This window comes from Geodermatophilus pulveris (genome assembly GCF_900188375.1).
Classification (GTDB): Bacteria; Actinomycetota; Actinomycetes; order Mycobacteriales; family Geodermatophilaceae; genus Geodermatophilus; species Geodermatophilus pulveris.
Genome location: NZ_FZOO01000015.1, coordinates 1 through 47,507 on the forward strand (window position 1 = coordinate 1; position 47,507 = coordinate 47,507).

Annotated in this window: 44 protein-coding genes, 1 tRNA gene and 1 rRNA gene; 38 read left to right on the forward strand and 8 right to left on the reverse strand. The window is 77.5% G+C overall.

The window, feature by feature from the left end; genetic code table 11:
* From rrf to CHB98_RS20495, 3 genes are all read left to right on the forward strand, one after another.
* Positions 1–84: ribosomal RNA gene (rrf, locus tag CHB98_RS20480) — 5S ribosomal RNA — on the forward strand; the annotation flags it as partial.
* A 1,058-nt stretch (positions 85–1,142) separates the two neighbouring features.
* Positions 1,143–1,997, forward strand: a complete 855-nt coding sequence (locus CHB98_RS21900; RefSeq protein ID WP_179224760.1) for a tetratricopeptide repeat protein — start codon at positions 1,143–1,145, stop codon at positions 1,995–1,997.
* A gap of 99 nt (positions 1,998–2,096) precedes the next feature.
* Positions 2,097–2,453, forward strand: coding sequence for a single-stranded DNA-binding protein (locus CHB98_RS20495; protein WP_089307464.1), 357 nt, complete (start codon positions 2,097–2,099; stop codon positions 2,451–2,453).
* Positions 2,454–2,461: 8 nt separating this feature from the next.
* Here CHB98_RS20495 and CHB98_RS20500 read toward each other — a convergent pair whose 3' ends face one another.
* A complete protein-coding gene (locus CHB98_RS20500) occupies positions 2,462–3,769 on the reverse strand; it encodes a DUF1015 domain-containing protein (RefSeq protein ID WP_245821488.1) in 1,308 nt (435 codons plus the stop codon).
* A 95-nt stretch (positions 3,770–3,864) separates the two neighbouring features.
* Between CHB98_RS20500 and CHB98_RS20505 the strand changes: the two genes are divergently transcribed.
* Complete coding sequence (locus CHB98_RS20505) at positions 3,865–4,260, forward strand: tetratricopeptide repeat protein (RefSeq protein WP_089307466.1); 396 nt, start codon at positions 3,865–3,867, stop codon at positions 4,258–4,260.
* A complete protein-coding gene (locus CHB98_RS20510; protein WP_089307467.1) occupies positions 4,257–5,342 on the forward strand; it encodes an HAD-IIA family hydrolase in 1,086 nt (361 codons plus the stop codon). Before CHB98_RS20505 ends, CHB98_RS20510 begins: the two co-directional genes overlap by 4 nt.
* 67 nt (positions 5,343–5,409) lie before the next feature.
* Here CHB98_RS20510 and CHB98_RS20515 read toward each other — a convergent pair whose 3' ends face one another.
* Positions 5,410–5,727: an alkyl sulfatase C-terminal domain-containing protein gene (locus CHB98_RS20515; protein WP_245821489.1), complete on the reverse strand. Its 318-nt coding sequence runs from the start codon at positions 5,725–5,727 to the stop codon at positions 5,410–5,412.
* A gap of 200 nt (positions 5,728–5,927) precedes the next feature.
* On the opposite strand from CHB98_RS20515, the gene CHB98_RS20520 reads away from it, so the two are divergent.
* The 5 genes from CHB98_RS20520 to CHB98_RS20540 all read left to right on the forward strand — a co-directional run bounded on the left by CHB98_RS20520 (position 5,928) and on the right by CHB98_RS20540 (position 10,806).
* Positions 5,928–6,128, forward strand: coding sequence for a hypothetical protein (locus CHB98_RS20520; RefSeq protein WP_089307469.1), 201 nt, complete (start codon positions 5,928–5,930; stop codon positions 6,126–6,128).
* The gene (locus tag CHB98_RS20525) at positions 6,128–6,925 is read left to right on the forward strand and encodes a TlyA family RNA methyltransferase (RefSeq protein ID WP_089307470.1); all 798 of its coding nucleotides are present in this window, start codon (positions 6,128–6,130) and stop codon (positions 6,923–6,925) included. Before CHB98_RS20520 ends, CHB98_RS20525 begins: the two co-directional genes overlap by 1 nt.
* 124 nt (positions 6,926–7,049) lie before the next feature.
* Complete coding sequence (locus CHB98_RS20530) at positions 7,050–8,156, forward strand: NAD kinase (protein WP_089307471.1); 1,107 nt, start codon at positions 7,050–7,052, stop codon at positions 8,154–8,156.
* A complete protein-coding gene (gene recN / locus CHB98_RS20535) occupies positions 8,131–9,975 on the forward strand; it encodes a DNA repair protein RecN (protein WP_218822457.1) in 1,845 nt (614 codons plus the stop codon). Before CHB98_RS20530 ends, recN begins: the two co-directional genes overlap by 26 nt.
* A 114-nt stretch (positions 9,976–10,089) precedes the next feature.
* Positions 10,090–10,806, forward strand: coding sequence for a class I SAM-dependent methyltransferase (locus tag CHB98_RS20540; protein ID WP_089307472.1), 717 nt, complete (start codon positions 10,090–10,092; stop codon positions 10,804–10,806).
* Positions 10,807–10,894: 88 nt separating this feature from the next.
* Here the strand turns inward: CHB98_RS20540 and CHB98_RS20545 are convergent, their stop codons facing one another.
* Entirely contained in the window at positions 10,895–11,761 is an 867-nt protein-coding gene (locus CHB98_RS20545) for a TetR/AcrR family transcriptional regulator (RefSeq protein ID WP_089307473.1), read from the reverse strand.
* A gap of 216 nt (positions 11,762–11,977) precedes the next feature.
* Here CHB98_RS20545 and steA point away from each other — a divergent pair, with 216 nt between their 5' ends.
* Genes steA through CHB98_RS20585 form a run of 8 tightly spaced genes read left to right on the forward strand, consistent with a single transcriptional unit; the run spans position 11,978 to position 22,378 of the window.
* Complete coding sequence (steA, locus tag CHB98_RS20550; protein ID WP_245821490.1) at positions 11,978–13,114, forward strand: putative cytokinetic ring protein SteA; 1,137 nt, start codon at positions 11,978–11,980, stop codon at positions 13,112–13,114.
* Positions 13,111–14,061, forward strand: a complete 951-nt coding sequence (locus tag CHB98_RS20555) for a copper transporter (protein WP_089307474.1) — start codon at positions 13,111–13,113, stop codon at positions 14,059–14,061. Before steA ends, CHB98_RS20555 begins: the two co-directional genes overlap by 4 nt.
* Positions 14,058–14,945 carry a hypothetical protein gene (locus tag CHB98_RS20560; RefSeq protein ID WP_089307475.1) on the forward strand — a complete coding sequence of 296 codons (888 nt, stop codon included), beginning with the start codon at positions 14,058–14,060 and terminating at the stop codon, positions 14,943–14,945. Before CHB98_RS20555 ends, CHB98_RS20560 begins: the two co-directional genes overlap by 4 nt.
* Positions 14,942–16,564 (forward strand): murein biosynthesis integral membrane protein MurJ, encoded by a 1,623-nt coding sequence (gene murJ, locus CHB98_RS20565; RefSeq protein WP_089307476.1) that lies wholly within the window; start codon positions 14,942–14,944, stop codon positions 16,562–16,564. Before CHB98_RS20560 ends, murJ begins: the two co-directional genes overlap by 4 nt.
* Positions 16,557–17,684, forward strand: a complete 1,128-nt coding sequence (locus tag CHB98_RS20570; protein ID WP_089307477.1) for a glycosyltransferase family 4 protein — start codon at positions 16,557–16,559, stop codon at positions 17,682–17,684. Before murJ ends, CHB98_RS20570 begins: the two co-directional genes overlap by 8 nt.
* Positions 17,681–20,050, forward strand: coding sequence for a hypothetical protein (locus CHB98_RS20575; RefSeq protein ID WP_089307478.1), 2,370 nt, complete (start codon positions 17,681–17,683; stop codon positions 20,048–20,050). Before CHB98_RS20570 ends, CHB98_RS20575 begins: the two co-directional genes overlap by 4 nt.
* The gene (locus CHB98_RS20580) at positions 20,025–21,779 is read left to right on the forward strand and encodes a CTP synthase (RefSeq protein WP_281251886.1); all 1,755 of its coding nucleotides are present in this window, start codon (positions 20,025–20,027) and stop codon (positions 21,777–21,779) included. Before CHB98_RS20575 ends, CHB98_RS20580 begins: the two co-directional genes overlap by 26 nt.
* On the forward strand, positions 21,779–22,378 hold the full coding sequence (locus CHB98_RS20585) for an NUDIX domain-containing protein (RefSeq protein ID WP_089307479.1): 600 nt from the start codon (positions 21,779–21,781) through the stop codon (positions 22,376–22,378). The genes CHB98_RS20580 and CHB98_RS20585 overlap by 1 nt, the downstream gene beginning before the upstream one ends.
* A 42-nt stretch (positions 22,379–22,420) precedes the next feature.
* Here the strand turns inward: CHB98_RS20585 and CHB98_RS20590 are convergent, their stop codons facing one another.
* Together CHB98_RS20590 and CHB98_RS20595 are read right to left on the reverse strand one after the other, a co-directional pair.
* A complete protein-coding gene (locus CHB98_RS20590; RefSeq protein ID WP_089307480.1) occupies positions 22,421–23,020 on the reverse strand; it encodes a hypothetical protein in 600 nt (199 codons plus the stop codon).
* Between the two features lie 100 nt (positions 23,021–23,120).
* The gene (locus tag CHB98_RS20595) at positions 23,121–23,720 is read right to left on the reverse strand and encodes a hypothetical protein (protein WP_089307481.1); all 600 of its coding nucleotides are present in this window, start codon (positions 23,718–23,720) and stop codon (positions 23,121–23,123) included.
* Positions 23,721–23,817: 97 nt separating this feature from the next.
* Between CHB98_RS20595 and CHB98_RS20600 the strand changes: the two genes are divergently transcribed.
* The 8 genes from CHB98_RS20600 (at position 23,818) to CHB98_RS20635 (ending at position 30,768) form a co-directional block, all read left to right on the forward strand.
* Entirely contained in the window at positions 23,818–24,237 is a 420-nt protein-coding gene (locus CHB98_RS20600; RefSeq protein WP_089307482.1) for a GlcG/HbpS family heme-binding protein, read from the forward strand.
* Positions 24,238–24,385: 148 nt separating this feature from the next.
* The gene (ald, locus tag CHB98_RS20605) at positions 24,386–25,501 is read left to right on the forward strand and encodes an alanine dehydrogenase (RefSeq protein ID WP_089307505.1); all 1,116 of its coding nucleotides are present in this window, start codon (positions 24,386–24,388) and stop codon (positions 25,499–25,501) included.
* Positions 25,498–26,493 carry a site-specific tyrosine recombinase XerD gene (locus tag CHB98_RS20610; protein WP_089307506.1) on the forward strand — a complete coding sequence of 332 codons (996 nt, stop codon included), beginning with the start codon at positions 25,498–25,500 and terminating at the stop codon, positions 26,491–26,493. The genes ald and CHB98_RS20610 overlap by 4 nt, the downstream gene beginning before the upstream one ends.
* A gap of 214 nt (positions 26,494–26,707) precedes the next feature.
* Entirely contained in the window at positions 26,708–27,616 is a 909-nt protein-coding gene (locus CHB98_RS20615; protein WP_089307483.1) for a ParA family protein, read from the forward strand.
* A 73-nt stretch (positions 27,617–27,689) separates the two neighbouring features.
* Entirely contained in the window at positions 27,690–28,175 is a 486-nt protein-coding gene (locus CHB98_RS20620) for a hypothetical protein (RefSeq protein WP_089307484.1), read from the forward strand.
* Between the two features lie 57 nt (positions 28,176–28,232).
* Positions 28,233–29,033, forward strand: a complete 801-nt coding sequence (locus CHB98_RS20625) for a segregation and condensation protein A (RefSeq protein WP_089307485.1) — start codon at positions 28,233–28,235, stop codon at positions 29,031–29,033.
* Positions 29,030–29,845 carry an SMC-Scp complex subunit ScpB gene (gene scpB / locus CHB98_RS20630; RefSeq protein WP_089307486.1) on the forward strand — a complete coding sequence of 272 codons (816 nt, stop codon included), beginning with the start codon at positions 29,030–29,032 and terminating at the stop codon, positions 29,843–29,845. The genes CHB98_RS20625 and scpB overlap by 4 nt, the downstream gene beginning before the upstream one ends.
* A gap of 116 nt (positions 29,846–29,961) precedes the next feature.
* The gene (locus CHB98_RS20635) at positions 29,962–30,768 is read left to right on the forward strand and encodes a pseudouridine synthase (protein ID WP_089307487.1); all 807 of its coding nucleotides are present in this window, start codon (positions 29,962–29,964) and stop codon (positions 30,766–30,768) included.
* Here the strand turns inward: CHB98_RS20635 and CHB98_RS20640 are convergent.
* Positions 30,765–31,940 (reverse strand): ROK family transcriptional regulator, encoded by a 1,176-nt coding sequence (locus tag CHB98_RS20640; protein ID WP_089307488.1) that lies wholly within the window; start codon positions 31,938–31,940, stop codon positions 30,765–30,767. The two genes, CHB98_RS20635 and CHB98_RS20640, sit on opposite strands and share 4 nt — an antisense overlap.
* Positions 31,941–32,007: 67 nt before the next feature.
* Between CHB98_RS20640 and xylA the strand changes: the two genes are divergently transcribed.
* From xylA to cydC, 9 genes are all read left to right on the forward strand, one after another.
* Positions 32,008–33,192, forward strand: a complete 1,185-nt coding sequence (xylA, locus tag CHB98_RS20645; protein WP_089307489.1) for a xylose isomerase — start codon at positions 32,008–32,010, stop codon at positions 33,190–33,192.
* The gene (xylB, locus tag CHB98_RS20650) at positions 33,192–34,592 is read left to right on the forward strand and encodes a xylulokinase (RefSeq protein WP_089307490.1); all 1,401 of its coding nucleotides are present in this window, start codon (positions 33,192–33,194) and stop codon (positions 34,590–34,592) included. The genes xylA and xylB overlap by 1 nt, the downstream gene beginning before the upstream one ends.
* A gap of 135 nt (positions 34,593–34,727) precedes the next feature.
* Complete coding sequence (aroH, locus tag CHB98_RS20655; RefSeq protein ID WP_089307491.1) at positions 34,728–35,090, forward strand: chorismate mutase; 363 nt, start codon at positions 34,728–34,730, stop codon at positions 35,088–35,090.
* The gene (cmk, locus tag CHB98_RS20660; protein WP_089307492.1) at positions 35,087–35,773 is read left to right on the forward strand and encodes a (d)CMP kinase; all 687 of its coding nucleotides are present in this window, start codon (positions 35,087–35,089) and stop codon (positions 35,771–35,773) included. Before aroH ends, cmk begins: the two co-directional genes overlap by 4 nt.
* Positions 35,770–37,116, forward strand: a complete 1,347-nt coding sequence (gene der, locus CHB98_RS20665) for a ribosome biogenesis GTPase Der (RefSeq protein WP_089307493.1) — start codon at positions 35,770–35,772, stop codon at positions 37,114–37,116. Before cmk ends, der begins: the two co-directional genes overlap by 4 nt.
* A gap of 116 nt (positions 37,117–37,232) precedes the next feature.
* Positions 37,233–38,657: a cytochrome ubiquinol oxidase subunit I gene (locus tag CHB98_RS20670; RefSeq protein WP_089307494.1), complete on the forward strand. Its 1,425-nt coding sequence runs from the start codon at positions 37,233–37,235 to the stop codon at positions 38,655–38,657.
* A 2-nt stretch (positions 38,658–38,659) separates the two neighbouring features.
* The gene (gene cydB, locus CHB98_RS20675) at positions 38,660–39,694 is read left to right on the forward strand and encodes a cytochrome d ubiquinol oxidase subunit II (RefSeq protein ID WP_089307495.1); all 1,035 of its coding nucleotides are present in this window, start codon (positions 38,660–38,662) and stop codon (positions 39,692–39,694) included.
* Complete coding sequence (gene cydD / locus CHB98_RS20680; protein ID WP_089307496.1) at positions 39,694–41,352, forward strand: thiol reductant ABC exporter subunit CydD; 1,659 nt, start codon at positions 39,694–39,696, stop codon at positions 41,350–41,352. Before cydB ends, cydD begins: the two co-directional genes overlap by 1 nt.
* Positions 41,349–42,971: a thiol reductant ABC exporter subunit CydC gene (cydC, locus tag CHB98_RS20685; RefSeq protein WP_089307497.1), complete on the forward strand. Its 1,623-nt coding sequence runs from the start codon at positions 41,349–41,351 to the stop codon at positions 42,969–42,971. Before cydD ends, cydC begins: the two co-directional genes overlap by 4 nt.
* A 228-nt stretch (positions 42,972–43,199) precedes the next feature.
* Here the strand turns inward: cydC and CHB98_RS20690 are convergent, their stop codons facing one another.
* Positions 43,200–44,885 (reverse strand): dihydroxy-acid dehydratase, encoded by a 1,686-nt coding sequence (locus CHB98_RS20690; protein ID WP_089307498.1) that lies wholly within the window; start codon positions 44,883–44,885, stop codon positions 43,200–43,202.
* Between the two features lie 103 nt (positions 44,886–44,988).
* Between CHB98_RS20690 and CHB98_RS20695 the strand changes: the two genes are divergently transcribed.
* Both CHB98_RS20695 and CHB98_RS20700 read left to right on the forward strand, forming a co-directional pair.
* The gene (locus tag CHB98_RS20695; protein ID WP_089307499.1) at positions 44,989–45,870 is read left to right on the forward strand and encodes an alpha/beta fold hydrolase; all 882 of its coding nucleotides are present in this window, start codon (positions 44,989–44,991) and stop codon (positions 45,868–45,870) included.
* Positions 45,871–45,945: 75 nt separating this feature from the next.
* Positions 45,946–46,019, forward strand: a tRNA-Pro gene (locus tag CHB98_RS20700).
* A 106-nt stretch (positions 46,020–46,125) separates the two neighbouring features.
* Here CHB98_RS20700 and CHB98_RS20705 read toward each other — a convergent pair.
* The gene (locus tag CHB98_RS20705; RefSeq protein ID WP_089307500.1) at positions 46,126–47,097 is read right to left on the reverse strand and encodes a tyrosine-type recombinase/integrase; all 972 of its coding nucleotides are present in this window, start codon (positions 47,095–47,097) and stop codon (positions 46,126–46,128) included.
* 69 nt (positions 47,098–47,166) lie between these two features.
* Between CHB98_RS20705 and CHB98_RS20710 the strand changes: the two genes are divergently transcribed.
* On the forward strand, positions 47,167–47,451 hold the full coding sequence (locus tag CHB98_RS20710; RefSeq protein ID WP_179224763.1) for a transposase: 285 nt from the start codon (positions 47,167–47,169) through the stop codon (positions 47,449–47,451).
* Positions 47,452–47,507 lie beyond the last annotated feature (56 nt).

A 47,507-nucleotide genomic window follows, 5' to 3' on the forward strand; every position in this document is an offset into this window, starting at 1 on the left:
CCCATTCCGAACCCGGAAGCTAAGCCTCTCAGCGCCGATGGTACTGCCCCGGAGACGGGGTGGGAGAGTAGGACGCCGCCGGACGACCATTCCCGAACGGGGGTCAGAGCCTGTGCTCTGGCCCCCGTTCTGCTGTTCCCGACACATCTGCAGCACCGCGCGTGCTGCACTCACCCCGAGGTGCGCAGACGTCCATGACATCACCGCGACGAGGCGCCGGCGGGTCCGGCGGACAGGCACCGCGAGGAGGTCGCGGCGCCTCCGGGCAGGGCCGTCCGCAGGGGTCCGGCGCGGGCTCGCGGGCGGGCGCCGGCGGCCGCGGCGGCCAGGGTGCCTGGCAGGGCCGCCGTCCCGCGGCCGGCCGGTCGGGGGAGCCCCGCAGCAGCAACTGGCAGGACCGCCGTCCCGACGCGGAGCGGCCCCGCCGTCGCCCCGAGAGCGCTGACGGCCGCGGCCAGGGCGCACCGCAGCAGGACCGGCGCCGTCGCCCCGAGAGCGGTGACGGCCGCGGCCGGGGCGCACCGCAGCAGGACCGGCGCCCGCAGCGCGACGGCGGCTCCGCGCCCGGCGCCCGCCGGGAGTGGCAGGACCGCCGTGCCCAGCCCGGCCACGGCCGGGAAGACCGGCCGGCCGGTCGCGGTACCGGCGGCGGTGCGCCGCGCCGGGAGTGGCAGGAGCGCCGCCCGCAGGGCGACGGCGGCCGCGACGACCGCGGCGGCTGGCAGCAGCGCCGGCCCCAGGGTGACCGCACCGGCGCCGGCCGCCCCGAGTGGCGCGACCGCCGCCCCGCGGGTGAGCGCGGCCGCGACGACCGCACCGGCCGGCCGGAGGGCGCTCGCCCCACCGGCGGCGGCTGGCAGGACCGGCGACCGTCGGGGGAGCGGCCGCAGGGCGTGCGGACCGGTTGGCGCGACCGGCCGCGCGGCGAGCGTCCCGAGCCGGCCCGCGACCGGCGGGACGGGCCGCCGCAGCGCTCCGGCGGTCCGCGGTCCGGCTACCAGTCCCGCGAGGGGCGCCCGGGCGCGCCGCGGGGCGACCGGCGGGACCGCCGTCCCGCCGACGACCGCCGCGGGCGACCCGAGGGCGGCCGGTCCCCGGCCGGTGACCGGGAGCGCACCCCACCCCTCCCCGCGGGACCCGAGGTGCCCGACTGGGCCGACCCGCGTGACCTCGACCGGTCGGTGCGCGCGGCGCTGCGCGGCCTGGAGCCGCGCAACGCGGAGCGCGTCGCCGGGCACCTGGTCGTGGCCGGCACGCTCGTCGACGACCGGCCCGAGGAGGCCCTGGCGCACGCCCGCGCCGCCCGCGACCGCGCGTCCCGCGTCGCCGTCGTCCGCGAGGCGGTCGGCGTGGCCGCCTACCACGCCGGGGACTACGCCGAGGCGGCCCGCGAGCTGCGCGCCTACCGGCGGATGAGCGGCGACGAGGGCTACCGGGCGGTGCTCGCCGACTGCGAGCGCGCCCTCGGCCGCCCGGAGGTCGCGCTGCGCCTGGTCCGCGAGGCGCTGACCGACCGGCCGGACGAGGGGGAGACCGTGGAGCTGCGCCTGGTCGAGGCCGGCGCGCGCGCCGACCTCGGCGAGCTGCCCGCGGCGCGCCTCGTCCTGGAGGGTCTGCTGGGCGGCCGCCCGCGGCCGGAGTCGGTCGACCTGACCGACCCCGCGCTGCTGCGGGTGGCCACCGCGTACGCCGACCTGCTCGCGGCGGGCGGCGAGGAGGAGCTCGCCGGCGCGTGGCAGGCCGCGGTCGCCGAGCACACCCCGGAGGAGTCCGACGTCGAGTTCTCCGAGGAGGAGCTGCCGGTCACCGGCGACGCGACCGGGGGCACCGGGTCACCGGCCGACGCGGGGGCCGGCGAGACCGAGGTCCTGGACGTGGACGACGTCGACGACGAGGGCGCGGGCGGCGCCTACGACTTCACCGGCGACGTCGAGGCCGAGGTCGCCGAGCTGCTCGGCGAGGACGCGCCCGCCGAGGGACCCGCCCCGGGGCACTGACCCCCGACAGCGCGGCGCGCGTCGTCCACACCCACCGGCCCGGTCCACAGACCGGCGCCGGGCCTGGTCCGGGCCCGGCGGGCCGGTGAGGCTGCGGTCATGAGCGTGGCTGTGATCGACCGGAACGACGTGGTGCTCCGCGGGCGGCTGTCCGCCCCGGCGGAGCTGCGGACGCTGCCCAGCGGCGACATGCTGGTCAGCTTCCGCCTGGTGGTGCGCCGGCCCGAGCCGCGCGCCCGGGGTCAGTCGGTCGACGTGCTGCCCTGCATCACCTACGACCGCGCCCTGCAGCGCCGCGTCGCCGCGTGGCAAGCCGGGGACGTCGTGGAGGTCGAGGGCGCGCTGCAGCGCCGGTTCTGGCGCACCGGGAGCGGCACCGCGTCGGTCACCGAGGTGAACTGCCGGCGCGGGCGGAAGGTGCCGCGCTCCGCGGGGCCCGACGCGCGCACGGCGTGATCGTCCGGTCAGTCCCCGTGCGGTCGCAGCACCAGCCCGGTCCGCGGCTTCGGCACGAACAGCGTCGACTTCCGCGGCATGCGGGCGCCGGCCCGGGCCACGGCGGCCACGTCGGCCGGCGAGGGCGCCCGCAGCAGCAGCGCCACGCCGCGCGAGGCACGGGCACCCTCCAGCGCCGCGGCGACGCCGTGGGCGACCAGGACCCCGGCGGGGTCGTCGGCGCGGCCCCACAGCCGCCGCACCAGTCCGTGGTGGACCAGCACCACGTCCAGCCCGCGCCAGGCCGCAGGCGCCTCGGGGGGCACCGCGCCGGTGACCCGGCCCGACGGCCGGTCCAGCCGCACCAGCCGGGAGCCGTCGCTGACCAGCACGCCGGTCTCCCCGGGGTCGGCCAGCCAGCGCGCCACCTCGCGCCCGGCGCCCCCGGCTGCGGCCGGGAGCGCGGTCAGGCGGAAGCCGGCCGAGGCCGCGGCGACCGCCTCGTCGAGCGCCAGCTCGGGCACCACCCGGTGGATGGGGTCCACCCGCAGCCCGCCCGGCCCCATCGGGGTGAGCAGTGCCAGGATCTCCCGCGCCCCGTGGGCGCGCGCCGCGGCGAAGCGGTGGTGGCCGTCGGCGATGACCGCGCCGGTGCCCGCGAGCGCCGCGGTCACCCGGGCGGTGAGGTCCGGGTCGGCCACCCGCCACAGGGCGTGACGGACGCCGTCGGCGTCGGTGAGCTCCAGCGCCGGGGTGCCGCGCCGTCCTGCCGCGGCGAGCGCCGGCACGTCGGGGTGCGGGTCGTGCGCCAGCACGATCGGCTCCAGGTCGGTCGCGGTGGCCGCGAGCAGCGCCCGGCGCCCCTCCACGGCCGCCGGGACGGTGTCCTCGTGCGGCAGCACCGCGCGGGAGCCGGTCGCCGGGAGCCCCACCGCGCCCAGCCAGCCGACGGTCTCCGGCGCGCCGCCGGCCGGTCGCAGGGCGTAGACCCACAGCGCGGGCTCGGCGTCCCGCTCGAGCACCCCGGTGCGCTCCCAGTCCCGCAGCGCCGCGGCCGCCCCGGCCACCGAGCGCTGCACCCCGCCGTCCCCCGGACCGCCGTCTCCGGGGCCGCCGGGTCCCGCCGCGACGCCCGGCAGGATGAGGCGCACGATGTTGTGCGGGTCGGCGGCGGTCAGCCGGTCCCGGCCCTCGGGGGTGACCAGGTCGTAGGCTGGCGAGCTGACCCTGGCCAGCGCGCCGGGGTCCCGTCGGTGGTAGGTCAGCGCGCGGAAGGGCCGGACCCGGAGCCCGGACGCGGCTGCTGGGGGCGGGGGGTCCGCCGGCGACGAGGGCACGAGCAGATCGTAGGAGGGCTGCGCTCCGGGGCGCGGCCGTCGCCGGACCGGCGGCGTCGACAGCGCCGGGCGGCGCCCGGAGCGAGGGGGAGACGGTGGACGAGACGGGGGTCCCCGACGGCGGGGTCTACGACTGGTACCAGCGCGGGCTGGAGCTGCTGGCCAACCGGGACCCGGCGGCGGCCGCCACCCTGCTCGCCCGCGCCGCCGCGGCCGAGCCCGGCTCGCGCAGCCTGCTGGAGGCGCTGGCGCGGGCGCAGTACGACGCCGGCCGCTACGAGGAGGCCGTGGGCACCTTTCGCGAGCTCACCGCCGGCAACCCGGCCGACGACTACGCCCAGTTCGGCCTCGGCCTGGCGGCCAGCCGGGCCGGCGACCTGGACCTGGCCGCCGAGCACCTGGCCCTGGCCGTGGCGATGCGCCCGGACGTCGGTCACTACTCCCGCGCGCTGCGCGGGGTCCGCGCCCGCCGGGACGGGGAGACCTCGTGACCGCACCGCGGGTGCCGCTGGCCGGCGGGGCCGCCGTCGCGCCGTGCCGGGTGTACGACGTCGCGCTGCTCGACCTCGACGGGGTGGTCTACGTCGGCCCCGAGGCGGTGCCCGGCGTCCCCGGGGCGCTCGCGGCCGCGCGCGCGGCCGGCATGCGGCTCGGGTTCGTCACCAACAACGCCTCCCGCACCCCGGAGGAGGTCGCCGCGCACCTCACCGACCTCGCCGTCCCGGCCGGCCCCCCGGACGTCATCACCAGCTCGCAGGCGGCGGCCACGGTCGTCGCCCAGCGGCTGGGTGCCGGCGCCCGCGTGCTGCCGGTCGGCGGACCGGGGGTCGCCGCTGCGCTCCGGGCGGCCGGCCTCGCCGTGGTGTCCCGGGCCGAGGAGCAGCCGCGGGCGGTGGTGCAGGGCTACGGCCGCGACGTGGGGTGGACCGAGCTGGCCGAGGCCGTGGTGGCGGTCCGCAACGGCGCCGAGCACGTCGCCACCAACGCCGACGCGACCATCCCCTCGGCGCACGGGCCGCTGCCGGGGAACGGCGCCCTGGTGGGCGTGGTCAGCGGCGTCACCGGCCGGCCCCCGCTGGTCACCGGCAAGCCCGACCCGGCGATGCACGCCGAGTGCGTCCGGCGCACCGGGGCCCGGCGGCCGCTGGTCGTGGGCGACCGGCTGGACACCGACGTCGAGGGCGGGCGCCGGGCGGCGGCGGCCACCCTGCTCGTGCTCAGCGGCGTCACCAACCCGGCCACCCTGCTGGCCGCGGGCCCCGCGCGCCGGCCGGACCTGCTGGCCCCCGACGCCGGCGGCCTGCTCACCACGCACCCCCCGGTGACCGCCGAGGACGGCGGGTGGCGCTGCGGCGGGTGGGTCGCCCGGGTCGGCGGCGGGGCCGCGGACGGCGCGCTGCGGCTGGGCCGGGACGCGGCCGGGGCGGCGGCGGACGCCGACGGGCTCGACGGGCTGCGCGCGATGTGCGTCGCGCACTGGGCCCGCCACCCCGGCGCGGCGGCACCGGCGCCGGTGGCCGCCGCCGACGAGGCCGCCGCGGCCGTGCTCCGGCGGTGGGGGCTGGGCGGCTGAGGTGGCCGGGGGTCCGTCCGGCCCTCCCGCAGGGCCCCGTCGCCGGGCCCGTGCCGAGGGGCCGTCCTCAGAGGAGCGTGCGCAGCCGGAGCATGTCGCGCAGGCCGGCCTCCAGTTTCACGCGCCCCGACGCCCATGCCGAGCCGAAGGACAGCCGGCCCTCGGTCAGGGCGACCAGGTCGTCGCTGGCCATGGTGAACCGGATGTCGGCCTTCTCCAGCGACTGCTCGTCGGGCTCGGCGCGCAGCTCCCGGACCGTGCCCCTCGCCAGCCGGCCGCGGACGGTCTGCTCGAGGTCGGTCAGCCGGCAGGACAGGCTGCGGTCCAGGCCCTGTGCCGCCGGCTTGGCCGCGAGGTCGCCGAGGATGCCCTCCAGGGCCGTCATGCACTGCTCCATCGTCGCCACGCGGGCACGCCTCCCAGGGTTGGCCGGACCGGGCCGCCGAACGCTAGCGCCCGCCGCCGGACCGTGCGCGTCGGCCCCGGCCGGTACCCTCGCGGGCCGGGGGAGCAGCACCGGGCAGCGCCCGGAGCGCGGCCCCGACGTCCCGCCGGCCCGCCGCCGCCCACCCGAGAGGCCCAGCCATGACCGAGCCGACCCGACCGGTCCCGGGGCCCCCCCGGCCCGGCCCGGGGCCGGTCCCGGCCGACCCCGCGGCGGCCGCGGCCGCGGCCGGTGCGGCGTTCGCCGACCTCGACCGGCGTCCGGTGACCGAGCACGTCGCCGTCTTCGAGGCCGAGCACGCCCGGCTGCAGCACGAGCTCGGCACGATCGACCGGCTCTGATGGTCCGCCGCAGCCGGCTCGACGCGGAGCTCGTGCGGCGCGGGCTGGCCCGCTCGCGCGAGCACGCCGTCGCGCTCATCGCCGAGGGCCGGGTCGCCGTCTCCGGGCGGGCCGCCAGCAAGCCCGCCACCGGCGTGGACGCCGACACCCCCGTGGTGGTGCGCACCGACCCCGACCGGCCCAGCTGGGTCTCCCGCGGGGCGCACAAGCTGCTCGGCGCGCTGGACGCCCTCCCCGTGCCGGTCGACGGACGCCGGGCCCTGGACGCCGGCGCCTCGACCGGTGGGTTCACCGAGGTGCTGCTGCGCCGCGGTGCCCGGGAGGTCGTGGCCGTCGACGTCGGGTACGGCGAGCTGGCCTGGTCGCTGCGCACCGACGAGCGGGTGCGGGTGCTCGAGCGCACCAACGTCCGCACGCTCACGCCCGAGCAGGTGGGGGGCCCGGTCGACCTCGTCGTCGCCGACCTGTCCTTCATCTCCCTGCGGCTGGTGCTCCCGGCCCTCACCGCGTGCGCGACCGGCGCGGCGGACCTGCTGCCCATGGTGAAACCGCAGTTCGAGGTCGGCCGCGAGCGGCTCGGCGCCGGCGGCGTGGTGCGCGACCCGGCGCACCGGCGCGACGCCGTCCTGCAGGTGGCGCGGGCGGCCGCCGGGATCGGCTGGGGGACCGCCGGCGTGGTGGCCAGCCCGCTGCCCGGCCCCGCCGGCAACGTGGAGTTCTTCCTCTGGCTGCGCCGCGACGCCGGGCCGCCGCGGGAGGAGGACGTGCAGCGCGCCGTCGAGGACGGCCCCCGGTGAGCCGTGCCCCCGACCGCCCGGCCGGCCGCAGCGGCCGTGGAGGACGCTGGACCGGGGCCGCCGGGTCCCCCCGGCACACCGCGCCGTCCGGCACACCCCGGACGGGCACCGGCGAGGAGGAAGCGTGACAGAGGTCAGCCCCGCCGTCTGGGCGCCCAGCGGCGGCCGGCACGTGCTGCTCGCCGTGCACACCGGCCGCGAGGACATCGTGGAGCTCGCCCGCAGCTCCGCCGCCCGGCTGGCGCGGGGCGGCATCACCGTGCGGCTGCTCGAGGACGAGGCGGTCGCGCTCGGCATCGAGGGCGCCCAGGTCGTCCCCGCCGACGCCGAGGCCGCGCGCGGCGCGGAGATCGTCATGGTCTTCGGCGGCGACGGCACCTTCCTGCGCGCCGCGGAGCTCGCCCGCTACAGCAACGCCGCGCTCATGGGGGTCAACCTCGGCCGGGTCGGCTTCCTCGCCGAGACCGAGCCGGAGGCGGTCGAGGAGACCCTCACCGCGATCGAGCGCTGCGAGTACTCGGTGGAGAAGCGGCTGGCCATCGAGGTCGACGTCCTCGACGCCACCGGCGCGGTCGTGGGCGGCACGTGGGCGCTGAACGAGGCGTCGGTGGAGAAGGCCGAGCGCTCCCGGGTGCTCGACGTCGTCGTGGCCATCGACGGCCGGCCGCTGACCAGCTTCGGCTGCGACGGCATCCTGTGCGCCACGCCCACCGGGTCCACCGCCTACGCCTTCTCCGCGGGCGGGCCGGTGGTGTGGCCCGACGTGGAGGCGATGCTCGTCGTGCCGTCCAACGCCCACGCGCTGTTCGCCCGGCCGCTGGTCACCTCCCCGGACTCGGTGCTCACCGTGGCCATCCCGGCCGACGGCAACCTCGCGCGCGTGTCCGCCGACGGCCGGCGCGCCCTGGAGGTGCCCGCAGGGGGGCGGGTCGACATCCGCCGCGCCGCCCGGCCGGTGCGGATCGCCCGGGTGCACGCCGCGACCTTCGGCGACCGGCTGGTGGCCAAGTTCGGCCTGCCGGTGCGCGGCTTCCGGGAGGCCCGCCGGCACGACCCGGGCCGGGAGATCGACGCCGGCCGCAACGTGCTGGCCCGCGGCTACGTCCACGGCGGTGTCCACGGCGGTGTCCACGGCGGTGTCCACGGCGGTGTCCACGGCGGTGTCCACGGCGACGTCCGCCGCGAGGGCGGGGAGGAGGGCCGCGGTGGCGGCACGGACGACGACGCGTGAGACCCGCCGGGCGGCCCGCCCGGCGGAGATGACCGGGCCGGCGGCGACGGACGTCGCCCCGGCGGCCGCCGACGGGGGGACGCCGCTGGGCCGGCTCACCGAGCTGCGCATCCGCGGCCTGGGGGCCATCGACGACGTCACCCTCGAGCTCGGCGACGGGCTGACCGTGGTGACCGGCGAGACCGGGGCCGGCAAGACGATGGTCGTCACCGGGCTGACCCTGCTGTTCGGCGGCCGCGCCGACCCCGGCCGGGTGCGCGCCAACGGCCGGGCCGGCGTCGAGGGCCGGCTCGCCCTGCCCGCCGACTCGCCGGTGTGGGAGCGGGCCGCCGAGGCCGGCGCGGACCCCGACGACGACGGCACGCTCATCCTGGCCCGCACGGTCAGCGCCGAGGGCCGCTCGCGGGCCCACCTGGGCGGGCGCAGCGTCCCGGTCGGCGTCGTCGCCGAGCTGGCCGAGGGCCTGCTGGCCGTGCACGGGCAGAGCGACCAGCTGCGGCTGTCCCGCCCGGCCGAGCAGCGCCGCGCCCTGGACCGCTACGCGGGTGCTCCGCACCTGGCGCTGCTGGACCGCTACCGCGAGGCGCACGCCCGCTGGCGGCAGCTGGCCGGCGACCTCGACCGCCGCCGCGGCCAGGCCCGCGAGCTCGCCCAGGCCGCCGACGTCCTGCGGCACGGGCTGGAGGAGATCGGGGCGGTCGCCCCGCAGCCCGGCGAGGACGAGGAGCTGGACACCCAGGCGCGGCGGCTCAGCGACGCCGACGCGCTGCGCGCCGCCGCCGACGAGGCGCGGGTCGCCCTGGCCGGCGACGTCACCGGCGACCTGGGGGAGGACCTGCCCCAGGACGCCGTCGCCGCGCTGGCCATCGCCGAGCGGGCGCTGGCCGGCTCCGACGACCCCACGCTGGTGATGCTCGCCCAGGACCTCACCGACGCGGTGGCCGTCGTCTCCGACGTGGCCGGCCAGCTGGCCACCTACGTCGCCGACCTGGACGCCGACCCCGCGCGGCTGGCCGAGGTGCTGGACCGCCGGGCGGCGATCACCGCCCTGGTGCGCAAGTACGCCGACGTGGGCGAGGGCGTCGCCGGCGTCCTGGGCTGGGCCGAGGACGCGCGCCGGCGCCTGGACGAGCTCGATGTCTCCGACGAGGCCCTCGAGGCGCTGGAGGCCGCCCGCGACGCCGCCCGCGCCGAGGTCGACGACCTCGGCGCGCAGGTGTCGGCCGGGCGGCGGGCCGCCGCGGACGGGTTCGCCGCCGAGGTGGGGGCGGAGCTCGCCGGCCTGGCGATGAGGAGCGCGCGCGTCTCCTTCTCGATCGACAGCGACCCGGCCGCGCCCGGCGCCGAGGGCATCGACGAGGTGGCGCTGCTCATGGCCGCCCACCCCGGCGCCCCGCCGCGCCCGGTGCACAAGGGCGCCTCCGGAGGGGAGCTGTCCCGGGTGATGCTGGCCATCGAGGTGGTCTTCGCCGGCGCAGACCCGGTGCCGGTCATGGTCTTCGACGAGGTCGACGCCGGCGTCGGCGGGCAGGCCGCCGGGGAGATCGGCCGGCGGCTGGCCCGGCTGGCCCGCCGGCACCAGGTCGTCGTCGTCACCCACCTCGCCCAGGTCGCGGCGTTCGCCGACACCCACCTGGTCGTCGACAAGTCACCGGACACCGGGGCCGGGGTGACCGCCACCGACATCCGCGCCGTCGACGGCGAGGACCGGGTGCGGGAGCTGGCCCGGATGCTGTCCGGGCTGGCCGACAGCGACACCGGGCAGGCGCACGCCCGCGAGCTGCTCGCCGTGGCGGCCACCGCCCGCAGGGTGGGGTGAGCCCACCTCGCCAGGAGTGGGGACCGGAACGGAGGGGTAGGGCCGGATCGTGCCCTACCGACGTCGCACCCCGCCCGTGCCCGCCGTCCACCGCCCGGCGGGCGGGGCCGCCCGGTGAGCTGCTTCTCCGCCGTCGACGAGTCCGCGCACTACGGGTTCTCCGTGTGCATGCTGCTCACCCAGTACCGCGAGCAGCTGCGCTGGGCCGACGAGGGCGTGGCCGAGCTCGGCACCGGGGACGCCACCGCCATCGCCGACGTGGTGGCCGGCCTGCCGGAGCTGCGGGTGCGCAGCTTCGACATCAGCGCCCCCGCGGTCGACCGGGCCCGGGAGAACATCGCCGCCCGCGGGGTGGCCGACCGCTACACCGTGGAGCTCGGCGACTTCTTCGACCGGGCGGACTCCGCGGCCGGCCCGTCGGTCCCCACGGTGATCGCCAACCCGCCGTACATCCCGGCGCCGGACCGCGACATCCTCATGCCCGAGCTGTGGGGCGGCGTGCACGGCAACGACCTGGTGCTGCAGCTGCTCAAGGCCGGCTACCGCAACGTGGTCACCGCGGTGCCCAGCTACGCCGACCCGGGGACGACCGTCCGCACCGCCGAGGACCTCGGCTACCGGGTGGCCAACTTCCTGGCCATGGGCCTGGACTACGGCGAGTACAGCAGCGAGCCCAAGGTGCGCGAGCACATCCGCCGGCTGTGCGCGGAGGGCCGCGGCTGGGCCGGCGAGGGCGAGTACATGGTCGCCGTCGCCCTGTTCACCCAGGAGCCCGACATCCCCGGCGACCGCGCCGCCCAGCTGCTCACGGCCCTGCAGATCACGTCGTGACACCGCGGTCCGCGGACCGCACCGGGGCCGGGTGCCGTCCCCCGGCGGCGCCCGAGCCGGTCCCGGTCCTCGCGGGGCGGCTCGGCGCCTACCTCCGCTTGGCGTAGCCGGCCAGGCCGAACTGCAGCAGTGCCAGGCCGCGCTCGCCGCGGGCGCGCAGCTCCGCGGACAGCTCCGGCCCCGAGACCCCGTCGAGCACCCGGTCGCGGGCCAGCTCCAGCAGGGCCGCGTACAGGCTGAGCACCGCGTGCGCGGCCAGCCAGGGTGCCAGGTCGCCGTGCTCGGCGTGCGTCTCCTCGGCGATCAGCCCGGCCAGCGCGGTGGTCAGCTCCCCGAGGATCTCCCGCTCGCGCACCTGCAGGGTACGGCTGCCGCGGATGACCCGGGCCATCTCGGCCACGCCGGCGGCGGCCTCCGGGGCGCCCAGGCCGCTCATCGCCCGGACGACGAAGGTGCCGGCCGCCGCGGTGACCGACTCGCCGGCCGGGCGGGTGCGCACCGTCTCCAGCAGGGCCGCGCGCACCGGCGGGTCGGCCTCGAAGACCAGCCCCTCCTTGACCGGGAAGTGGTTGAACACCGTCTTCTCCACCACGCCGGCCCGCTGGGCGATCTCCACCACGCTGACCGCGTCGAACCCGCGCTCGGCGAACAGCTCGGCGGCGGCCTCGATGATCGCCGCACGGGTCTGCTGGCGGCGCCGCTCGCGCAGGCCCGGCCCGCGCAGCGCGCGCCGCCCGCGGCGGCCGCGCGGGTCGGGCTCGGCGGCGGCCGGGGGAGCGGCCGGGGTCGTGGTGCCCGGCAGCGGGAGCGCACCGTCGTCGGCGGCGCCGTCCTCGGCGGGCGCCGGTGCAGGCGGGGGCTCCGGGGCCGGCAGCTGCCGGACGACCGCGTCGGGCGGCTCCGGCGCGACGTCGTCGGGGTCGGTACGGCCGACGGCACGAGCGCTCGGAGTCACCCTCCCCACGCTAGCCAGGCGGGGAGGGGGCACCGGCGGGGCGGGTGGGGCAGGCGCGCTCGGCGTGTCGCGGGCCACGTGGTGTCGGACACTCTCCGTGACTGGTATGTCGCCGAGGCGCGTCGGAGGCCGGGTGGCCCCGGGTCCCGTGGGAGAGTGCAGGCCATGCGCATCGGCTCCCTCCGCCGCGGCCGGGCACCCGTTGCGGCCCCTGGAGTGACCGGCACCGTGCGGCTGGACCGCCGCACCAAGAACCTCACCAAGCGGCTGCGGCCCGGGGACGTCGCGGTCATCGACCACGTCGACATCGACCGGGTCAGCGCCGACTCGCTGGTCGCCTGCGGGGTGGCCGCGGTCGTCAACGCCGCGCCCAGCACCTCGGGCCGCTACCCCAACCTGGGCCCGGAGATCCTGGTCGGCGCCGGCATCCCGCTGGTCGACGGCGTCGGCAAGGAGGTGCTGTCGGCGGTCCGGGAGGGGACGACGGTCCGCGTCGACGGCCACCGGCTGCTGACCGAGGACGGCACCGTGCTCGCCGAGGGCACCGCGCAGACCCCCGGGACCGTGGCCGAGGCGATGGCCGAGGCGCGGGCGGGGCTGTCGGTCCAGCTGGAGGCCTTCGCCACCAACACGATGGAGTACATGCGGCGCGAGCGCGCGCTGCTGCTCGACGGCGTCGGCGTCCCGGACGTGGCCACGCCGATCGAGGGCCGGCACGTGCTGGTCGTCGTCCGCGGCTACGACTACAAGGAGGACCTGCAGGCGCTGCGGTCCTACATCCGGGACTACCGGCCGGTGCTCATCGGCGTCGACGGCGGCGCGGACGCGCTGGTCGAGGCCGGCCACCGCCCGGACATGATCATCGGCGACATGGACTCGGTGAGCGACGACGTCCTGCGCAGCGGCGCCGAGGTCGTCGTGCACGCCTACGCCGACGGGCGCGCCCCGGGCCTGGCCCGCGTGCAGGACCTCGGCGTCGAGGCGATCACCTTCCCGGCCGCGGCCACCAGCGAGGACATCGCGATGCTGCTGGCCGACGAGAAGGGCGCCTCGCTCATCGTCGCCGTCGGCACCCACGCCACCCTGGTGGAGTTCCTGGACAAGGGCCGCGGCGGGATGGCCTCGACCTTCCTCACCCGGCTGCGGCTGGGCGGCAAGCTGGTCGACGCCAAGGGCGTGAGCCGGCTCTACCGCAGCCGCATCTCCACGCTGACGCTGGTCGTCCTGGTGCTGGCCGCCTTCGTGGCCATCGGCTCGGCACTGGCGGTGTCGGCGGCCGGCCGGGTCTACCTCGACCTGCTGGTCGACCAGTGGAGCAGCTTCGTGTTCTGGTTGGAGAACCTCTTCTCGTGATCGACTTCCGCTACCACCTGGTCTCGCTGATCGCGGTCTTCCTGGCCGTGGCGCTGGGCATCGTCATCGGCACCACCGCGCTCAACGCCCCGATCCTGGAGAGCCTCGAGGGGGAGGTGGCCGCGCTCGCCGAGGACAAGCGGGAGCTGGAGACGCAGACGGAGGAGCTGCAGGCCCGCGTCGACACCGGCGACGCCTTCGCCGCCGCGGTCGCCCCGTCCCTGGTCGCCGGCACCCTGGCCGACCGCGGCGTGCTGCTCGTCGCCACCGACGAGGACGTGCCCGCCGAGACCGTGGAGGAGGTCGCCTCGCTCGTCGGCCAGGCCGGCGGCACGGTGACCGGCACCATCCGCCTGCAGCCGGGCTACAGCGACCCGGCCACCGCCGCGGAGGTGCAGAGCTACGTCACCGGGCCCGGCCTGCCCACCGGGGTCACCCTGCCGGAGACCGACGACACCGGGCAGCTGGTCGGCTCGCTGATGGCCCAGGTGCTCGTCCGCCCGGCCGCCTCCGGCGCCGCCCCGGACACCGCCGCGGTCTCCACCGTGCTGGCCGGGCTGCGCGCCCTCGACGTGCTGGACGTGGAGTCCACCGGGGTCACCCCCGCCGACTTCGCCCTCCTGCTGACCGCGGGGGCCCCCACCGGTGAGGACGCCGAACAGCGCACCGACACCCTGGTCGACCTGGCGCTGGCGCTGGACGCCGCCGGGTCCGGCGCGGTCGTCGCCGGGGACGCCGCAGCGGCCGGCGAGACCGGGCTGATCGGGGTCCTGCGCGCCGACCCGGAGGACTCCGCCGCGGTGTCCACCGTGGACGACGTCGACTCCGCCGCCGGCCGGGTCAGCGCGGTGCTCGCCCTCGGGCGGGAGAGCGAGGGCACCTCGGGCGCCTACGGCACCGGCGAGGACACCCAGCCGGTGCCGCCGGTCCCCGCCACCACCCCGTGAGCGCCCGGCGCCGGGTGCTGCCGGCCCTGGGCGGGGCGGCCGCGGCCCGGCTCGGGCTGGCCGCGGCCGCCGCCCTGGACGCCCGCCCCGCCGGGGCGCGGTGGCGGCGCACCAACCACGCCGGCCGGCCGGTCACCCTGCTCGGCGGGCCGGCCCTGGCGGTCGCGGCGACGGCGTCCGCGGTGGCCGGCGCCCCCGCCGGCACCCGGGCCGCCGCGGCGGTGGCCGGCGCGGTGTCCGGGCTGGTCGGCGGCTACGACGACCTGGCCGGTGCCCGCCCCGAGCAGGCCCGCGACAAGGGGCTGGCCGGGCACCTGCGCGCGCTGCGCGCCGGGCGGGTCTCGGCCGGCGCGGTGAAGGTCGCCGGCATCGGCGCCGCCGCCGCGGCCGCCGCCGTCCTGATGAAGGACCCCGCTGCCCCCCGAGCCTCGCTCCGCTCGGCCCGGGACCCTGCAGCGCGGCCGTTCCCTGGCCTCACCCCGGCCGACGCCGTCCTCACCACCGGGCTGGTCGCCGGCACCGCCAACCTGGTCAACCTGCTCGACCTGCGCCCCGGCCGCGCGGCCAAGGCCGTCGCGCTGGCCGCCGCGGCCGGCCTGCCCGGCCCGGCCGGCCCGCTGGTGGCCGGCCCGCTGGGCGCCGCGCTGGCGGTGCTGCCGGCCGACCTCGCCGAACGCGTCATGCTGGGCGACTGCGGCGCCAACGCCGCCGGCGCGCTGCTCGGGCTGCGGCTGGCCGCGGTGCCCGGCCGCCCGGCGCGCGCGGGGGCGCTGGCGGCGGTCGTCGCGCTGACCCTGGCCAGCGAGCGGGTCAGCTTCACCCGGGTCATCGAGGCCACGCCGGGGCTGCGCGAGCTGGACCGGCTCGGCCGCCGCGCCGCGTGAACCGGCAGCTCCTCCGGGGGGTCGCCGGTGCGGCCGCGCTGATCGCCGTCCTCACCGTGCTGGCCCGGCTGGCCGGCTTCGGCCGCACGCTGGTGTTCACCAACGCCGTCGGCGCCGGCAGCACCGGCGACACCTACGCGGCGGCCAACACCGTGCCGAACATCGTCTTCGAGGTGGTCGCCGGGGGCGCGCTGGCCAGCCTGGTGGTGCCGATGCTGGCCGGGGGCATCGCGGCCGGCGACCGGGCGCAGGTGCGGGCCACCGCGTCGGCGCTGCTCGGCTGGACCCTGCTGGTGCTCACCCCGCTGGCGGTGGCGCTCGCGCTGGGCGCCGGCCCGGTCGCCCGGCTGCTGCTGGGCACCGGGGACCCGGCCGAGGTCGAGCTCGCCGCCCGCTTCCTGGTGGTCTTCGCCCCGCAGGTGGTGCTCTACGGCATCGGCGTGGTGCTCACCGGCGTCCTGCAGGCCCACCGCCGCTTCGCCGCCCCCGCGCTGGCCCCGCTGCTGTCCAGCATCGTCGTCGCCGGCGCCTACCTGGCCTTCGCCGCGGTCGGCGGCAGCCGGACCGTGGAGGACCTCGGCACGCCGGCGGAGCTGGTGCTCACCGTCGGGACGACGCTCGGCGTGGCCGCGCTGGCGCTGTGCCTGCTGCCGCCGGTGCGCCGGCTGGGGCTGGGCCTGCGGCCGGCGCTGCGCTTCCCGGTGGGGGTGGCGCCGCGGGTGCGCCGGCTGGCGGTGGCCGGCGTGCTCACCCTGGCCGGGCAGCAGCTGGTGGCCGCCGTGGCCATCCGGCTGGCCAGCGCCGGCGCCCCCGACGGCACCCAGGTGGTCTACGTCGCCGGGCTGACCGTCTTCCTCGTGCCGTGGGCCGCGCTGGCCGTGCCGCTGGCCACCTCGGCGTACCCAGGGCTCGCCGAGCGCGCCGGCGCCGGCGACGAGGCGGGGTTCCGCCGGGCGCTGGCACCGGTGGTGGTCCTGGTCGTCGTCGCCTCGACCCTGGCCGCCGCCGTGCTGGTGGCCGTCGCCGGGCCGATGGCCGGGCTGTTCCTCGCCGGGCAGCCGGCCGCGGTCGTCGGCGCGCTCCGGGACACCGTCGCCGCCTTCGCCCCCGGGCTGCCCGGCTACGGCCTGGTGGCCGTGCTGGCCCGCGCGCTGTACGCCCGCGGCCTGTGGCGGGCGCCGACGGCGTGCGTGCTCGGCGGCTGGCTGGTCGCGGTGGCCGCCGACGTCGTCCTGGCCGCGGTGCTGCCCGCGTCCGACCGGGCCGCCGCGCTGGCCGCCGGCCACAGCACCGGGGTCACCGTGGCCGGCCTGGCGCTGCTCGCGGTCACCGCGCGGGTCACCGGCCCGGCGGGGCTGGCCGGCGTCGCCCGCACCGGGCTGTCCGCGCTGGCCGCCGCCGTGCCGGCCGCCGCTGCCGGGCTGGCCGTCGCCGGCGCCCTCGGCGCCGACCCGGTGCCGCAGGGCGGCCTGCTCGCCACCCTCGGCGCCGGCGCGCTCGCCGCGGCGACCGCGGCGGGGGTGGCCGCCGCGGTCATGATGGGGACGGCGCGCCGCCCCCTGCGGGACGCGGTGCGCGGGCTGCGACGGAGCGAACCCCAGGAGGTGCACGGTGGCTGAGCGGCTCCCCCTGCAGGGCCGCCGGGTGGCCCAGGTGCTGGCCACCAGCACCGGGGGGGTGGGCACCCACGTGCGCGCGGTGCTGCCGGCGCTGCGCGACGCGGGCGCGGCCGTCCGGGTGTGCGGCCCGCGGGCCACCGAGGAGCTGTTCGGCTTCACCGCCGCCGGGGCCGGCTTCGCCCCGGTGGGGATCTCCGCCGGCCTGGCGCCGGCCGCCGACGCCCGCGCCGTCGCCGCGCTGCGCCGGGCCACCGCCGACGCCGACCTGGTGCACGCCCACGGCCTGCGGGCCGGGCTGGTGGCCGCCGCCGCCCGCCGGCTGGGCGACCGCGCCCGGCCCCTGGTGCTCACCCTGCACAACCCGGTGCCCGCGGGCCGCGGCGCGCTGCGCCGGGTGCTCGCCCTGGCCGAGCGGGCCACCGTCCGCGGCGCCGACGTCGTGCTGGCCGCGTCGGGCGACCTGGCCGAGAACGCCTGGCGGCAGGGCGCCCGGGACGTGCGGGTCGCCCCCGTCTCCGCCCCGCCGCTGGCCGCCCCCGCGCGGCCCGCGGCGCAGGTGCGGGCCCGCCTCGGCCTGCCCGACGGGCGGCCGCTGGTCCTCGCCGTGGGCCGGCTGCACCCGCAGAAGGGCTACGACGTGCTGCTGGACGCGGCCGCGCGCTGGGCGGCCGGGCCCCGCCCGCCGCTGGTCGCCGTCGCCGGCGACGGGCCGCTGCACGGGGAGCTGGCCGCCCGCATCGCCGCCGAGCGGCTGCCGGTGGCGCTGCTGGGCCGGCGCGCCGACGTCGCCGACCTGCTGGCCGCCGCCGACGTCGCGGTGCTGCCGTCGCGCTGGGAGGCCCGCTCGCTGACCGCGCAGGAGGCGCTGCGCGCCGGCACGCCGCTGGTGGCCACCCGCACCGGCGGGCTGCCCGGGCTGCTCGGCGACGGCGCCGAGCTGGTGCCCCCGGGCGACGCCGCCGCGCTGGCCGACGCGGTCAGCGCGCTGCTGGCCGACCCCGCCCGCGCGCAGGCGCTGGCCGCGGCCGGCACCGCGCAGGCGGCCACCTGGCCGGACGACGCGGCCACCGCCCGCCAGCTGGTCGCCGTCTACCGCGAGCTGCTCGGCGACCCGCGGTGACCCGGACCCCGACCACCCGGCCCGCGGCGCTGCTGCTCGCCGTCCTCACCGCGCTGGCCGCCCTGCTGACCGCCGCCCCGGCCGCGGCCGCACCGGCCGGGGGGACGGCGGACCGCGTGGTCGTCGTCGGCGTCCCCGGGCTGGTGTGGGACGACGTCGACCCGCGGGCCACCCCGCGGCTGTGGGACCTGGCCGAGGGCTCGCCGATCGGCGCGGTGTCGGTGCGCGCCGCCCGCTCGACGACCTGCGTGCTGGACGGCTGGTCGACCCTCGGCGCGGGCAACCGCGCCCGCTTCCCGGCCCCGGACGAGTCGATCCCGCCGGTGCCGCTGCCCACCGTCCCGCTGCCCGGGCAGACCCCCGGGGCGCCGGCGCCGGACGACGCCCCCGCACCGGAGCCCCTCTCGCCGGCCGGCCCGGCGCTGTCGTCCTGCGGCCTGCAGGAGCAGCTGGCCGACACCGGGCTGGCCGACCCGCAGGCCGCCGTCGCCGCGGTCGCCGCGGACCCCGCGACCGCCCGGTTCGGCGCCGACCCGGCGGTGCTGGGGGAGGCGGTCGGCTGCGCCACCGTCGCCGGCCGGGCGCCCGCGCTGGCCGCCGCCGCCCCGGGCGTGGCGCTGACCCGCAGCGCGCAACTGCCGGCCGACCCCGCCGAGCTGCTCACCGGCTGCCCGCTGGTGCTGGTCGGCCTCGACGACCTCGCCGACGCCGGCGAGCCGGGCCTGCAGCCCAGCGACACCGGCACCGAGCCCCGCCCGCGGGCGGCCGCGCTGGCCGCCGTCGACGCCGCCGTGGGCCGCCTCGCGGACGCCGTGGCCGCCGCGCCGGGGGAGACGCTGCTGCTGCTCACCGGCGTGTCCGAGGTGGGCGACGGCCGCCCGCGGCTGCACGTCGGCATCGCCTCGGGTGCGGCTCTGACCGGCGAGCGGTGGCTGACGTCGGCGAGCACCGGCCGGGCGCCCTACGTGCAGCTCATCGACGTCGCGCCCACCGTCCTGGCCGCGCTGGGCCTGGACCGCCCGGCGTCGATGAACGGGCAGGCGCTCCTGGCCGAGGGGGAGCGCCCGCCGCTGGCCGCCGCGGTGGCCGCGCTGCAGCGGGCGGACACCGCCGCCACCGTGCACCACCGCAGCACCGGCGTCTTCTTCTGGGGGCTGGTGGCGCTGGACGCCGCCGTCGTCGGCCTCGGGCTGCTCGCGGCCCGCGGCGGGCGGGCCGGGCGGTGGCGTGCGCTGCGCCTGCTGGCGCTGGCCGCGGCCGCGGTGCCGGTGGCCACCCTGCTCGCCGGCCTGCTGCCGTGGGAGCGGGCCGCCGCCCCGCGCCCGGCGCTGGCCGGGAGCCTGCTGCTCGCCACGCTGGCGGTCACCACGCTGGCCGCCGGGGGGCCGTGGCGCCGCTCCCCGCTGGGGCCGCCGCTCGCCGTCCTGGCGGTCACCCTGGCCACCCTGGTCGGCGACGCGCTCACCGGCTCGCACCTGGAGCTGGACGGCCTGCTCGGCTACGACGCGATCGTGGCCGGGCGGTTCACCGGCTACGGCAACCTCAGCTCCGGGCTGCTGGCGGTCGGCGCGCTGCTCGTGACCGCCGCGGCCGCCACGGCCGCGGGCCGCCGGGCGCCGGCCGGCCGGGCCCGGGCGGTCACCGCCGCGGTGGTGCTGGGCGCCGGGGTGCTGACCGTCGTCGTCGTCGGGACGCCGGCCCTCGGGCGCGACTTCGGCGGCGTGCTGGCCGCGCTGCCCGGGTTCGTGCTGCTGGCCATGCTGCTCACCGGCACGCGGGTGACGGTGCCCCGGATGGGAGCGGTGCTGGTGCTGGCCGGCGCCGCCGTCGGCGCGCTGGCGTTCGTGGACTGGCTGCGGCCGGCCGAGCAGCGCAGCCACCTGGGCCGGTTCGTCGAGCAGCTGCTCACCGGCCAGGCGTGGACGGTGGTCAGCCGCAAGGCGCAGGCCAACCTGGACATCCTGCTCGGCAGCCCGCTGGCCTGGCTGCTGCCGGTGGCCCTGGTGGCCGCCGTCTGGCTGGTCCGCCCCGGCCGGGGGCGCCGGGACGGCCGGCTGCCGGCCCGGCTGCACGGTCCCGGGCTGCTGCGCGGCCGCGACGACCTGCTGGCGCCCGCGGACCGCGCCGTGCTGCGCGCCGGGCTGCTGGCCACCGCCGCCAGCCTCGCCCTCGGGGCGGCGGCCAACGACTCCGGCGTGGCGGTGCCCGCGACGGCGGCGGCGCTGCTGGTGCCGCTGCTGGTCGGGCTGGCCGCCGGCCCGCGCCGCACCCCCGGCGCGGGCGGCGGCGCGCCCGGCGCCGGGCCGGGGGAGCCCACCGGGGGTGTTACGGTCGTCTCCCGTGGATCGACCGCATGGCACGCGTGACGACGACTACGGAGCACGGGGCCTGCTCCACAACTCCCAGCCGACGAAGTTCGTCTTCGTCACCGGCGGGGTTGTGTCCTCCCTCGGCAAGGGCCTGACGGCCAGCTCCCTGGGCGCCCTGCTGACCGGCCGTGGCCTGCGGGTCACGATGCAGAAGCTGGACCCCTACCTCAACGTCGACCCCGGGACGATGAACCCGTTCCAGCACGGCGAGGTCTTCGTCACCGAGGACGGCGCCGAGACCGACCTGGACATCGGGCACTACGAGCGGTTCCTGGACACCGACCTGACCGGCCGCTCGAACGTCACGACCGGCCAGGTGTACTCCGACGTGATCGCCAAGGAGCGGCGCGGGGAGTACCTGGGCGACACCGTGCAGGTCATCCCGCACATCACCAACGAGATCAAGGCCCGCATCCTGGCCGCCGCCGAGGGGGGCGGGCCGGGTCGGCGGGACCGCGTCGACGTGGTGATCACCGAGGTCGGCGGCACGGTCGGCGACATCGAGTCGCTGCCGTTCCTGGAGGCCGCCCGGCAGGTGCGCCACGAGATCGGCCGCGGCAACTGCTTCTTCCTGCACATCTCCCTGGTTCCCTACATCGCGCCGTCCGGGGAGCTGAAGACCAAGCCGACGCAGCACTCGGTGGCCGCGCTGCGCAGCATCGGCATCCAGCCCGACGCGGTGGTCTGCCGCTCGGACCGGGAGATCGGCACCGGCCTCAAGCGCAAGATCAGCCTGATGTGCGACGTGGACGCCGAGGGCGTCATCTCCTGCCCCGACGCGCCGTCGATCTACGACATCCCCAAGGTGCTGCACCGGGAGGGCCTGGACGCCTACGTCGTCCGCCGGCTGGGCCTGCCGTTCCGGGACGTCGACTGGACCGTGTGGGGCGACCTGCTCGACCGGGTGCACGCCCCGCGGCAGACGGTGACCATCGCGCTGGTCGGCAAGTACATCGACCTGCCCGACGCCTACCTGTCGGTGACCGAGGCGCTGCGGGCCGGCGGGTTCGCCCACCGCAGCCGGGTGCAGATCCGCTGGGTGCCGTCGGACGACTGCCAGACCCCCGAGGGCGCCGAGCGGGCGCTGGCCGGCGTCGACGGCATCTGCGTGCCCGGCGGGTTCGGGGTGCGCGGCATCGAGGGCAAGCTCGGCGCGATCCGCTACGCGCGGGTCAACGGCGTCCCGCTGCTGGGGCTGTGCCTGGGCCTGCAGTGCATGGTCATCGAGGCCGCGCGCAACCTGGCCGGGCTGGCCGAGGCCAACTCCACGGAGTTCGACCCCGACACCCCCGACGCGGTCATCGCCACGATGGCCAGCCAGGTCGACGTGGTCGCCGGGCGCGGCGACATGGGCGGCACGATGCGGCTGGGCAGCTACCCGGCGACGCTGCTGCGCGGGTCGGTCGTCGCCCAGGCCTACGGCGCGACGGAGACCACCGAGCGGCACCGGCACCGCTACGAGGTGGCCAACGCCTACCGCGACCGCATCGGCGAGGCCGGGCTGGTCTTCTCCGGCACCTCCCCGGACGGGCTGCTGGTCGAGTTCGCCGAGCTGCCGCGCGAGGTGCACCCGTTCTTCGTCGGCACCCAGGCCCACCCGGAGCTCAAGAGCCGCCCGACCCGGCCGCACCCGCTGTTCGCCGCGTTCGTGCAGGCCGCGATCGGCTTCTCGGAGTCCGCGCGGCTGCCCGTGCCGCTCGACGAGGCCGAGAAGGTCGGCATCTGATGGCCGAGCCCGCGCGGCCCGGCGAGTACGAGGTGCTGGCCACCGAGACCGTGCACGCCGGCCGGATCATCACCCTGGTCAAGGACACCGTGGCCATGCCCGGCGGCGGGGACAGCGTCCGCGAGGTGGTGCGGCACATCGGCGCGGTGGCCGTGGCCGCGGTGGACGACGAGGGGCGCATCGTGCTGGTCCGCCAGTACCGGCACCCGGTGCGCGGCTACCTGTGGGAGCTGCCCGCCGGCCTGCGTGACGCCGACGGGGAGGCCCCGCTGGCCACCGCGCGGCGCGAGCTCGCCGAGGAGGCCGGGCTGGCCGCGGAGCGCTGGTCGCTGCTGGCGAACGACTACTCCACGCCGGGCTTCTGCACCGAGGAGGTGCTCGTCTACCTCGCCGAGGGGCTGTCGGCCGCGGACCGGCCGGAGGGCTTCGTCGTCGAGCACGAGGAGCTGGACATGACCGTGGAGCGGGTGCCGCTGGAGGAGGCCGTGCAGCGGGTCTTCTCCGGGGGGATCCGCAACTCCTCGGCGGTCATCGGCGTGCTGGGTGCCGCGCACGCCCGCGCCACCGGCGCCCGCCTGCGCCCCGCCGACGCGGAGTAGGCCGGTCCGCGTCGGCGGGATCGGCGCCCCTCGCCGCGGAGGTCAGCCGATGACGACGGGGGCCGAGGTGCCGACCTGCACCCAGCGCGGCACGCCCCGGGTGTCGAGCACCTCCTCCTCCAGCCAGAACACGTAGGGGACGCCGGAGGCCAGCCCGGCGAAGGCGACCGTGACCGGCGCGCAGTCCGCGGGCTGCGCGGCGAGCTGCACCGGCGGGTCGGGCTGCAGGCCGGTGACCAGCCGCTGGCCGACCGCCTGCACCCGGTAGCCCCGCACCCCCGCGTGCCCGTCGGCCTGCCAGCTCACCGTCGCCGAGGCCACGCCGGGCACCACGCCGGGGACGATCCGGCGCGGGTTGGCGTAGCCCCCGCACGGGGCCTCCGGCACCCGCAGCTCCGGCGCGACGCCGTGGGGCACGCCGGGGCGCACCGCGACCTCGATCCGCCGCGGGCGCGGGATGGCGACGGTGTCCACCGGGGGGACGACGGCCGGCGCCGCGGGCGGGACGGCGAGGACGGTCACCGGGCGGGGCAGGGCGGCCGCCGGCGCGGGGGCCGCGGGCAGCGCCGTCCGGGTGGCGGTGACCGCCGCGGCGACCCCGGTGACCGGGCCGCTGAGCGCGATCAGCCCGACCGCCGCCACCGCCGCGACCGTGCCGGTGCCGCGTCCCCGCCGTGCTGCCCGCCGTGCCACGCCGTACCTCCCGGTGTCGCCTGCGACATCGGCAGTCCCAGCCGTCCCCTCAACCCCAACCGGGCAGCCCGAGGCGCTCGAGCTCCACGGCCGCCAGCGCCCGGGTGGCGGCCGGGTCGCCGTCCCGCCAGGCGTCCGCGGTGCCCGGCGGCAGCGCGGCCAGCCGGGACAGCGGGGCGGTGGCCAGCGCCCGCGCCGCGAGCAGGCCCGGGTCGGTCGTCGCCAGCCGCCGGGCGGCGCCGGCCGCCCGCCACCAGCGCAGCCGCCACGGCAGCCAGCGCAGCAGCGCCCAGCCCACCGGCAGCGCCACCAGGACCACGGCGAGCACCGTGGCCAGCGTGCCGACGGCGTCCTGCGCGCCCTGGCCCGCACCGCCCACCGAGCCGCCGGCCGAGCCGAGGGCCGCGAACGGCGCGGCCAGCTCGTCGCCGACGAGCGGGACGTCCTCGGCGGCCTCCGCGGCCGAGGACATGCTGCCGGCCACCGCGGCGCCGAGGTCCTCGACGGCGCGGCCCGGCTCGGCCAGGGCGAGGACCGCGCCGTGCACCGTGCGGGCCACGACCACCCAGAGCACCAGCCAGGCGACCAGCCCGAGGTCGGCGGCCAGCTGGCGGGCGCGCACGGCGGGGGACGGGGCGTACGGGCGCACGGGCACTCCTCCTGCGCAGGTCGTGGACCCGCCCACCCTCCGCCCCGCGACGGCGCCCCGCAGGCGGAGCGCCCCGGGGTGCTGGCAGGGTGGGTCCGTGCTGACCTCCGACCAGGCCCAGTCCCTGCTGTCCGCCGCCCGCGACGAGTGCGCCCGCGTCGGCGTGCCCATGTCCTTCGCCGTCATGGACGCAGCCGGCCACCTGGTGGCCCTGCTGCGCACCGACGGCGCCCCGTGGATCTCCACCGACGTCGCCCAGGGCAAGGCCTGGACCGCGGCGGCCTACGGCATGCCCAGCGCCGGGCAGAAGGCCAAGATGGACAGCCTGCCCAACTTCTCCACCGCGCTGACCGCCATGACCGGGGGTCGCTTCACGCCGCAGCCGGGCGCCGTGCCGGTCTACGCCGAGGGCCGGCTGGTCGGGGCGCTGGGCGCCAGCGGGGGCACCGGCCAGCAGGACGAGGACGTCTGCAGCGCCGCGGTCACCGCCTGCGGCTACGCGACCAGCGCCGGCTGACCCCTCCGGGGGACCCGGCACGCCGGGCCGCCCGCAGCGGCCGCCGCTGCCTAGACTCCGCGCGAGGCGCGCCCCGACCGGGTGCGCCCACGAGACGGTGGGACGCCCGTCACCCTCGGGCCGCACACCGGGACCAGGAGTGGCGACGATGCGGGTCGGGGTTCCCCGAGAGGTCAAGAACCGGGAGTACCGGGTGGCGCTCACCCCGGCGGGGGTGACCGAGCTGGCGCGGGCCGGGCACGCCGTGCTCGTCGAGCGGGGCGCGGGGGAGGGCTCCTCCATCCCGGACGCCGACTACACCGCCGCCGGGGCGACGATCGTCGCGGACGCCGACGACGTGTGGGCCGACGCCGACCTGCTGCTCAAGGTGAAGGAGCCGGTCGCCGAGGAGTACCCCCGGCTGCGGGCCGGGCAGACGCTGTTCACCTACCTGCACCTGGCCGCGTCCCGGGAGTGCACCGACGCGCTGCTCGCCTCCGGCACCACCGCGATCGCCTACGAGACGGTGCAGACCGCTGGGGGCGCGCTGCCGCTGCTGGCGCCGATGAGCGAGGTCGCCGGCCGCATGGCGCCGCAGGTGGGGGCGCACAGCCTGGAGCGGGCGCACGGCGGGCGCGGGGTGCTGCTCGGCGGGGTCTCGGGCGTCTACGCGGCCAAGGTGGTCGTCATCGGCGCCGGGGTGTCGGGCATGAACGCCGCCACCATCGCGCTGGGCATGCAGGCCGAGGTGGTCGTGCTCGACCGCGACGTCGACAAGCTGCGCGCGGCCGACAACGTCTACCGCGGCCACCTGCAGACGGTGACCTCCAACGCCTACGAGGTGGAGCGGGCCGTCCTGGACGCCGACCTGGTGATCGGCGCGGTGCTCGTCCCCGGCGCCAAGGCGCCCACCCTGGTGAGCAACGACCTGGTCAAGCGGATGAAGCCCGGATCGGTGCTGGTCGACATCGCCGTGGACCAGGGCGGCTGCTTCGAGGACAGCCGGCCCACGACGCACGACGACCCGACCTTCCGGGTGCACGAGTCGGTCTTCTACTGCGTGGCCAACATGCCCGGCGCGGTGCCCAACACCTCCACGCACGCGCTGACCAACGTGACGCTGCCCTACGTCATGGCGCTCGCCGGCCGGGGCACCGCGGCCGCCGCGCACGGCGACCCGGCGCTGGCCCACGGGGTCAACGTGGTGGCCGGCCAGGTGGTGCTGCCCGAGGTCGCGGAGGCGCACGGGATGACCGCCGTCCCGCTGGCGGAGGTGCTGCCCTGACCACCGCCACCGCCACCGCCACCGTCACCGCCACCGCCACCGCCACCGGTGACGTCGAGCGGGCGGTCTCCGGCTACCTCGACCACCTGACCGTCGAGCGCGGGCTGGCCGCCAACACCATCACCTCCTACCGCCGCGACCTGCGCCGCTATGCGGAGTTCCTCGACGCGGCCGGCGTGCGCGGGCTGGGCGAGGTCGCCGAGTCCGACGTCGCCGGCTTCCTCGCGGCGCTCCGGCAGGGCGACGACGGCCACCCGCCGCTGTCGGCCACCTCGGCGGCGCGCGCGGTGGTCGCCGTCCGCGGGCTGCACCGCTTCGCGCTGCTCGACGGGCTGGTGCCCGACGACGTCGCCGCCGAGGTGCGCCCGCCGGCGCCGGCCCGCCGGCTGCCCAAGGCCATCCCGGTGGAGTCGGTGGTCGCCCTGATCGAGGCCGCGGGCACGCTGGAGGGCCCGCGCGGGCTGCGCGACCGGGCGCTGCTGGAGGTGCTGTACGGCACCGGGGCGCGGATCTCCGAGGCGGTCGGGCTGGCCGTCGACGACCTGGACCGCGGCCAGTCGGTGGTGCGGCTGGCCGGCAAGGGCGGCAAGCAGCGGATCGTGCCGGTCGGCTCCTTCGCGCTCCGCGCGGTCGAGGACTACCTGGTGCGCGCCCGGCCGGCGCTGGCCGCGGCGGGCCGCACCGGCGTGCGCGGGGGTGCGCTGTTCCTCAACGCCCGCGGCGGGACGCTGTCCCGGCAGAGCGCCTGGTCCATCCTGCGGGCGGCGGCCGCGCGCGCGGGCGGGGTGGACGGCGACCTGGCGCGCACGGTCTCCCCGCACACGCTGCGGCACTCCTTCGCCACCCACCTGCTCGACGGCGGGGCCGACGTCCGCGTCGTCCAGGAGTTGCTCGGCCACGCCTCGGTGACCACCACGCAGGTCTACACCCTGGTCACCGTCGACCGGCTGCGCGAGGTGTACGCCAGCAGCCACCCGCGCGCGCTGACCTGACAGCGGTCGCCGGGAGACGTCGGCGTCATCTGCCAGCTCCTTCGGCTGGATGTGACGCGTGTGTTGTCAGGGGTCGCCAAGTCGACACGTGGTCCGGCGTGCCTCCTGGGCGGGCCGTGGTGGCCTCCCTACCGTCAGTGCACCCCGCGCGGCAGATCGGCTGACGCACCGGCGCAGGCACCGGGACGGGCACGAGGTGGAGGACACGACAGCGATGGCGATCCGAGGGGACGCGGCCGGACCGGCCCTGGCGCTCCCGACCGACCCCGAGCCCGAGATGGGCGCCGCCGCCCCGCGGCTGGACCCGGCCCGCGCGCGCATGCGCAAGCTGCCGGACCCCAAGCCGCTGACCCGGCACGGCCCCGCGCGGGTGATCGCGATGTGCAACCAGAAGGGCGGCGTCGGCAAGACCACGTCGGCCATCAACCTGGGTGCCGCGCTGGTGGAGTACGGCCGCAAGGTGCTGCTCATCGACCTGGACCCGCAGGGGGCGCTGTCGGTCGGCCTCGGCGTGCCGGCGCAGAACCTGGACCGGACCATCTACAACGCCCTCATGGAGCGGCGCACCTCGCTGCGCGACGTGCGGGTGGCCACCGACATCCCCGGCCTGGACCTGGTCCCCAGCAACATCGACCTGTCCGCGGCCGAGGTGCAGCTGGTCAGCGAGGTGGCCCGGGAGCAGACGCTGCTGCGGGTGCTCGCCGACGTCCGCGAGGAGTACGACTACGTCCTCATCGACTGCCAGCCCTCGCTGGGCCTGCTGACGGTCAACGCGCTGACCGCCGCGCAGGGCGTGGTCATCCCGCTGGAGTGCGAGTTCTTCTCGCTGCGCGGGGTGGCGCTGCTGGTCGACACCATCGAGAAGGTCAAGGAGCGGCTCAACCCCGACCTGGAGATCTCCGGGATCCTCGCCACGATGTACGACGCGCGCACCGTGCACTGCCGCGAGGTGTTCAGCCGGGTGGTCGAGGCCTTCGGCGACACCGTCTTCCGGACGGTCATCCAGCGCACCGTGCGCTTCCCGGAGACCACGGTCGCCGGGCAGCCGATCACCACCTGGGCACCGACGTCCACGGGCGCGTCGGCCTACCGGGACCTGGCCAAGGAGGTCCTCGCACTGTGACCGGGCTCGCGAGGTCACCGATGGGCCCAGCACGCGGCGGCACGCAGCCGCCGAGCGCCGCCGAGGTGGCGGCGTGACGCGGCGTCCCGTCCTCCCGGGTGCCGCGGAGCTGTTCCGCCGCACCGACACCGAGCCGGAGCCGGAGGTCACCGAGCTGCCCAGCATCAGCGCCACGGTGAGCTCCCCGGCGCTGCGCGGCGGACCGCGGCGGGCCGAGGGCACGCCGGAGGCGGCGGCGCCGCTGACCCTGCTGCCCGGCGGTGGCGGCGACGCCGACCCGCTGGCCGGCTTCCGCACGCCCCCGCCGGCCCCGGCGCCGGGCCCGGTGCGCCGCGGCCGCGCGCAGCGCGCCGAGCGGGTCCGGCACGACGAGAAGATCACCGTGTACATCTCCGCCGAGGAGCTGCTGGCCCTGGAGAGCGCCCGGCTGACGCTGCGCGGCCAGCACGGCGTGGCCGCCGACCGCGGGCGGATCGTGCGCGAGGCGATCGGCGTGCTGCTCGCGGACCTCGCCGAGCGCGGCGAGGACTCGGTGCTGGTGCAGCGGCTGCGGAAGTAGGCCGGCCGGGCGCACCGCGCGGCCGCCACTGTCGGTGACCACTCCTAGGCTGACCGTGTGACGACGACGGAGACCCCGGAGGCCGGCAGCGGGCGGTTCACCGTCCGGCTGGCCAACTTCGAGGGCCCGTTCGACCTGCTGCTGCAGCTGATCGCCAAGCACCGGCTGGACGTCACCGAGATCGCGCTGTCCACGGTCACCGACGAGTTCATCGCCCACCTGCGCGCCCTCGGCGACGAGCTGCACCTCGACCAGGCCAGCGAGTTCCTCGTCGTCGCCGCGACGCTGCTGGACCTCAAGGCCGCCCGGCTGCTGCCCGCGGCGGAGGTGGAGGACGACGAGGACCTCGAGCTGCTCGAGGCCCGCGACCTGCTGTTCGCCCGGCTGCTGCAGTACCGCGCCTACAAGCAGGCCGCCGCGTTCCTCCGCGAGGGCGAGGCCGTCGCGGCCCGCCGGCACGCCCGCGACGCCGCGCTGGAGCCCCGCTTCGCCGACCTGCTGCCCGAGGTGCTGCTCGGCGTCACCCCCGAGCAGCTGGCCGCGCTGGCCACCCGGGCGCTCACCCCGCGGGTGCCGCCGGCGGTCGGCGTGGCCCACCTGCACGCCCCGCCGGTGAGCGTTGCCGAGCAGCTCGTGCTGGTGAGCGACCGGCTGCTCGGCGCCGGGACGGCGAGCTTCCGCGCGCTGACCGCCGACTGCGGGCACACCCGGGAGGTCATCGCCCGGTTCCTGGCGCTCCTGGAGCTGTACCGCCAGCAGCGGGTCGTGTTCGAGCAGCTCACCCCGCTCGGCGAGCTGCACGTGCGCTGGACCGGCGGCGCCGGCCCCGGGCCGGCCGACGCGGAGGCGGCGGCATGACCGGGGAGCGGCCGCCGATCTCCTGGGACGCGCTGGCCCAGGAGCTGGCCGCCACCCGGGCGCGGGGCGGCGACGCCGCGGACGCGGCCACCTGGGACGCCGTCGCCGCCGAGCTGGCCGCCCGGGTCGGCGAGCGGCCGGCCGCGGTGGCCGAGCCCGCCCCGGTGGGGGAGCCCGAGCCGCTGCCGCCGCCCGCCGCCGGCGGCCCGGAGCCGGCGCCCGAGCCGGAGCCGCAGCTCCCCCCGGCGCCGGCGCCCGCCGTGGACCCGGCGGCGCTGCGCGGGGGGCTGGAGGCGCTGCTGTTCGTCGCCGACACCGCCGTGGACGAGGTCACGCTGGCCGGCGCGCTGCGCTGCGAGCCGCCGCGGGTGCGCGCCGCCCTGGCCGAGCTGGCCGCCGGGTACGACGCGCGCGGCGCCGGCATCACGCTGCGCCGGGTGGGGGAGGGCTGGCGGCTGTACACCCGCGAGCAGTACGCCGACGTGGTCGAGCGGCACCTCGCCGAGGGCCAGCGCAGCCGGCTCACCCAGGCCGCCCTGGAGACCCTCGCCGTCATCGCCTACCGCCAGCCGGTGACCCGCGCCCGGGTGGCGGCCATCCGCGGCGTGGCCGTGGACGGCGTCATGCGCACGCTGCTCGGCCGCGGGCTGGTCCGGGAGGTGGGCACCGACCCCGACAGCGGCGGCGGGCTGTACGCCACCACCGCGCTGTTCCTCGAGCGGCTGGGCCTGGCGAGCCTCGACGAGCTGCCGCCGCTCGGCCCACTGCTGCCCGAGCCGTCGTCGGTGCTCGACGAGCACCCCGACGCCTGACGCGGGGGGCGGCCAGCCCTCGGGGGCGGGCGGCACGCGGGCGAGGCCCGGGGCCGGGGTCCGTCCGATCGAGGGAGCGGTGGACGGCGGCCCGCCGGGTGGGAGACTGGCCGGCGATGGACAGCGCCCCGTACGACGACGCCGACATGGAGCTCGCCCCTCCCCACCCCGCCGACCGCGCGCGCAGCGAGGCCGCCGAGGAGGGGGAGCGGCTGCAGAAGGTGCTCGCCCGCGCCGGGGTCGGCTCGCGCCGGGTCGTGGAGAACATGGTCGACCAGGGGCGGATCAGCGTGAACGGCGCGGTCGTCACCGTGCAGGGCATGCGGGTCGACCCGCTGCGCGACCGGATCGCCGTCGACGGCAGCCGCATCGAGCTGCGCGACGACACGGTGACCTACGCGCTGAACAAGCCCGCCGGCGTCATCACCGCGATGAGCGACGACCGCAACCGCCCGACCGTCGGCGACATGGTCGGCGACCTGGCCCCCGGCCTGGTGCACGTCGGCCGGCTGGACCAGGACACCGAGGGCCTGCTGCTGGTCACCAACGACGGCGAGCTGGCCCACCGGCTGGCCCACCCCTCCTACGAGGTGAAGAAGACCTACCTGGCCCAGGTGTCCGGCTCGGTGCCCCGCGACCTGGGCCGCCGGCTGCGCGCCGGCGTGCAGCTGGACGACGGCCCGGTGAAGGTCGACTCCTTCCGCCTGGTGGACACCCACGCCGGCCAGTCGGTGGTCGAGGTGGTGCTGCACGAGGGGCGCAAGCACATCGTGCGCCGGCTGCTGGCCGCCGTCGGCCTGCCGGTGTCCCGGCTGACCCGCACCGCAGTGGGGCCGGTCAGGCTGGAGCGGATGCGCAGCGGGTCGATCCGCCGGCTCACCCGCGCCGAGCTCGGCGCCCTGGCGGACACCGTCGGGCTCTAGCCCAGCCGGCGGGCGGGGTCGGCCAGGACGCCGTCCATCGCCTGCAGCGCCGCGCCCGTGGCCCCCGCGGCCGGTGCCCCGGGCACGGCGAGGACGGCCGGACGGCGCCAGCGCGCCGAGAGCACCCGCCGGCACAGCAGCTCCTCCAGCCGGGGCCGCAGCACGTCGGCGAGTGCGGCCAGGTGCCCGCCGAGGACGACGACCGGCAAGTCGAGCACGTTGAGCACGCCGGCCAGCGCGACCCCCAGCGCGTCGGCCGCGGCGTCGAGGGCCCGGCCCACGCGCGGCTCCCCGATCCGGGCCACGACCTCGGCGAGCGGGGTGCCCGGGGCGAGCCCGGCGGCGGCGAGCAGCGCGTGCCGTCCGGCGTACTGCTCCAGGCAGCCGGTGGAGCCGCAGCGGCAGGCCGGCCCGGTGGGGTCGACGCACACGTGGCCCACCTCGCCGGCCCACCCGGCGCTGCCGGTCAGCACCCGCCCGCCCAGCACGGCCGCGCCGCCGATGCCGATCTGCCCGGACAGGTAGAGGAAGTCCCGCGTCCGGCCCGGCCGGCCGGGCGCGGTGTCGGCCACCGTCCGCGCGGCCAGGTCGGCCTCGTTGCCCGGCACCGGACGCAGCCCGCCGGGCAGGTGCGCGGCCAGCAGGTCCGGCGCGGGGACGTCGGTCCAGCCGAGGTTCGGCGCGCGCAGCAGCAGGTCGCCGTCCACCAGACCGGGCAGCGCCAGGCCCGCGCCGGCCAGGTGGAGCCCCGCGGGCAGGCCGGCCAGCAGGCCGGCCGCCAGGACGCCCAGCCGGTCCAGCGTGCCCGCCGGGTCGCTGCCGACCAGGTCGTCGTCCTCGACGTGCTCGGCGACCACCCGGCCGCGCAGGTCGAGCACGCGGGCGGCGAGCAGGCCGGCGTCGACCTGCAGGCCGAGCGCCCCGACGCGCGCGCCGGGCAGCAGCGGCGTCGCCGGGCGCCCGCGCCGGGGCCGGGCGGGGCGCTCGCCCTCGTCGACCAGCCCGCCGGCGACCAGCTCGTCGACCAGCCGGGCAGCGGTCGCCCGCGTGGTCCCGGTGCGGGCGGCGACGTCGGCGCGGGACAGCGGGCCGTCGGCGCACACGGTGCGCAGCACGAGCGCCAGGTTGCTGCTGCGCAGCGTCGACTGCCGCGCCGCGGGGGTCGGCGTCACCGGTTGAGCCTAGCCAGCCGACCGCTTATGTTCTATGGAAGAACTAATCCGATGGAGGGACACCTCGATGACCGCAGAGCCCCGCGACGTCCCGTTCACCTTCGGTCTCTGGACCGTCGGCTGGCCGGCCCGCGACCCGTTCGGCGACGCCACCCGCCCGGCGCTGGACCCGGTCGAGAGCGTGCACCGGCTGGCGGAGCTGGGCGCCTCGGGCGTGACCTTCCACGACGACGACCTCGTCCCGTCCGGCAGCGGCGACGCCGACCGGAGCAGGCACGTCGAGCGGTTCAAGGCGGCCCTGGAGGAGACCGGCCTGGTCGTCCCCATGGCCACCACCAACCTGTTCACCCACCCGGTGTTCAAGGAGGGTGCGCTCACCGCGAACGACCGCGACGTCCGCCGGTACGCGCTGCGCAAGGTCATGCGCAACATGGACCTCGCCGCGGAGCTCGGCGCGCGCACCTACGTGCTGTGGGGCGGCCGCGAGGGCGCCGAGGTCGACTCCGCCAAGGACCTGCGCGCGGCGCTGGACCGCTACCGCGAGGGCATCGACACCCTGGCGCAGTACTCGGAGGACCGCGGCTACGGCCTGCGGTTCGCCCTGGAGCCCAAGCCGAACGAGCCGCGCGGCGACATCTTCCTGCCCACCATCGGGCACGCGCTCGGGTTCATCGCGACCCTGGAGCACGCCGACCTGGTCGGCCTGAACCCCGAGGTCGGGCACGAGCAGATGGCGGGGCTCAACTTCACGCACGGCATCGCCCAGGCGCTGTGGCAGGGCAAGCTGTTCCACATCGACCTCAACGGCCAGCACGGGCCGAAGTACGACCAGGACCTGGTTTTCGGCCACGGCGACCTGCTCAGCGCCTTCGCCACCGTCGACCTGCTGGAGCACGGCGGCCCGGACGGCGGGCCGGCCTACGACGGGCCGCGGCACTTCGACTACAAGCCGCTGCGCACCGAGGACCTCGACGGCGTGTGGACCTCCGCGGCGGCCAACATGCGCACCTACCTGCTGCTGCGCGAGCGGGCCCGGGCGTTCCGGGCCGACCCGGAGGTCGCCGAGGCGCTGGCCGCCGCCCGGGTGCCGGAGCTGGCCCGGCCGACGCTGGCCGACGGCGAGTCGCCCGCGGACCTGCTGGCCGACCGCTCGGCGTTCGAGGAGTTCGACGCCGACGCCGCCGGCCGCCGTCCGGGTGGGCAGGTGCGGCTGGCGCAGCTGGCGGTGGAGCACCTGCTCGGCGCGCGCTGATGCCCCTGGTCGCCGGCGTCGACTCCTCGACCCAGGCCTGCAAGGTCGTCGTCCGCGACGCCCGGACCGGCGCGCTGGTGCGCGAGGGCCGGGCGCCGCACCCGGACGGCACGGAGGTCGACCCGGCCGCGTGGGAGTCCGCGCTGGAGCGGGCGCTGGCGCAGGCCGGCGGGCTGGACGACGTCGCGGCGGTCGCCGTCGGCGGCCAGCAGCACGGCATGGTCTGCCTCGACGACGGCGGCGCGGTGGTGCGCCCGGCGCTGCTGTGGAACGACACCCGCTCGGCCGGCGCGGCGCGGGACCTCACCGCCGAGCTCGGCGGCGGGCGGGCGTGGGCCGACGCGGTGGGCGTCGTGCCGGTCGCCTCCTTCACGGTGACCAAGCTGCGCTGGCTGGCCGAGCACGAGCCCGCGCACGCCGCCGGCACCGCCGCGGTCTGCCTGCCGCACGACTGGCTGACCTGGGTGCTGGCCGGCCGGCCGGGCCTCGACGGGCTGGTCACCGACCGCGGCGACGCCAGCGGCACCGGCTACTGGTCGGCGGCGGCGGGGGAGTACCGGCCCGACCTGCTGGAGCGGGCCCTCGGCCACGCCGCCGTCGTCCCGCGGGTGCTCGGCCCGGCCGAGCGCGCCGGGTCGACGCCGGACGGGGTGGTGCTGGGCCCGGGCACCGGCGACAACGCCGCCGCGGCGCTCGGTCTGGCCGCCGAGCCCGGCGACGTCGTCTGCTCGGTCGGCACCTCCGGCGTGGTGTCGATCGTCTCCACCACCCCGGCGGCCGACCCGTCGGGCACGGTGGCCGGGTTCGCCGACGCCACCGGCAACTTCCTGCCGCTGGTCGCCACCCTCAACGCCGCCCGGGTGCTCGACGCCACCGCGCGGCTGCTGGGGGTGGACCTCGACGAGCTGTCCCGGCTGGCGCTGTCCGCCCCGCCCGGCGCCGGCGGCCTGGTGCTGGTGCCCTACCTGGAGGGCGAGCGGACGCCGGACCGCCCGGACGCCACCGGCGCGCTGCACGGCCTGACCCTGGCCACCGCGGAGCCCGCCCACCTGGCCCGGGCCGCGGTGGAGGGCCTGCTGTGCGGGCTGGCCGACGGGCTGGACGCCGTCGCCGCGACCGGCACCCCGGTCCGGCGGGTGCTGCTCGTCGGTGGGGGTGCCCGCTCGGCAGCGGTGCGTCGGATCGCCCCCGCCGTCCTCGGGGTGCCGGTGCTCGGCCCCCCGCCGGGGGAGTACGTGGCCGACGGCGCGGCCCGGCAGGCCGCCTGGGTGCTGGCCGGCGGCGACACCCCGCCGGACTGGCCCCGGCCGGGCACCGAGCGGTACGAGACCGACCCGGTGCCGCGGGTGCGCGAGCGCTACGCGGAGGTCCGCGACCTCACCGCGACCCGCCCCCGCTGACCCGGGGTGCCGCTCGCGCGCCGGAGGCACCCGGGGGGCGGTGCCGACGCCGGGCGGGCCGGGTGGCGGGCGGTACCTAGACTCGACCGAGGGCCACGGCGACCCGTGGACCCGCACCGATCGAGGAGAGTGGCAGTGGCCGTCCGAGCCATCCGGGGCGCGACGCAGGTCGACGCCGACGAGCGCGAGCTGGTCCTCGACGCGACCCGCGAGCTGGTGAGCACGGTGATGGAGCGCAACCGCCTGCAGCGCGACGACGTCATCAGCATCCTGTTCACCGCCACCCCGGACCTGGTCTCGGAGTTCCCGGCGCTGGCCGCCCGCGAGCTCGGCTTCGGCGACGTCCCCTTGATGTGCGCCACGGAGATGGACGTGCCGCACGCGCTGCCCCGGGTGTTGCGGCTGATGGCGCACGTGGAGACCGACCGGCCGCGGGCCGAGGTGCAGCACGTGTACCTGCGCGGGGCGACGGCGCTGCGGCGGGACATCGCCCAGTGAGCGACTTCGTGGGGCAGGTGGCGCTGGACGGCCCGTCGGGTACGGGCAAGTCCAGCGTCGCGCGGGAGGCGGCCGCCCGGCTCGGGGCGGCCTACCTGGACACCGGGGCGATGTACCGGGCGGCGACCGTCGCGGTGCTGGACGCCGGGGTGGACCCCGAGGACGCCGAGGCCGTGGCGGCGGTCGTCGCCGCGGCGCGCATCGAGGTCGGGACGCAGGCGCACACCGAGACGGTGGAGGTGGACGGCGTCGACGTCGCCGTGCGCATCCGCGGCGCCGAGGTCACCCGCGCGGTGTCCGCGGTCTCCGCGGTGCCGTCGGTGCGCCGCCGGCTGGTCGACCAGCAGCGCGCGCTGGTCGCGTCGGCCGACGCGGTGGTCGTGGAGGGCCGCGACATCGGCACCGTCGTGCTGCCGGACGCGACGCTGAAGGTCTACCTGACCGCGGCCCCCGAGGCCCGGGCCGAGCGGCGGGCCGCCCAGCTGGGCGTCACCGACCCGGCCGAGGTGGCCGAGCTCGCCGCCGACCTGCGCCGCCGCGACGAGTACGACAGCAGCCGCGCGGACAGCCCGCTGCGCCCGGCGGAGGACGCCGTGGTCGTCGACAGCACCCACCTGGACCGGGAGGGCGTCGTCGACCGGGTGGTCGAGCTGGCGCTGTCGACGGTGGGGGCCGCGCGGTGAGCGAGCAGACCGGGCCGCTGCCGGTGGTGGCGGTCGTCGGGCGGCCCAACGTCGGCAAGTCCACGCTGGTCAACCGGGTGCTGGGCCGCCGCGCCGCCGTCGTGCAGGACACCCCGGGCGTGACCCGCGACCGGATCGCCTACGAGGCGCTGTGGAACGGCAAGCGGTTCACCGTCGTCGACACCGGCGGCTGGGACCCCAGGGCCAGCGGGCTGGGGGCCTCGATCACCCGCCAGGCCCAGTACGCGATGGACACCGCGGACGTCATCGTGTTCGTCGTCGACAGCCAGGTCGGGGCCACCGACACCGACCTGGCCGCCGCGCGGATCCTGCGCCGCAGCGACCGCCCGGTGATCCCGGTGGCCAACAAGGTCGACGACGAGCGCAGCGAGGCCAACGCCTCGGAGCTGTGGTCGCTGGGCCTGGGCGAGCCGCAGCCGGTCAGCGCCCTGCACGGCCGGGGCAGCGGCGACCTGCTCGACCTGATCCTCGACGCGCTGCCCGAGGCGCCCCGGGAGCAGGAGGACGAGGAGGGCGGCCCGCGGCGGGTGGCGCTGGTCGGGCGGCCCAACGTCGGCAAGTCCAGCCTGCTCAACCGGGTGGCGCGGGACGAGCGCTCGGTCGTGGACTCCGTCGCCGGCACCACCGTCGACCCGGTCGACTCGATCGTCACCCTGGGCGGCGAGGAGTGGCGGTTCGTCGACACCGCCGGCCTGCGCCGCAAGGTCAACACCGCCAGCGGCATGGAGTACTACGCCAGCCTGCGCACCGAGGCCGCCATCCAGGCCGCCGAGGTCGCCGTCGTCCTGCTGGCCGCCGACGAGGTGGTCAGCGAGCAGGACCAGCGGGTGATCACCCAGGTGGTCGAGGCCGGCCGTGCGCTGGTCATCGCCTTCAACAAGTGGGACACCCTCGACGAGGACCGCCGCCTGCAGCTGGAGCGCGAGATCGAGCGCGACCTGGCGCGGGTGCGGTGGGCCTCGCGGGTCAACGTCTCGGCGAAGACCGGCCGCGGCGTGGACAAGCTGGCCCAGCACCTGCGCGAGGCGCTGGCCTCCTGGGAGACCCGGGTGCCGACGGCGGAGCTCAACGCCTACGTCCGCACCCTGGTGCAGGAGACGCCGCCGCCGGCCCGCGGGGGGCGCGCCCCGAAGGTCAAGTACGTGACGCAGGCCGACGTCCGCCCGCCCCGGTTCGTGGTGTTCTCGACCGGCTTCCTGGAGGCCGGCTACCGGCGGTTCCTGGAGCGCAAGATCCGGGAGCGGTGGGGGTTCCACGGCACGCCGATCGAGATCTCGGTGAAGGTCCGCGAGGGGCGGGGGAGCGAGAGGCCGAAGGGCTGAACCCGGTCCCACCCGGGCGTGCCACCCGGTCGGTGCGCGTGCGAGGGTGGGGCGGCCGGTGCCCGGGCGTCAGCCCCGCGCCCCCGTTGCCCGGCCACCGCAGCCGGGTGGTGTGTGTGGACGTCGTGGACCTCTCGCGGTTCCAGTTCGCCTCGACGAGCATCTTCCACTTCTTCTTCGTCTCGCTCACCGTCGGGCTGGCGTTCCTCATCGCGGTCATGGAGACCTTCGCCTACGTGAGCCAACGGCGCCGCGAGGTCTACGGCCGGATGACCAACTTCTTCGGCCACCTGTTCCTCATCAACTTCGCCGTCGGCGTGGTCACCGGGATCGTGCAGGAGTTCCAGTTCGGCATGAACTGGAGCCAGTTCTCCTACTTCGTCGGCAACATCTTCGGGGTCCCGCTGACCCTCGAGGTGCTGATGGCCTTCTTTCTCGAGAGCACGTTCATCGGCCTGTGGTGGTTCGGCAAGGACAAGCTCAAGCCCTGGATGAGCCTGGCCGCCATCTGGCTGGTCGCCATCGGCACCCAGGTCAGCGCCTTCTGGATCGTGTTGGCCAACGCCTGGATGCACCACCCGGTCGGGTTCGAGGTGGTCGACGGGCAGGCGCGGCTCACCGACTTCGGCGCCGTCGTCTTCAACTACAAGGCCTGGATCTACTTCTTCCACGTGCAGGGCAGCGCGTGGGTGGTCGCCGGCTTCTTCGTGCTCGGCATCGCCGCCTACCACCTGCTGCGCCGGCAGGACGCCGACGTCTTCGGCAAGGCGCTGCGCATCGGGCTGGTCTTCGCCGCCATCGGCACCGTCTTCTCCGCCCTCAGCGGGCACACCGCCGCCCAGGTCGCCCGCGAGGACCAGCCGATGAAGTTCGCGGCCATGGAGGCGCAGTGGGAGACCTCGGAGTCGCCGGCGCCGTGGTCGCTCGTCGCGGTCATCGACGAGGAGGACCGGCAGAACACGGTCAACATCGAGATCCCCTACCTCGGCTCGATCCTCGCCTACAACGGCCTCGAGGGCCGCTACGAGGGCATCAACCAGCTCGAGGAGGAGTACGACGAGCAGTTCGGCCCGGGGAGCTACACCCCGCCGGTCACGTGGGTCTACTGGTCCTTCCGCATCATGGTCGCGATCGGCTCCCTGCTGCTGGCGACCGCCTTCCTCGGCCTGTTCCTGTGGTGGCGCAGACGCGCGAGCCTGGACGAGACCCGGTGGTTCCTCCGGGCGCTCGTCTGGTTCATCCCGCTGCCCTGGATCGCCAACTTCACCGGCTGGGTCACCACCGAGATGGGCCGCCAGCCGTTCATGGTCTACGGGTGGCTGACCGTCGAGGAGGGCGTCAGCGCCAACTCCTCCAGCGAGGTGCTCGTCGGGCTGGTGGGCCTGTGGATCGTCTACCTGGGGCTGATCGGCCTGGACGTCTACCTGCTGTCCTCCACGGCCCGCGCCGGGGTCCACCGCAAGCCGGGGGCGCAGCTGCTGGCCGCGCCGCCGCCGGACTACCAGGGCGTCGGCCTGGCGGACTACGACAGGAAGAACTGACCGTGGACCTGGTGACGCTGTGGTTCTGGCTCATCGCCGTCACCTTCACCCTCTACTTCTTCCTGGAGGGCTTCGACTTCGGCGTGGACATCCTGCGGCCGACGCTGGCCGAGAACGAGGCCGAGGAGCGGGCCCTGACCGGCACCATCGGACCGTTCTGGGACGGCAACGAGGTGTGGGTCATCGCCGCGGCCGGCCTGATGTTCTCGACCTTCCCGCTCTGGTACGGCGCGGTGTTCAGCGGCATGTACCCGCTGTTCGTGCTCATCCTGCTGGCGCTGCTGCTGCGCGGTGTCTCGTTCGAGTACCGCAACCAGGTCGACAGCCAGCGGTGGCGCGCGTTCTGGGACTGGATGTCCTTCGGCGGCAGCGTGGTCCCGTCGTTCCTGTGGGGCGTGATCATGGCCAAGCTCATCGAGGGGCTGCCGGTGAACGCCGAGGGCCGCGTGGAGGCCGGCCTCGCGGCGATGTTCAGCCCGTTCTCGATCGTCGGCGGGTCCACCACGCTGCTGCTGTTCATGCTGCACGGCGCCAACTTCCTGCTGCTGCGCCTGCACACCGACACCGTCCTCTACAACCGGGCTCGCCGGGCGGCGCTGCGCTGGGGGGCGCTGGCCACCCTCGCGATCGTGGGCTTCGTCGTCATGGGCTACGTCACCGAGGACCTGTTCGAGGACTTCGGGGTCGTCCCGTGGGCGTTCCCGGTCGCGGCGTTCCTCACCCTGGCCAGCATCTGGTGGGCGCTGGTGCGGCGGCGCGACGTCCTGGCGTTCACGATGAGCGGGCTGACCGTCCTGTTCGCCACCGTCACGGTGTTCATCGCGCTGTTCACCCGCGGCGAGGTGCTGCCCTCGACCCTGCGGCCGGAGTTCGGGCTCACGCTGCAGGAGTCGGCCAGCCAGCCCTACACGCTGGTGCTCATGACCTGGGTGGGCGGGATCTTCCTGCCGCTGATCATCGGCTACCAGATCTGGAACTACTACGTCTTCCGGGAACGGGTGCGGCCCGACGAGGGCGCCCTCAGCCACGGCTACTGATGGACCGGGGACCGACGGGCCGCCTGCTCGCGCTGCCCGCCTCGCGCCGGCTGGTCGCCGGGTGCGCCGCGCTCGGGGTGCTGGTGTGGGCGCTGCTGGTGGTGCAGTGGTCGCTGGTCGCCGCCGTCGTCACCGCGGTGGCCACCGGCGCCGCGACACCGTCGGCCCTGGCGGGGCCGCTCGCCGGGGTGCTCGCGGCCTGGGGTGCCCGTGCCGTCCTGAGCGGCGTCCGCGACCGCGCGGCCGCCCGCACCTCGGCCCGGGTCCGCCGGGAGCTGCGGGAGGCGCTGCTGCGCAAGGTGCTCGCCCTGGGCCCCGGGCACGCGACCGGGGAACGGGCCGGGGAGCTGGTCACCACCGTCACCGAGGGCGTCGGGAAGCTCGACGGCGTCGTCGGCCGGTACCTGCCCGGCGCCGCGACCGCGGCCGTCGTCCCGACGCTGGTCGCCGCGACCGTGCTGGTCCTCGACCCGGCCAGCGGCGGCCTGCTGCTGCTCACCGGCCCGCTGGTCCTCGTGTTCCTCTGGCTGACCGGCACGCTCGCCGCGCGGTCGGCCCGCGCCTCCTGGGACACCCTCGCCCAGCTCGGCGCCGTGCTGGTCGACGTGCTGCGGGTGCTGCCCACGCTGGTCGCCTTCGGCCGGGCACGGGGCAGCGTCCGCTGGCTGACCGAGGTCAGCGAGGCCCACCGGAGCAGCACGATGCGGGTCCTGCGCACCGCGTTCCTCTCCGGGTTCGTCCTCGAGCTCGGTGCGGTGCTGTGCACCGCGCTGGTGGCGGTCACCGTGGGCGTGCGGCTGTTCCAGGGCGGGATGGACCTGGAGCGCGCGCTGCTGGTGCTGCTGCTCACCCCCGAGTTCTTCGCCCCGCTGCGCGCCCTGGGCGCCGACCGGCACGCCAGCCTGGAGGGCAGGCCGGCCGCCGAGCGGGTGTTCGCCCTGCTGGACACCCCCGAGCCGGCTCGCGGCAGCCGCCCGGCACCCCCCGGCGTCCCGCACCTGCGGCTGCGCGGCGTCACCGTGCGCTACGGCGACCGGGATGCCCTCCACGACGTCGACCTCGACCTGCCGCCGCTGTCCCGGACGGCGCTGGTCGGGCCCAGCGGCGCGGGGAAGACCACTGCGGTCCGGTTGCTGCTGGGGTTCGGGGTCCCCGATGCCGGCGACGTGCTGGTCGACGGCGTCCCGCTGGGCGACCTGGACCCCGGCGGCTGGCGGGCGCGCGTCGCCTACGTGCCCGAGCGGCCGTTCCTGGCGCCGGGCACCGTGGCCGACAACGTGCGGCTGGGTCGGCCCGGCGCCACCGACGCCGAGGTCGAGCAGGCGCTGGGCCGCGCGGGGCTGCTCGACCTGGTGCGGCGGCTGCCCCGGGGCGCCGCCACCCCGCTGGGCGAGGACGCCGCCCGCCTCTCCGGCGGCGAGCGGGTGCGGCTCGCGCTCGCCCGCGCGTTCGTCAAGGACGCCCCGGTGCTGGTGCTCGACGAGCCGACCGGCCAGCTCGACGCCGCCACCGAGGCCGAGGTGCTCACCGCCCTCCACGACCTCGCGCGCGGGCGCACCGTCGTCACCGTCACGCACCGGCCGGCGCCGCTGGCGCTGCACGACCGGGTGGTGGCCCTCGACGGCGGGCGGGTGCGGTCGCCCGCGGTGCCCCGGTGAGGGAGGTGCTGGCGTTGCTGCACGGGCCGCGCACCGCGCTCGCCGTCGTCCTCGGCGCCCTCACCGTGCTGTGCGGCGCGGCGCTGCTGGCCGTCTCCGGCGCGCTCGTCACCGGCGCGGCGCAGCGCCCCTCGACGCTGCTGGTCCTCATGCCGCTGATCACCGGCGTCCGCCTGTTCGGCCTGTCCCGGGCCGCGCTGCGCTACACCGAGCGGCTGGTGACCCACGACGTCACGCTGCGGGCGGTCACCCGGGTGCGGGCCCGGGTGCTGGAGCGGCTGATCCCGCTCGCGCCGGCCGCGCTCACCGGCGCCCGGGGCGGGCAGCTGTTGTCCCGGGTACGCGCCGACGTCGACGAGTTGCAGGGTGTCGTCGTCCGCCTGGTGGCCCCCGCCGGGGTGGCCGTCCTCGCCGGGGGGACGGCGGTCGCGCTCACCGCCCTGGTGTCCCCGGCCACGGCCGCCGCCCTGGCGGTGCTGCTGCTCGTGCTGGGTGCAGCCGTCCCCGCGGCGGCCGCGCGCGCCGGGCGTCGCGCCGCGGTCGACGCCGCCCGGGCCGACGCCGACGTCGCCGCGGACACCCTCGACCTGGTGCGCGGCCTGCCCGACCACCTCAGCGGCGACGGCGGCGCCACGGCGCTGCGCGTGCTGGGCGGCCACCTGGCCCGGCAGGAGGAGGCGCAGCGGGCGTCGGCCCGGTTGGCCGCGGTCACCACCGCCTGCCGGGAGGGCGTCCCCGGCTTGGGCCTGGTGGCGGCGCTGTGGCTGGTCGGCTCCGACGTCGCCACCGGGACGACCGACCCGCTGCTGCTGGCCGCCTGCGCCCTGGGCGTGCTGGGGTCCTTCGAGGCGGTGGGCGGGCTGGGCGCGGCCTGGAGCGCCGCGGGCGGCGTCCGCGCCGCGGCCGGCCGGGTCAGCGACCTCGCCGCGACCCGACCGGTCGTGACCGACCCCGCCGAGCCGCTACCGCTGCCGGCGGGCTCCGCGCTGGCGTTCGACGGCGTCCGGCTCATCCACCCGGGGGCGGCCCGGCCGGCGCTCGCCGGGCTGCACCTCGCCGTCGCCGACGGCGCCAAGGTGGCGCTCACCGGCGGCAGCGGCGCCGGCAAGAGCAGCGTGCTCGCCCTCGCCCTGCGCGCCCGCGACCCCGACGCCGGCCGGGTGACCCTGGGCGGCACCGACCTGCGCCGGCTCCCGCTCGACGGCGTCCGGTCCCGGCTGGCGTGGAGCGCGCAGGCGCCGCAGGTGCTCGGGGGCACGCTGGCCGGGAACCTGCGCCTGGGCCGGCACGACGCGACCGACGACGAGCTGCTCGCCGTGCTGTCCGACGTGGGCCTGGAGGGCGTGGTGGCCACCCTGGGCCTGGACGGCTGGGTGGGGGAGGGCGGCGAGCGACTCTCGGCCGGCGAGCGCGCCCGGGTGGGGCTGGCGCGGGCGCTGCTGTCGCGCGCCGACGTGCTCCTGCTCGACGAGCCCACCGCGCACCTCGACGCCGCGTCGGCGGCGCGCGTCCTGGGGCTCCTCGCCGGTGACCCGCGCGCCGTGCTGCTGGTGACGCACGACGCAGACGCCCTGGAGGCGCGCTGGCAGGTGGTGGACCTCGGCGGCCTCGATCGATGAGTCCGCCGCCCCGGCCGGTTCCCCGGGCACGACCCGGACGCAGACGCACACCCACGAGACCCCGGCGCGGTCCTCACCTACGACGTCCGCCCGCCCCGGTTCGTGGTGTTCTCCACCGCATCCGCGAGCGGTGGGGGTGCCACGGCACGCCGATCGAGATCTCAGTGGAGGTCCGCGAGGGGCGGAGGACGGAGAAGCCCCGGCGCTGACCGCCGCGGGGCCGGCCGGCTACAGGAAGTCCAGGTCGGCGCCCTGCGACGCGGGCAGCACGGTGGTGGCGTAGAGGTGCCGCCAGCCGCGGGGCGGGACGGCGAACGGCGGCAGGGCGGCGCGCCGCTGCGCCAGCTCGTCGGCGTCCACCAGCAGGTCGATCCGCCGTCCGGGCACGTCCAGCTCGACGAGGTCGCCGTCCCGGACCAGCGCGAGCGGCCCGCCCGCGGCGCTCTCCGGGCAGCAGTGCAGGACGACGGTGCCGTAGGACGTGCCGCTCATCCGGGCGTCGGACACGCGGACCATGTCCCGGACCCCCGCCTCGGCCAGCTTGCGCGGGATGGGCAGCGACCCGGCCTCCGGCATGCCCGCCGCGACGGGACCGGCGTTGCGCATGACCAGGACGTGGTCGGCGGTCACCTCCAGGTCGGGGTCGTCCAGGCGCCGCGCGGCGTCCTCGGGGGACTCGAACACCAGCGCCGGGCCCCGGTGCCGCAGCAGGCCGGGGGTGGCGGCGGAGGCCTTGATGACCGCACCGTCGGGCGCCAGCGACCCCCGGAGGACGGCCAGGGCGCCGGGGGGTCCGAGCGGGTCGTCGAGGGTGCGGACGACCGTCTGCCAGGCGCCGGGTGGCGGGACCGACGCGAGGTGCTGGCCGAGGGAGGTCCCGCCGACCCCGACGTGGTCGAGGTCGAGCCGGCTCTCCAGGACCTTGAGCAGCGCGGGGACGCCGCCGGCGTGGTGCAGGTCCTCCATGTACTGCGACCCGGAGGGCTTGAGGTCCAGGAGCAGGGGCGTGTCGCGGGAGACGCGGTCGAAGTCGTCCAGCGTCAGGTCCACGCCGGCCCGCCGGGCCACCGCCAGCAGGTGGATGACCGCGTTGGTGGAGCCGCCCGTCGCGGCCAGGACGACGAGCGCGTTCTCGAACGCCGCCCGCGTCATGACCTCGCGCGGCAGCAGCGGGTCCCGGGCGAGGGCGACCGCGCGCCGCCCGGTGAGGGTGCCGTGGCGCAGCCGGTCGCCGGACGGGGCCGGGGGAGTGGCGCCGCCGGGCAGCATCATCCCCAGCGTCTCGGCCATGGCCGCCATGGTCGAGGCGGTGCCCATCACCATGCACGTCCCGGCGGTGGTGACCAGGGCGGACTCGACCGCCCGGATCCTGCCCTCGTCGAGCTCCCCGCTGCGGTGGCGGGCCCAGAAGCGCCGGCAGTCCGTGCAGGCACCGAGCCGCTCGCCCTCGAAGGAGCCGGACGTCATCGAGCCGACGACGTCCACGACCACCGGCACCTCCGAGGAGGCGGCCGCCATGAGCTGGGCCGGCACGGTCTTGTCGCACCCGCCGAGCAGCACGACGGCGTCCATCGGCTGGGCGCGGACCATCTCCTCGGTCTCCATGGCCAGGAGGTTCCGGTAGAGCATGGTGGGGGCCGCGAAGCTCTCGTGCAGGCTGATCGTGGGGAACACGAACGGCAGCCCGCCGGCCTCGAGCACGCCGCGCTTGACCTGCTCGACGAGGGCGGGCATCAGCCGGTGGCAGGGGTTGTAGTCCGAGCCGAGGTCGGCGATGCCGACGAACGGGCGGGACAGGTCGTCGGCGTCGTAGCCGGCGCCGGCGAGGAAGGCCGCGCGCAGGTACCGGCTGAAGCCGGGGTCGCCGTAGGACGACGTGTTCCGGGCGACGCCGCGGGGGGTGTCCTCGCTCATGCGCACACTCTCCCGGACGGGCCGACGTCCCGGGCCAGGACCCCGCCGGGGGACCCGGCACCGGCGACCGATGAGTCCGGCGGCCGGCGGCGGTCCACCCCGCATGACGCAGACGCACACCCTGCAGACCCCCGGCGCCGTCCTCACCTACGACGTCCGTCCCGGCACCTCGGCCACGGAGCCGCCGCTGCTGCTCGCCGGCTCCCCGATGGGCGCGGCCGGCTTCGGCACGCTGGCCGGCCACTTCCCCGACCGCACCGTGGTCACCTACGACCCGCGCGGCGTGGAGCGCAGCCGGCGCACCGACGGCGCGACCGAGACGACGCCGGAGGAGCACGCGGACGACCTGTCCCGGCTGATCGCCACCCTGGACGCCGGCCCGGCCGACGTGTTCGCCAGCAGCGGGGGAGCGGTCAACGCGCTGGTGCTCGTCGCCCGCCGGGCCGACCAGGTGCGCACCCTGGTGGCGCACGAGCCGCCGGCGCTGCAGCTGCTGCCCGACCGGGAGCCGGCCCTGGCGGCCACCCGGGCGGTGCGCGCCGCCTACCTCGACCACGGCTTCGGGGCGGGCATGGCGGGCTTCATCCGGCTGGTCGGCCACCGGGGGCCGGTGCCCGCCGACCTCGGGCCCGCCCCCGACCCGGCCGCGTTCGGGCTGCCGGCGGGGGACGACGGCTCCCGGGACGACGCCCTGCTCGGGCACAACCTGCTCACCTGCACCGCGCACGAGCACGACCTGCCGGCGCTGCGGACGGCGTCGACGCGGGTGGTCGTCGCGGTCGGCGCCGGGTCGGCCGGCGAGCTGGCGCACCGCTGCGGGCTGGCGCTGGCCGAGCGGCTGGGCACGCCGCCGGTCGTCTTCCCGGGCGACCACGCCGGCTTCCTCGGCGGCGAGTACGGCATGACCGGGGAGCCGGACGCGTTCGCCGCCCGGTTGCGCGAGGTGCTGGCCGCCGACCGGGACCGGGCCGTCGCCGGCGGCTGACCACCGGACGGGCCCGGCCGGGGGGTGCGGTAGCCTCACCGTGCAGCGACCGGGTGGTGGAAGCCGCCCGGCGCTCGGGCTGTAGCGCAGCTTGGTAGCGCACTTGACTGGGGGTCAAGGGGTCGCAGGTTCAAATCCTGTCAGCCCGACCGCGGGAAACCGCAGCTCAGGGGCCGTGTCCGGAGAGATCCGGGACGGCCCCTGACCGCTTCCGGAGGGCGCCTGACCACCATTGTGACCACCGTTAGGTCGCCCTCACTCGCCGAAGGCAGCGCCGAGGATGTCCATCGCGCCGCGCGCGACGTCGGGCGCGACGTGTCCGTAGACGTCGCCGGTGATGGCGATCGACGAGTGACCGAGGATCTCCGAGACGACCTTGAGCGGGACGCCGGAGGTGAGCATCACGCTGGCCGCCGAGTGCCGGAGGGTGTGCAGCCCGGCGTGCGGGAGCCGGGCCTTCTCGGCGGCGACCTTGAGTGCTCGCAGGGCGTTGCGTGGGTCGCAGGGCTCGCCGGTCACGGTGGTGAACACGAACCCGGTCTCTTGCCAGACCGAACCGGCCCGGCGCCGCTCGTCGTCCTGGGTGGCCCGGACGTCCCGGAGCAGTCGCTCGGCCGGTGCAGAAAGCGGGACGAAGCGCTTGGACCTCGCCGTCTTCGGCTCGGTGACCACCAGGCGTCCCTGGACGCGGGCGAGCGTGGCCCGCACACGTAGGAGGCCCTTCTCCAGGTCGACGTCCGCCCACCTGAGTGCCAGTGCCTCACCGCGGCGCAGGCCGGTGTGCACGAGCAACGCGAAGAGCGGCGCGTATCGGGTGCCCTCCGCCGCACGCAGGAGGTCGGCGACCTGGGCAGTGGTCAGGTGGGCGGCCTCCCTGCTGGTCACTTTCGGCCGCCGGATGACCGCCGCCGGGTTGGACGCCAGCGCACCGTCGCGGACGGCGGTGTCCAGTACGGCGCGGAGGATCGTGTACGCCGAGCGGACGGTCGACTCGGCCAGGCCTTTGCCGCGGAGCTCCACCACCCAGCCCTCGACGTGGGACGGCCGGACCCTGTCCAGGGTCAGGCGCCCGATGGGGCTGGGAAGGATGTGCGTCCGAGCGACGCCGGCGTACATGACCTTGGTCGTCTGCTTGCGCTCCGAGGCCTGCAGCGTGGTGTCGATCCAGTGCTGAGCGAAGGCCGCGACCGTCTGTCTGCGGTCCCGGGCGGGCTGCCCGTCCGCCACCCTCGGGACTGCTGCAACTTCAGTTGACACTCGTTCTGCGGGATCTTGTCTCGCGGAGAGGATGTCGCTGTGCCCAAGAAGTTTCCGCCGGAGTTCAAGCGTGACGTCGTCCGGGTCGCCCGCCGCGGTGACCTGAGCCAGGCCGAGGTCGCTGCTGACTTCGACATCTCTGTCGAGTCCGTGCGCCGCTGGGTGCGTCAGGCCGACATCGACGACGGCGTCGTCGATGGGCAGACCAGCGCCGAGCAGAACGAGCTCGTGCAGCTACGCCGGGAGAAGCGGCGACTGGAGATGGAGAACGAGATCCTGCGCCGAGCCGCGGCCTACTTCGCCGCCGGCAGCCTCCCAAAATGACGCTCCTATGCCTGTCAAGCGGCAGCGGGAATCGCCGTCTCATGTTCGAGTAGGCG

Excerpts from the sequence above, each read along its gene's own strand:
- CHB98_RS20690 (WP_089307498.1), bottom strand. The coding sequence starts at position 44,885 with ATGAGCGAGGACACCCCCCGCGGCGTCGCCCGGAACACGTCGTCCTAC.
- xylA (WP_089307489.1), top strand. The coding sequence starts at position 32,008 with ATGACCGCAGAGCCCCGCGACGTCCCGTTCACCTTCGGTCTCTGGACC.
- CHB98_RS20515 (WP_245821489.1), bottom strand. The coding sequence starts at position 5,727 with ATGACGGCCCTGGAGGGCATCCTCGGCGACCTCGCGGCCAAGCCGGCG.
- CHB98_RS20520 (WP_089307469.1), top strand. The coding sequence starts at position 5,928 with ATGACCGAGCCGACCCGACCGGTCCCGGGGCCCCCCCGGCCCGGCCCG.
- scpB (WP_089307486.1), top strand. The coding sequence starts at position 29,030 with ATGACCGGGGAGCGGCCGCCGATCTCCTGGGACGCGCTGGCCCAGGAG.
- ald (WP_089307505.1), top strand. The coding sequence starts at position 24,386 with ATGCGGGTCGGGGTTCCCCGAGAGGTCAAGAACCGGGAGTACCGGGTG.
- CHB98_RS20635 (WP_089307487.1), top strand. The coding sequence starts at position 29,962 with ATGGACAGCGCCCCGTACGACGACGCCGACATGGAGCTCGCCCCTCCC.
- cydD (WP_089307496.1), top strand. The coding sequence starts at position 39,694 with ATGGACCGGGGACCGACGGGCCGCCTGCTCGCGCTGCCCGCCTCGCGC.
- CHB98_RS20495 (WP_089307464.1), top strand. The coding sequence starts at position 2,097 with ATGAGCGTGGCTGTGATCGACCGGAACGACGTGGTGCTCCGCGGGCGG.
- CHB98_RS20615 (WP_089307483.1), top strand. The coding sequence starts at position 26,708 with ATGGCGATCCGAGGGGACGCGGCCGGACCGGCCCTGGCGCTCCCGACC.
- CHB98_RS20585 (WP_089307479.1), top strand. The coding sequence starts at position 21,779 with ATGGCCGAGCCCGCGCGGCCCGGCGAGTACGAGGTGCTGGCCACCGAG.
- CHB98_RS20695 (WP_089307499.1), top strand. The coding sequence starts at position 44,989 with ATGACGCAGACGCACACCCTGCAGACCCCCGGCGCCGTCCTCACCTAC.
- CHB98_RS20525 (WP_089307470.1), top strand. The coding sequence starts at position 6,128 with ATGGTCCGCCGCAGCCGGCTCGACGCGGAGCTCGTGCGGCGCGGGCTG.
- xylB (WP_089307490.1), top strand. The coding sequence starts at position 33,192 with ATGCCCCTGGTCGCCGGCGTCGACTCCTCGACCCAGGCCTGCAAGGTC.